49 protein-coding genes and 2 pseudogenes (1 of these 51 cut by a window edge) are annotated in these 57,247 nt (G+C 64.3%); 29 read left to right on the top strand and 22 right to left on the bottom strand.

Annotated elements, in window-relative coordinates; all coding sequences use genetic code 11:
- The 4 genes in view from NKH35_RS16280 to NKH35_RS16265 are tightly spaced (each overlapping or abutting the next) and all read left to right on the top strand, a layout consistent with a single transcriptional unit that may run on beyond the window.
- Positions 1–471: the 3' portion of a glycosyltransferase family 2 protein gene (locus NKH35_RS16280; protein ID WP_352915371.1), read on the top strand. 282 nt of this gene lie to the left of the window's left edge; the window shows 471 of its 753 coding nt (coding positions 283–753); its start codon lies off the left edge, out of view; it ends in the stop codon at positions 469–471.
- Positions 456–1,148 carry a glycosyltransferase family 2 protein gene (locus tag NKH35_RS16275; protein ID WP_245260725.1) on the top strand — a complete coding sequence of 231 codons (693 nt, stop codon included), beginning with the start codon at positions 456–458 and terminating at the stop codon, positions 1,146–1,148. The genes NKH35_RS16280 and NKH35_RS16275 overlap by 16 nt, the downstream gene beginning before the upstream one ends.
- Positions 1,148–1,927, top strand: coding sequence for a nucleotidyltransferase family protein (locus tag NKH35_RS16270; protein WP_352915368.1), 780 nt, complete (start codon positions 1,148–1,150; stop codon positions 1,925–1,927). The genes NKH35_RS16275 and NKH35_RS16270 overlap by 1 nt, the downstream gene beginning before the upstream one ends.
- Positions 1,924–2,220, top strand: coding sequence for a hypothetical protein (locus tag NKH35_RS16265; RefSeq protein WP_352915366.1), 297 nt, complete (start codon positions 1,924–1,926; stop codon positions 2,218–2,220). Before NKH35_RS16270 ends, NKH35_RS16265 begins: the two co-directional genes overlap by 4 nt.
- 45 nt (positions 2,221–2,265) lie before the next feature.
- Here the strand turns inward: NKH35_RS16265 and NKH35_RS16260 are convergent, their stop codons facing one another.
- From NKH35_RS16260 to NKH35_RS16235, 6 genes and pseudogenes are all read right to left on the bottom strand, one after another.
- Positions 2,266–3,006 (bottom strand): FAD-binding oxidoreductase, encoded by a 741-nt coding sequence (locus tag NKH35_RS16260; RefSeq protein WP_023690265.1) that lies wholly within the window; start codon positions 3,004–3,006, stop codon positions 2,266–2,268.
- Positions 3,003–3,614, bottom strand: coding sequence for a molybdopterin-dependent oxidoreductase (locus NKH35_RS16255; RefSeq protein WP_023690266.1), 612 nt, complete (start codon positions 3,612–3,614; stop codon positions 3,003–3,005). Before NKH35_RS16255 ends, NKH35_RS16260 begins: the two co-directional genes overlap by 4 nt.
- Positions 3,615–3,744: 130 nt before the next feature.
- A pseudogene (locus NKH35_RS16250) lies at positions 3,745–3,963 on the bottom strand (PDZ domain-containing protein); the annotation flags it as partial.
- 27 nt (positions 3,964–3,990) lie between these two features.
- Entirely contained in the window at positions 3,991–4,755 is a 765-nt protein-coding gene (locus NKH35_RS16245) for an MBL fold metallo-hydrolase (RefSeq protein ID WP_050587501.1), read from the bottom strand.
- Entirely contained in the window at positions 4,755–5,921 is a 1,167-nt protein-coding gene (locus NKH35_RS16240; protein WP_023732598.1) for a diphosphate--fructose-6-phosphate 1-phosphotransferase, read from the bottom strand. Before NKH35_RS16240 ends, NKH35_RS16245 begins: the two co-directional genes overlap by 1 nt.
- A 99-nt stretch (positions 5,922–6,020) precedes the next feature.
- Positions 6,021–6,788 (bottom strand): L,D-transpeptidase, encoded by a 768-nt coding sequence (locus NKH35_RS16235; protein WP_023732597.1) that lies wholly within the window; start codon positions 6,786–6,788, stop codon positions 6,021–6,023.
- Positions 6,789–7,017: 229 nt separating this feature from the next.
- On the opposite strand from NKH35_RS16235, the gene NKH35_RS16230 reads away from it, so the two are divergent.
- From NKH35_RS16230 to xylB, 3 genes are all read left to right on the top strand, one after another.
- Entirely contained in the window at positions 7,018–7,641 is a 624-nt protein-coding gene (locus tag NKH35_RS16230; RefSeq protein ID WP_023732596.1) for a LysE family translocator, read from the top strand.
- Positions 7,642–7,665: 24 nt separating this feature from the next.
- Positions 7,666–8,991 (top strand): tetratricopeptide repeat protein, encoded by a 1,326-nt coding sequence (locus NKH35_RS16225; protein ID WP_023732595.1) that lies wholly within the window; start codon positions 7,666–7,668, stop codon positions 8,989–8,991.
- Between the two features lie 81 nt (positions 8,992–9,072).
- The gene (gene xylB, locus NKH35_RS16220) at positions 9,073–10,527 is read left to right on the top strand and encodes a xylulokinase (protein WP_023684280.1); all 1,455 of its coding nucleotides are present in this window, start codon (positions 9,073–9,075) and stop codon (positions 10,525–10,527) included.
- A gap of 191 nt (positions 10,528–10,718) precedes the next feature.
- Here xylB and NKH35_RS16215 read toward each other — a convergent pair whose 3' ends face one another.
- Positions 10,719–11,081 (bottom strand): nuclear transport factor 2 family protein, encoded by a 363-nt coding sequence (locus tag NKH35_RS16215; RefSeq protein ID WP_023732593.1) that lies wholly within the window; start codon positions 11,079–11,081, stop codon positions 10,719–10,721.
- 114 nt (positions 11,082–11,195) lie between these two features.
- Here NKH35_RS16215 and xylA point away from each other — a divergent pair, with 114 nt between their 5' ends.
- Positions 11,196–12,521, top strand: coding sequence for a xylose isomerase (xylA, locus tag NKH35_RS16210; protein WP_023732592.1), 1,326 nt, complete (start codon positions 11,196–11,198; stop codon positions 12,519–12,521).
- Positions 12,522–12,726: 205 nt separating this feature from the next.
- Complete coding sequence (locus tag NKH35_RS16205) at positions 12,727–12,930, top strand: hypothetical protein (protein WP_023668865.1); 204 nt, start codon at positions 12,727–12,729, stop codon at positions 12,928–12,930.
- Positions 12,931–12,991: 61 nt separating this feature from the next.
- On the opposite strand, the gene NKH35_RS16200 is transcribed toward NKH35_RS16205, so the two are convergent.
- Positions 12,992–13,972, bottom strand: a complete 981-nt coding sequence (locus tag NKH35_RS16200) for a GlxA family transcriptional regulator (RefSeq protein WP_023668864.1) — start codon at positions 13,970–13,972, stop codon at positions 12,992–12,994.
- A 78-nt stretch (positions 13,973–14,050) separates the two neighbouring features.
- Here NKH35_RS16200 and bcoG point away from each other — a divergent pair, with 78 nt between their 5' ends.
- From bcoG to NKH35_RS16165, 7 genes are all read left to right on the top strand, one after another.
- Entirely contained in the window at positions 14,051–14,974 is a 924-nt protein-coding gene (bcoG, locus tag NKH35_RS16195; RefSeq protein WP_023732590.1) for a 3-dehydrocarnitine:acetyl-CoA trimethylamine transferase BcoG, read from the top strand.
- A gap of 14 nt (positions 14,975–14,988) precedes the next feature.
- Positions 14,989–15,612, top strand: coding sequence for an HD domain-containing protein (locus tag NKH35_RS16190; RefSeq protein ID WP_023732589.1), 624 nt, complete (start codon positions 14,989–14,991; stop codon positions 15,610–15,612).
- Between the two features lie 2 nt (positions 15,613–15,614).
- On the top strand, positions 15,615–16,709 hold the full coding sequence (locus NKH35_RS16185) for a carnitine 3-dehydrogenase (protein ID WP_023732588.1): 1,095 nt from the start codon (positions 15,615–15,617) through the stop codon (positions 16,707–16,709).
- A 5-nt stretch (positions 16,710–16,714) separates the two neighbouring features.
- Complete coding sequence (locus tag NKH35_RS16180; RefSeq protein ID WP_023694246.1) at positions 16,715–17,878, top strand: acyl-CoA dehydrogenase family protein; 1,164 nt, start codon at positions 16,715–16,717, stop codon at positions 17,876–17,878.
- A 3-nt stretch (positions 17,879–17,881) separates the two neighbouring features.
- Positions 17,882–19,960: an acetate--CoA ligase family protein gene (locus NKH35_RS16175; protein WP_352915359.1), complete on the top strand. Its 2,079-nt coding sequence runs from the start codon at positions 17,882–17,884 to the stop codon at positions 19,958–19,960.
- Positions 19,953–20,735 carry a carnitinyl-CoA dehydratase gene (locus tag NKH35_RS16170; RefSeq protein WP_023732586.1) on the top strand — a complete coding sequence of 261 codons (783 nt, stop codon included), beginning with the start codon at positions 19,953–19,955 and terminating at the stop codon, positions 20,733–20,735. The genes NKH35_RS16175 and NKH35_RS16170 overlap by 8 nt, the downstream gene beginning before the upstream one ends.
- Positions 20,736–20,864: 129 nt before the next feature.
- A complete protein-coding gene (locus tag NKH35_RS16165) occupies positions 20,865–21,800 on the top strand; it encodes an alpha/beta hydrolase (protein ID WP_023732585.1) in 936 nt (311 codons plus the stop codon).
- A 6-nt stretch (positions 21,801–21,806) separates the two neighbouring features.
- Here NKH35_RS16165 and NKH35_RS16160 read toward each other — a convergent pair whose 3' ends face one another.
- Both NKH35_RS16160 and NKH35_RS16155 read right to left on the bottom strand, forming a co-directional pair.
- Complete coding sequence (locus tag NKH35_RS16160) at positions 21,807–22,670, bottom strand: hypothetical protein (protein ID WP_023732584.1); 864 nt, start codon at positions 22,668–22,670, stop codon at positions 21,807–21,809.
- A 6-nt stretch (positions 22,671–22,676) separates the two neighbouring features.
- A complete protein-coding gene (locus NKH35_RS16155; RefSeq protein WP_023732583.1) occupies positions 22,677–24,269 on the bottom strand; it encodes an ABC transporter substrate-binding protein in 1,593 nt (530 codons plus the stop codon).
- 501 nt (positions 24,270–24,770) lie between these two features.
- On the opposite strand from NKH35_RS16155, the gene NKH35_RS16150 reads away from it, so the two are divergent.
- The 5 genes from NKH35_RS16150 (at position 24,771) to NKH35_RS16130 (ending at position 34,601) form a co-directional block, all read left to right on the top strand.
- Positions 24,771–26,723 (top strand): NHL repeat-containing protein, encoded by a 1,953-nt coding sequence (locus tag NKH35_RS16150; RefSeq protein ID WP_352915391.1) that lies wholly within the window; start codon positions 24,771–24,773, stop codon positions 26,721–26,723.
- Positions 26,724–26,733: 10 nt separating this feature from the next.
- Positions 26,734–30,606, top strand: coding sequence for a DUF7929 domain-containing protein (locus tag NKH35_RS16145; protein ID WP_352915354.1), 3,873 nt, complete (start codon positions 26,734–26,736; stop codon positions 30,604–30,606).
- A 304-nt stretch (positions 30,607–30,910) separates the two neighbouring features.
- A complete protein-coding gene (gene rpe, locus NKH35_RS16140) occupies positions 30,911–31,588 on the top strand; it encodes a ribulose-phosphate 3-epimerase (protein WP_023684266.1) in 678 nt (225 codons plus the stop codon).
- Between the two features lie 494 nt (positions 31,589–32,082).
- Positions 32,083–32,820: a GntR family transcriptional regulator gene (locus NKH35_RS16135; RefSeq protein ID WP_023732580.1), complete on the top strand. Its 738-nt coding sequence runs from the start codon at positions 32,083–32,085 to the stop codon at positions 32,818–32,820.
- Between the two features lie 269 nt (positions 32,821–33,089).
- A complete protein-coding gene (locus NKH35_RS16130; protein ID WP_031261916.1) occupies positions 33,090–34,601 on the top strand; it encodes a malonate--CoA ligase in 1,512 nt (503 codons plus the stop codon).
- 72 nt (positions 34,602–34,673) lie between these two features.
- Here the strand turns inward: NKH35_RS16130 and NKH35_RS16125 are convergent, their stop codons facing one another.
- From NKH35_RS16125 to NKH35_RS16100, 6 genes are all read right to left on the bottom strand, one after another.
- The gene (locus NKH35_RS16125) at positions 34,674–36,728 is read right to left on the bottom strand and encodes an ABC transporter ATP-binding protein/permease (RefSeq protein ID WP_023806188.1); all 2,055 of its coding nucleotides are present in this window, start codon (positions 36,726–36,728) and stop codon (positions 34,674–34,676) included.
- A 72-nt stretch (positions 36,729–36,800) separates the two neighbouring features.
- On the bottom strand, positions 36,801–37,913 hold the full coding sequence (locus NKH35_RS16120) for an NAD(P)/FAD-dependent oxidoreductase (RefSeq protein ID WP_023732578.1): 1,113 nt from the start codon (positions 37,911–37,913) through the stop codon (positions 36,801–36,803).
- 9 nt (positions 37,914–37,922) lie between these two features.
- Positions 37,923–39,098 carry an N-acetylglucosamine-6-phosphate deacetylase gene (gene nagA / locus NKH35_RS16115; RefSeq protein ID WP_023732577.1) on the bottom strand — a complete coding sequence of 392 codons (1,176 nt, stop codon included), beginning with the start codon at positions 39,096–39,098 and terminating at the stop codon, positions 37,923–37,925.
- Positions 39,095–40,126: an SIS domain-containing protein gene (locus NKH35_RS16110; RefSeq protein WP_023668848.1), complete on the bottom strand. Its 1,032-nt coding sequence runs from the start codon at positions 40,124–40,126 to the stop codon at positions 39,095–39,097. The genes nagA and NKH35_RS16110 overlap by 4 nt, the downstream gene beginning before the upstream one ends.
- Positions 40,123–40,905 carry a GntR family transcriptional regulator gene (locus NKH35_RS16105; protein ID WP_023668847.1) on the bottom strand — a complete coding sequence of 261 codons (783 nt, stop codon included), beginning with the start codon at positions 40,903–40,905 and terminating at the stop codon, positions 40,123–40,125. The genes NKH35_RS16110 and NKH35_RS16105 overlap by 4 nt, the downstream gene beginning before the upstream one ends.
- The gene (locus tag NKH35_RS16100) at positions 40,902–41,780 is read right to left on the bottom strand and encodes a glucosamine kinase nucleotide-binding domain-containing protein (protein WP_023668846.1); all 879 of its coding nucleotides are present in this window, start codon (positions 41,778–41,780) and stop codon (positions 40,902–40,904) included. Before NKH35_RS16100 ends, NKH35_RS16105 begins: the two co-directional genes overlap by 4 nt.
- Before the next feature lie 198 nt (positions 41,781–41,978).
- On the opposite strand from NKH35_RS16100, the gene NKH35_RS16095 reads away from it, so the two are divergent.
- From NKH35_RS16095 to NKH35_RS16070, 6 genes are all read left to right on the top strand, one after another.
- On the top strand, positions 41,979–42,935 hold the full coding sequence (locus NKH35_RS16095; protein WP_023689957.1) for an N-acetylmuramic acid 6-phosphate etherase: 957 nt from the start codon (positions 41,979–41,981) through the stop codon (positions 42,933–42,935).
- Between the two features lies 1 nt (position 42,936).
- Entirely contained in the window at positions 42,937–44,196 is a 1,260-nt protein-coding gene (locus NKH35_RS16090; protein ID WP_023668844.1) for an ABC transporter substrate-binding protein, read from the top strand.
- A gap of 245 nt (positions 44,197–44,441) precedes the next feature.
- Entirely contained in the window at positions 44,442–45,371 is a 930-nt protein-coding gene (locus NKH35_RS16085) for a carbohydrate ABC transporter permease (protein ID WP_023707791.1), read from the top strand.
- 226 nt (positions 45,372–45,597) lie between these two features.
- On the top strand, positions 45,598–46,437 hold the full coding sequence (locus NKH35_RS16080) for a carbohydrate ABC transporter permease (protein ID WP_023745182.1): 840 nt from the start codon (positions 45,598–45,600) through the stop codon (positions 46,435–46,437).
- A gap of 250 nt (positions 46,438–46,687) precedes the next feature.
- A complete protein-coding gene (locus NKH35_RS16075; protein WP_352915348.1) occupies positions 46,688–47,749 on the top strand; it encodes a Gfo/Idh/MocA family protein in 1,062 nt (353 codons plus the stop codon).
- Positions 47,750–47,779: 30 nt separating this feature from the next.
- Entirely contained in the window at positions 47,780–48,778 is a 999-nt protein-coding gene (locus NKH35_RS16070) for an ABC transporter ATP-binding protein (protein WP_023668840.1), read from the top strand.
- Between the two features lie 22 nt (positions 48,779–48,800).
- Here the strand turns inward: NKH35_RS16070 and NKH35_RS16065 are convergent, their stop codons facing one another.
- From NKH35_RS16065 to NKH35_RS16045, 5 genes are read right to left on the bottom strand one after another with little or no spacing between them, the layout of a single operon-like run.
- A complete protein-coding gene (locus NKH35_RS16065) occupies positions 48,801–49,694 on the bottom strand; it encodes an ROK family protein (protein WP_023826472.1) in 894 nt (297 codons plus the stop codon).
- A complete protein-coding gene (locus NKH35_RS16060; protein ID WP_352915345.1) occupies positions 49,691–50,494 on the bottom strand; it encodes an alpha/beta fold hydrolase in 804 nt (267 codons plus the stop codon). The genes NKH35_RS16065 and NKH35_RS16060 overlap by 4 nt, the downstream gene beginning before the upstream one ends.
- Entirely contained in the window at positions 50,491–51,327 is an 837-nt protein-coding gene (locus NKH35_RS16055) for a sugar phosphate isomerase/epimerase family protein (RefSeq protein WP_023725883.1), read from the bottom strand. Before NKH35_RS16055 ends, NKH35_RS16060 begins: the two co-directional genes overlap by 4 nt.
- Complete coding sequence (locus NKH35_RS16050) at positions 51,327–52,406, bottom strand: Gfo/Idh/MocA family protein (RefSeq protein WP_023745187.1); 1,080 nt, start codon at positions 52,404–52,406, stop codon at positions 51,327–51,329. Before NKH35_RS16050 ends, NKH35_RS16055 begins: the two co-directional genes overlap by 1 nt.
- A gap of 16 nt (positions 52,407–52,422) precedes the next feature.
- Positions 52,423–53,658 carry an ROK family transcriptional regulator gene (locus NKH35_RS16045; protein ID WP_050590935.1) on the bottom strand — a complete coding sequence of 412 codons (1,236 nt, stop codon included), beginning with the start codon at positions 53,656–53,658 and terminating at the stop codon, positions 52,423–52,425.
- A gap of 139 nt (positions 53,659–53,797) precedes the next feature.
- Between NKH35_RS16045 and NKH35_RS16040 the strand changes: the two are divergent.
- Positions 53,798–53,977, top strand: a pseudogene (locus tag NKH35_RS16040) (ATP-binding cassette domain-containing protein); the annotation flags it as partial.
- A gap of 81 nt (positions 53,978–54,058) precedes the next feature.
- Here NKH35_RS16040 and NKH35_RS16035 read toward each other — a convergent pair.
- Entirely contained in the window at positions 54,059–55,861 is a 1,803-nt protein-coding gene (locus tag NKH35_RS16035) for a dipeptide ABC transporter ATP-binding protein (RefSeq protein WP_352915342.1), read from the bottom strand.
- A 191-nt stretch (positions 55,862–56,052) separates the two neighbouring features.
- Between NKH35_RS16035 and NKH35_RS16030 the strand changes: the two genes are divergently transcribed.
- The coding region (locus tag NKH35_RS16030; RefSeq protein ID WP_352915339.1) for an NtaA/DmoA family FMN-dependent monooxygenase at positions 56,053–57,247 on the top strand (1,195 nt) is incomplete at its 3' end.

Raw genomic sequence — 57,247 nt, 5'->3', positions numbered from 1 at the left:
ATTTCCCCGCCGGGCCGCTTCAAGCCGGATCTGGCCTGTTTCGACGCAGACCCCATCCTCGAGCTCACCTATTCGCGCATGACGCTGGTCGACGACATAGATGACGATACGCTGGAGCCGACAGCCGACAGCCACTCGGTGACGGTTCGCGGCATTCACCTGTCGCCCGCTATCTTCGTCCGGCGGTTGGTCGAACGCATCGGCAGCTTCGACGAGGATTTCCACCAGGCCGAGGACACCGACTATCTGCTGCGCACTTTCGAAAGCGGGCCGAAATTCACGATGCCCGACACTGTTGCGCTCTATTACCGGCGCCATCCCGGCAACATGACCAGGCAGGCCGATGTTCCTTTTCGCGAATTCATGCGCGCCGTCTACAAGTCGATGAAACGGCGCGAGGCCGACCGCTCCTTGCACCCTGTCGACGGCATCTTCGATTTCAAGGAACTTGCGAATTGGCGTTTCCTGTGATGGCCAGCTACGGCGTCGTCATTCCGGCCTTCAACGCGACCGCCACCATCGCCGAGACGCTGCGATCGGTCGCGGCCCAGACGGTCCAGCCCGACGCCATAATCGTCGTCGATGACGGCTCGACCGACGATACGGTCGCGGTGGTCAATGCGCTGGGCATGCCGGTGCAGGTGTTGCGCCAGGACAATGCCGGACCAGGCAGCGCCACCACCAGGGGCATCGCCGCGCTGGCGACGCCCTTCGTCGCCACGCTCGATGCGGACGATCTGTGGCTGCCGACCAAGATCGAAAGGCAGCTGGAGCATTTCGAGCGGTTTCCCGCGACGGCAGGAGTCTTTGCCCACTGGCGGACGTTTCGCGATGACAAGCCCGATGTGCAACAGGACGTGGCGGTGGCGGGCTGGTCGCGCACGACGATGATGATCCGCCGGGAGGTAGCCGAGGCCGTCGGTCCGATCATCGACCCGCAAGGCGGTCGCGGCGACATGGTCGACTGGATCGCCCGTGCCCGCGAGGCGGGCTTTGCGCTTGCCATGCTCGACGATGTCCTGACCTTGCGCCGCATCCGGCCCGACAGCATGTCCTATGGACGCGACCCCGTGCGCGACCGCGGTTATGTCGAAGTCGTAAGGCTGGCCATGCAAAGGCGAGCAGCGAAAAAGGCGAGCGCCGACTGATGGCCAATGCCATGCGCCGTATCGGCCGTCGGTTTCCGGACTATGGTTGGTCATGGCCAACTGGCGGACTCGACCAGCTGCTGAAGGCCGCATTGCTGCCCGATGAAGAAGCGGCAGGGCGTTACGCGGCGCGCTGGCTCGACGAGAACGATATCGACCATGTTGCCTTCCGAGAGCATCGGCTGCTGGCCGCGATCTCCGACAGGTTCGGCCGCAAGCTCGCTGGGCATCCGGCCTATCCACGTCTTGTCGGCCTGCAAAAGATGCTGTGGACCAAATCGCGGCTGGCTGCGCGCGAGGCCGAGCCGGCGCTACAGGCCATGATCGACGCCGGCTGCGCGGTGATGCTAATCAAAGGCGCCAGCCGGATCGCCGTTAACGCGTCGGCGCAGCGCGGCCGGGTGGCGCATGACATCGACATACTGATGCGCCCGCAGGCCATGATTGCCGCCTTCGATGTGCTTAGCGAACGCGACTGGCAGATCGCCACCGGCGTCAGTCCGCAATATCTGCGCACCAGGCTGGCGTCCTTGCGTTCGATGAATTTTTTCAAGGGCAGTTTCGGCGACATCGACCTGCACCAGCTCGCTTATGACGGGTCGCAGCAAAGCGCGGAAGATGATCTGGCGATCTGGCAGCGGGCGCTGTCAGCCGATTTCAATGGCGTCCGCGTGCTGCCGTCTGGCGCGGCAGGCCGACATTGCGCAAGGCAAGAGCGACGCCGGAACCGTCCGCGCTTTCTCAGGCCCTGCCGCGTCCGGACAGGACTGGAGAGATGATGCTGGACGTCACCGTCAGGATCGTCGTTCCGCCAGTCCGCCGCCGCATCGAGATGGAAATCAATGCCGGCAGCGGTCACGTCGCCCGCTTGCGTTCCATGGTGATCAGCCGCGCCGGCGGCGGACGTGTGCTGCGCTTTCGCGGCAAGGTAACGGTGGACGACACCGGCCGGCCTCTGGTGATCGAGGCACGGCCATCGCGCCAGTTCCGCAACTGGGACAATGAGGCCGAAGTCGCCGCCTATGGCGCGCTGCCGTTCCAATTGCTGTCGGCAAGGTTTTCACCCGCCTGAGAGCGGGTCGCTGTCTCCATGAAACGGTGAACCACTGTGGCCCTCTCAGACGCCATAGCGCTCGGTGCGGATGATTTCCGCTGGTATGCCGGCGTCGATCAGCGCCCGGGCAGCCGCCGAGACGAAGGTGTTCGACCCGCAGACGAAGGCGAGCGCCGGCGGCCGCGGCAGCCGCGTGAGCGCCTGCATGACCATTGCCGTGTCGATGCGCCTCGAATAGTCGGACGGGCGCCGTGCCGCCTCGCGTGTCAGCGTCAGCACCAGCTCGAACCCGTCGCGGCCGTCGCCGAGGCCGATCAGCTCGTCGCGGAAGATCACCTCGTCCCAGACCCGCACCGAAAACATCAGCGCCACCGGCACCGCCGATTTGCGCAAGGTTCTATGCCGCACCATCGCCATCAGCGGCACCACGCCGGAGCCGCCGCCGACCAGAAGCAGCGGCCCGCCATCCCCATCGGACCAGACGAAATGGCCGCCGAGCGGCCCGCGCAGTTCGATCTCGTCACCGACAGCGGCGATGTCGTGGAAGAAGGGCGAGACTTCACCATCGTCGAGCTTCTCGATCACCAGCTCGATCGTGGCGCCGCTCTCCGGCGCCGAGGCGATGGAATAGGAGCGGCGCGCCTGGTAGCCGTCAGGCGCAGTCAGCCTGACATCGACATGCTGTCCGGCGCGATAGGCGAATGGCCGTGACAGCGCGAAGAAGAAACTAGCAACGCGTGGCGTCCGCTTTTCGATCCGGGTGATTTTCGCCGTCTGCCAGGGAGATTGCGGCGCTTCGCTCATGGATCGCCGCTATAGCGCTGCTCGCGCCACGGGTCGCCATAAATGTGATAGCCGCGCAATTCCCAGAAGCCCGGCTCGTCGCGCTCGGTGAACTGCAGCCCGTTCAGCCATTTGGCCGATTTCCAGAAGTAGAGATGCGGCACCAGGAGCCGCGCCGGGCCGCCATGGTCGGCCGTGATCGGCTTGCCTTCATAAAGCAGCGCCACCATCGCCTTCCCCTCGGTGAGATCCTTGGCCGGCACGTTGGCGGTATAGCCGTCATAGCCATGCGCCAGCAGGAAGCCGGTCGGCGCTTCGATGCCGGCATCGGCAAGGATATCGTCGACCAGCACGCCTTGCCAGGCGGTATCGAACTTGGTCCAGGCGGTAACGCAATGGATGTCGCGCGTCATCTTGGTCAAGGGCAGCGCGTTGAACTCGGCCCAGTTCCACTTCTTGATCGGGCGTGGCCCGTGCTTGAGCGTGAACGACCAGTCCTCGGTGCGCACGCGCGGCGTCGGCCCCGCCGACAGCACCGGAAAGCCCTGTTCGAGATACTGACCGGGCGGAATGCGCGCATCGGTCTCCGTCGGAGGCTTTCGACCGGAGGAAAAACCGCGAGTGACCATTTGACTGTCCGTTTTTAGCAGGCCATTGCCGGCCTGCCGTAATGTTCTCGAAGATGTCGCGGCGGGCAATAGGAATTTCGGCGGCCGTGCGGCAGGCCTGTCGGTGGTCCGGCGAGCCTGCCATGATGTCTCAACCGGCGGCGAAGGATACGGCGACGAAGATTTGCGCGTCGCCGCGATCGATCAAAAGCAGCACCGACTTCCGGCCCGATCTGCCGGCCTCGGCGATCGCCTGGTTGGCTTGCCGCGCATTCCGCACCGGCGACTGGTCGACGGCGACGATGACGCCGCCCGGCTGCAGGCCCGCATTGGCGGCTGCCTTGTCCGGATTGACGCGCTCGACCACGGCGCCACGCTGGTTCCGATCACAATGTCGTCAGCGGCCTTCGGTGCGCCTGAGATAGGTTGTGGCGATCTCGCGCATCCGGTTGCCGTCGAAGCTCGGCCCATGGCCGCCATGGCCGAGACGGACAGGCAGATCGAGGAGCCGCTGCATGGTACGGCGATAATCAGGCCGGGAGGAATCCGGCAGGTCGTCGATCAGCATGGAATCGTAGATGGCGTCGCCGGCAAAGAACAACCCGTCCGTCTCTTCGAACAAAGCGATCGAATCCGGCGAATGTCCGGGCAGATGCAGGACGCGGAACTGCCGGTCGCCGAGGTCGACGACGTCGCCCTCGTCCAGCGTGCGCGTCAGCGGCGCCGGCGGGATCTTGTAGTCGGCCGCCGTCCAGCCCGGCGTCGGCAATTTCGAAACGGCGCCGTCGAGATTACAAAACATGTAGGCGTAGGTCACTGCCTCGTTCATGGTCTCGAAATGCTCGGCACTGTGCCGCGGCCCGGCGCGCAGCGGAAACTCGTGCAGCGAGCCGACATGGTCGAGATGGATGTGGGTGGCGACAACGATGAGCGGCTTGCCCTCGGGCGTGTCGATCTCAGGCGCCAGCGGGCAGATGCCCATGCCGGTGTCGACCAGCAGGTCGGCGTCGCGTCCCCTGAAATGCCAGATGTTGGCGCGCACGAAATCATGCACGAACGGCTCGGTCAGCATCGTCGTGCGGTCGTCGATGATCGTCTTGCCGAACCAGTCGCCGACAACGCGCTCGCCACCAAAACGGGTGCCGCCAAAACGGCCGCCCATCAGACGAAGGGCTTTCCCACCTTGTATTTTTCCGGCACCAGCCGCTTCAGGTAAGCCATGCCCGCTTCCGACAGCTGGTTGACATCGGGCTTCATGAAATCGTCGGGCATATGGCGCGTCTTGCCGGCGACGTTCTTCAGCGGCACCTTCTTCAGCACGGTTTTCGTGCCGTCATATTGCAGCGCCACCGAGCCACCGCCTTCGCCGGCAACGGCAACCGCGAAGGCGCCGGCGTCGAAAGCCTCCCGCGCGTCGACGGCGCTGATCGCGCCGACATAGCCGCGCGGCATGTAGCCAAGCGCATCGACGCGGGCGCGCTTGCCCGGCAGGCCTTCGGCGAGCGCACGTTCCAGAGCTGACGGCAGGTCGCTGCCCGACAGTTTGACGTTGCCATGCGCGTCGCGCTCGAGCTTGTCCGGCGGCACCAGGCTTTCGACCAGCGCCTTGCCGTCGGCGGTGCTGACTCCTTCGGAGACGGCGACGATGCAACGCTTGTGGCGGTCGAGCGTGGCGCGCACGTCGTCGATGAAACCGGCGGCGGAGAACGGCCGTTCCGGCACGTAGACCAGATGCGGGCCGCTGTCGGGATCGAGCTGCCAGGCTGCAGCCGCCGCGGTGAGGAAGCCGGCATGCCGGCCCATGACGATGCCGACATAGATGCCGGGCAATGCGCGGAAATCGAGATCGACGGACAGGAAGGCGCCGGCGACGAATTCGGCCGCCGAGATGAAGCCCGGCGTGTGGTCGTTTTCCTCGAGGTCGTTGTCGATGGTTTTTGGCGCATGGACGAAAGCGATGCTGCCGCCGGCTGCGTCGGTCAGGATCTGCTGCGTGCCCGACGTGTCGTTGCCGCCGATATAGATGAAGGCGTCCGCGCCGGCCTTCTTCAGGCCCTTGAGGATGACCTCGCAATAGGCGGCATCCGGTTTGTCGCGCGTCGAGCCTAGCGCGGCACTCGGCGTGCCGGCGATCAGCCGCAGCCGGTCCTCTGGGATGGCGGAGAGGTCGACATAGTTGCCGTCACGAATGCCGCGCACGCCGTGGAGCGAGCCCAGCACCTTGGCGCCGGGATGGCGCTTGCGGACTTCCAGCGTGGCCCCGACAACCGTCTGGTTGATGACGGCGGTCGGGCCGCCACCCTGTGCGATGACAAACGTTCCAGCCATGCTCGATTTCTCCCGGCGCTGTGGTTTTCAAGGCACCTTGGCCTAGCTTGCCGCATCGCGCAACGGGAGTTTCCAGCGGCGCCAAACCGCCGCACAGGATCAGACGACGACGACCGGGTTCTTCTTGGAAACGCGGCTGTAGAGGTCGATGATATCCTGGTTGATCAGGCGCACGCAGCCCGACGACATCGCCTGGCCGATGCTCGCCCATTCCGGCGAACCGTGTATGCGGTAGCCGGTGTCCTTGCCGTCCTGGTAGATGTAAAGAGCGCGTGCGCCGAGCGGGTTGGTGAGGCCACCGGGCTGGCCGTTTTGCCATTTCACCAGTTCCGGCTTGCGCTGGATCATCTCCGGCGGCGGCGTCCAGTTCGGCCATTCCTTGCCGTACTGGATGTTGGCGCGGCCGGACCAGCGGAAGCCGTCCTTGCCGATGCCGACGCCGTAGCGGATGGCGTCGCCGCCCTCCTGCACCAGATAGAGCTTTCGCTCCTGCAGATGGACGACAATCGTGCCGGGCGCCTCGCCGGTCTCGTTGACGACGATCTGGCGGCGGAACTCCGGCTTGACCTTCTGATAGGGCACCGCCGGCACTTCGAAGCCGCCATCGTTGAGCGAAGCGTACATGACATCGGGGCCGGTGACGTTCTTGTCGACGCTGATCGCCGGACGGATCGGCCGCACCGAGCCGGTGACCGTGTCATCCAGCTGGAATTGCGGCAGCTCGAGCGTCGAAGTGCTGCAGCCGGCCATGCCGAGCAGCGTCATGGCGCCGGCCCCTGACAGGACGAAGCGGCGGGAATAGAGATGTTCGGTCTCGTTTGCGTCGCCATTTGCTGGCGGCGTCACATTCTGCGGCAACTCACGCATGCACCCAAACCCTACGCTGTCGGCGGGAAACACGGTCCGGCCGGATAGCAGGCAGTTTCGCCAAACATGGTTGAAAAAGGGTGAAGGCCCAACGACCGGCATTAAACTTGTGCCGCCAATAGCCGCAGCGGTCGGGCGAAATGGTCCGCCGTGCATTTTTGGGAGAGGGCTCTTTACATTCCTCCGCACACGAGGATTTATCCTTTTCTTTGCGCTCAAGGAGACAAAGATGTCGTTCGAAAACTGGGCCGCCTTCGCCGCCGCCTCCACCGTCCTGCTCATCATTCCGGGCCCGACCATTCTTCTGGTCGTGTCCTATGCGCTGGGCCAGGGCTGGCGCACTGCCTTGCCGATGGCCGTCGGCGTGGCGCTGGGGGACTTCACCGCCATGACCCTGTCGATGCTGGGCATCGGCGCGCTGCTGGCCGCGTCGGCGACCGTGTTCACCATTCTGAAGCTGATCGGCGCCTGCTATCTGATCTATCTCGGGGTAAAACTGTTTCGCGCCGGCGGCGCGCTCAAAGCCGAACCACGCACAGATGCCGTCTCGGCCGCCAAGATGATGGCGCACGCCTGGCTGGTCACCGCACTCAACCCGAAGAGCATCACCTTCTTTGTCGCCTTCCTGCCGCAGTTCCTCAATCGGGAAGCCGATTTCTGGACACAGATGCTGATCTTCGAAACGACCTTCCTGGCGCTCGCCTTCGCCAATGCCTTCGGCTACGCGCTGATTGCGGCGCGCGCCCGCAACGTCGTACGCAACCCCAAGGCGATCCGCATCTTCAACCGCACCGGCGGCACGCTGCTGGTCGGCGCCGGGATCGCCACGGTGGCGATGCGCTCGGGCCATTAGGAACTGCGGAGCATCAGGGCCGATATGGCAGTAAGAGATCCATTCGGCCTAATGTTTTCGGGCGCGACCGAGGCCGGGTTTTCACCCTACAACCAGGCCGTTCATGAATTGCAATGCTTCGTCGGCGACCCGGTCGGCTCCGTTGACCGCGCCATATCGGCAGATCCCGGTTTCGTTATGGCGCATGTCTTCAAGGGGTATTTGTTCGGCCTCGCCACCGAACGCGAGGCAATGGCGGTCACCCAGGCATGCCATGCTGCGGCACTGCCGCTTGCCGCGACGCCGCGCGAACAGGCGCATGTGGCGGCCCTTGGCCACCTTGCCGAGGGACGCTGGCATGACGCCGCGCGCCTGCTCGAAGATATCGCCATCGACAACCCGCTCGACGCGGTGGCGTTGCAGGTCGGCCACCAGATCGACTTCTTCACCGGCAATGCCCGCATGCTGCGCGACCGTATCAGCCGCGCGCTGCCGTCCTGGCAGAGCGGCATGCCAGGTTACCACGCCATTCTCGGTATGCAGGCCTTCGGTCTCGAGGAGATGGGCGACTATATCAGAGCCGAAAGTTTCGGCCGACAGGCGATCGAGATCGAGCCGCGAGACGGCTGGGCGCAGCATGCGGTCGCCCATGTCATGGAGATGCAGAGCCGGCAACGCGACGGCATCGCCTGGATGCGCGCCAACCCCGAGGCGTGGACCAAAGAAAGCTTCCTGCAGGTGCATAATTGGTGGCATCTGGCGCTGTTCCACTACGATCTCGGCGAGATCGACGAGGTGCTCAAGCTCTATGACGGGCCGATCTATGGCGAGCGTTCGACGCTGGCGCTGAACATGGTCGACGCCTCTGCGATCCTGTGGCGGCTTTATCTCGGCGGTGTCGATGTCGGCGACCGCTGGGCAGCGCTCGCTGCCAACTGGGCGCCCAAGGCTGGAGCCGGCAATTACGCCTTCAACGATGCGCATGCGATGATGGCATTCGTCGGCGCCGGTCTCGAAGCGCCGGTCAAGATCTTGCTCGAAGCCCAGCATGAGGCGATGCGCGCCAGCGACGACAACGCCGCCTTCACCCGGGATGTCGGCCAGCCACTGACGGAAGGCATCAAGGCATTCGGCGAGGGCAATTACAGCGAAGCGGTGCGCCTGATTCGACCGATCCGCGCCATTGCCCATCGCTTTGGCGGCAGCCACGCCCAGCGCGATGTGATTGATCTCTCGTTGATCGAGGCGGCGTTGCGCGCCGGCGACACAGCGCTTGCCCGGGCGTTGACGGCCGAGCGCGCACTGGCCCGGCCGGACAGTCCGCTGTCGGCGCTGTTTTCGCAACGCGCCGCCAATTTGTCAGAGAATTGACCCGCGGCGGATCTTGTTTTAAAAACTGGCAAGCCAGATTTTTTCGAGACCCGAAAAAATTAATGGCAATGGGAGGAATGCATGTATCTCGGCCTCGATCTCGGCACGTCGGGCGTCAAGGCGCTGTTGATCGATGCCGGGCAGAAGATCATCGGCTCCGGCCATGCTTCGCTTGACGTATCGCGGCCGCATCCCGGCTGGTCCGAACAAAACCCCACGGACTGGATCCGCGCCTGCGAGACGGCCATTGCCGAGCTGAAAGCCTCGCACCCGAAAGAGCTTGCCGCGGTCAAGGGCATCGGCCTTTCCGGCCATATGCATGGCGCCACCTTGCTCGATGCCGGCGACCAGGTGCTGCGCCCCTGCATTCTGTGGAATGATACGCGCAGCCACGCTGAGGCCGCGGCGCTCGATGCCGACCCGCGCTTTCGCCAACTCACCGGGAATATCGTCTTCCCCGGCTTCACGGCGCCGAAACTCGCCTGGGTGAAGAACAATGAGCCCTCCGTCTTCGCCAAAGTGGCGAAGGTGCTTTTGCCGAAGGATTTCCTGCGGCTGTGGCTGACCGGCGAGCATATCTCAGAAATGTCCGACTCGGCCGGCACCTCCTGGCTCGATGTCGGCAAACGGCGCTGGTCCCCCGAGTTGCTTGCGGCGACATCGCTCGACGAAAGGCAGATGCCGTCGCTGGTCGAAGGCACGGAGAAGGCCGGAGCCTTGCGCGCCGAACTGGCCGCCAGCTGGGGCATAGCATCGGGCACCCCGGTTGCCGGCGGCGCCGGCGACAATGCTGCTTCGGCCTGCGGCATGGGCACGGTCGGCGCCGGCCACGCTTTTGTGTCGCTGGGCACATCTGGCGTGCTGTTTGCCGCCAACGCGTCCTATCTGCCCAATCCGGCCAGCGCGGTGCACACCTTCTGCCATGCCCTGCCCAACACCTGGCACCAGATGGGGGTCATCCTGTCTGCGACCGATTCGCTGAACTGGCTGTCGGAGATTTCAGGCAAGAAGGCCGGCGAATTGACCGCCGAACTTGGCGATGTGCTGAAAGCGCCGAGCGGGGTGTCGTTCCTGCCCTATCTCTCGGGCGAGCGCACGCCGCATAATGATTCCGCCGTTCGTGGGTCCTTCACCGGACTGGCGCATGAGTCGAGCCGCGCGGTGCTGACGCAAGCCGTGCTCGAGGGCGTTGCCTTCGCATTCCGGGACAGTCTCGAAGCCCTGAAGACCGCCGGCACGGATTTGACCCGGGTAACCGCGATCGGCGGCGGCTCGCGCTCGCGCTACTGGCTGAAGGCGATCGCTACGGCGCTGCAGGTGCCCGTGGACATTCCGGCCGACGGCGATTTCGGTGCTGCCTTTGGCGCGGCGAGGCTTGGTCTGATCGCTGCAATCGGAGCCGATCCGCTGGCGGTGTGTACGGCGCCGAGGACGGATGCGACGATCGAACCGGATGTCCCGCTTGGCGGGGCGTATGCCGATGCCTATCAGCGCTACCGGGCGCTGTATCCGGCGATCAAGGGCGCCATGGCGTGAGTGAGCGCGAGGCACCCCCCTCTGCCCTGCCGGGCATCTCCCCCGCAAGGGGGGAGATCGGCAGCGTCGGCGGGTATGCCAGTCTTGTAAGGTGGGTGATTAGCGAAGGCGTGGATGCCAGCCAATCTCCCCCCTTGCGGGGGAGATGCCCGGCAGGGCAGAGGGGGGTGTCTCGCGCCACCCTTAATCGATCACTGCGCCGGCACCTTGTCCAGAAACCCGGTGACGCTCTTCAGGCGCCCATTTTCGATAACACCGATATCGGTGCCTTCGATAACCGACGGCACGCCTTCCGGCCCAAGATTCCACGAGAAGCGGATGCGGTCGCCAAACCCGTCCGGCGTACCCTTCAGCGAGAACCGGAAGCCGGCGAAGCGCTGCTGTACGCCGTCGATCAGCCCAGCAATGCCGGCGTGGCCGTCGCCCTGCATGAGCGGATCGCGGTAGCTGACGTCTTCGGTGAAGGTGGCCTTGAGCAGTTCGGCACGGCGATCCGCATCGGCCTCGTTCCAGGCGGTGATGTAGTTCTCGGCGATCGTGTTGAGGTCGGTCATGGTCTGTCTCCTTCGTTGAGTGGCTTTGACACGAGCCTTTTCACCCCCAAGCGAGAGCGAAACCAATTACGCCTGAGGTAATCAGGGCGAACTATTCGAGAGAGGACAGAAATCATGAGCAGCGGATTTTTCGGCGACATCAAAGCGATCAAGTATGAGGGGCCGGATTCGACCAATCCGCTGGCCTACCGCTTCTACAATCCCGACGAGGTGGTGGCCGGCAAACGGCTGGAAGACCATCTGCGCTTCGCCGTCGCCTACTGGCATTCTTTCGCCTGGCCGGGCGGCGATCCCTTTGGCGGCCAGACCTTCGACCGGCCCTGGTTTCCCAAGGCTGGCGGCATCGACACGATGGAGCTGGCCAAGCTGAAAGCTGACGTCGCCTTCGAGATGTTCTCGCTGCTCGGCGCCCCCTATTTCTGCTTCCACGACGCCGACGTGCGGCCCGAGGGAAAGGATTTCTCCGAAAGTGCCGCGCGGCTCGACGAGATCGCCGACTATTTTGCCGCCAAGATGAAGAAGACCGGCGTCAAGCTGCTCTGGGGCACGGCCAACCTGTTCTCCAACCGCCGCTTCATGTCGGGCGCCGCCACCAATCCCGATCCGGATGTCTTCGCCTATGCGGCGGCGACGGTGAAAAGCTGCATCGACGTCACCAAGCGGCTGAAGGGCGAGAATTATGTACTGTGGGGCGGGCGCGAGGGCTATGAAACGCTGCTCAACACCGATCTTGCCCGCGAGCAGGAGCAGGCCGGGCGCTTCCTCAATCTCGTCGTCGATTACAAGCACAAGATTGGCTTCAAAGGCACGATCCTGATCGAGCCGAAGCCGCAGGAACCGACCAAGCATCAGTACGACTACGACGTCGCCACGGTCTACGGTTTCCTCAAGCGCTTCGGGCTGGAGAAGGAAGTGAAGCTCAACATCGAGCAGGGCCACGCGATTCTTGCCGGCCATTCCTTCGAGCACGAGCTGGCGCTGGCCAATGCGCTCGGCGTCTTCGGCTCGATCGACATGAACCGCAACGACTACCAGTCGGGCTGGGACACCGACCAGTTCCCCAACAATGTGCCCGAGATGGCGCTGGCCTATTACCAGGTGTTGCAGGCCGGCGGCTTCAAGACCGGCGGCACCAATTTCGACGCCAAGCTGCGCCGCCAGTCGCTCGACCCGCAGGACCTGCTGATCGGCCATATCGGCGGCATGGATTCCTGCGCACGAGGCCTCAAGGCAGCCGCCAAGATGGTCGAGGACAAGGCGCTGTCGGGTCCGCTGGCCGAGCGCTATGCCGGTTGGAACACGGCCGAGGGCAAGGCGATGCTGTCGGGCAAGCGCTCGCTGGAAGACATCGCCGAGCGCGTGGTGAAGAAGAAGATCGAGCCGCAGCCACGCTCCGGCCGCCAGGAGTTGCTGGAAAACATCGTCAACCGCTACGTCTGAGGGCGGAAAGCCGATTCGTTGTGCTCAAGGGTGGCTGGATAACATTCCGGTCGCCCCGGAATGGGGTTTGCGCAAGACCCTATCCGACGACAAGGGTTTGCCCTTTGGCGCCCCTCAATGACCTCGCTCTTGCCTTCAAACTGCCGTCACGTATCTCGTATAAGGATGCGGTTGTGGCGGGTGAAAAGGAAGGAGGCGAACCGATATGCAGCATGAACGCGAAATCGACGCCCTGCTCTCATCCGGCGAGACCGGATCGATCATCGACCGGCTGATGGCGCTGCCGCGGCCGACCGACAGCGTGAAAAACGAATGGGATCGTGCTGTCAGCAGCCGATTTGAAGTCCGTCTGGCGAGGCAGATGCGCTCGCAGATGGACGCCGGCAGCGATCGACAGAACGCAGCCTGATCTCCCTTTGTCTGTGCATGTCGTAATCCCAAAACCGCGACACACTTTTGGGCGACATGCATCAACCTCGGCGCAGCCTGACCGGGGCTTCGCCGAACGCTCTTGAAAACGCTCTGGAAAATGCCGCGGCGGACGAGAACCCCGTCCGCCCGGCAATATCCGCCATGGCGATCCGCGTGTCGACCACCAGCCGCCGCGCCGCGCCCAGCCGCAGCCTGAGATAATATGCGCCCGGCGTCTCGCCGATCGACTTGCGAAAAATGCTCTCCAATGTCCGCGCCGTCACCCCGGCGCGTTTTGCCACCGCGTCGATGGTCAGCGGCTGGTCGACATGCGATTCCATCAGCCGGATAGCCTGCGCCAGACGCGGGTCGTAGCCGTCGAGCCGGCCGAGCGAGACCAGCGGCTGCGCGTCGGTCGCGGCGCGCGCCTGGTCGTAGATGAAGACGCTGGCGACATCGAGCGCGACGGCCATGCCGAGCCGGGTGCGGATCAGATGCAGCATCAGGTCGAAGGTCGGCGACGCCCCGCCCGAGGTGAACACCGGTCCGTCGATGACGTAGCGGTCCGGACGCACGTCGACGCCGGGAAAGGCGGAGGAAAAATCCTCCATGTCTTCCCAATGGGTGGTGGCGCTGCGGCCTTCGAGGAGGCCGGCGCGCGCCACCAGCCATGTGCCGGCCTCGACGCCGCCGCAGGCGCGAGCCGCGCGGGCCGCTCGCCGTAATCCGGAAAGCAGAGCCGATGTCGCGTAATTCTGGGTGCCGAAGCCGGCGACGACGACAAGCACGTCGGTCGGCTCGGCCGCATCGAAGCGGCCCCTGACCGCCACCGGCAGGCCGCATGTGGTGACCGGCGCCTCGCCGGTGACCGAGACCAGTTTGAAATCGAACAGCGTCTCGCCTGAGATGCGGTTGGCGGCGCGCAGCGGGTCGACGGTCGACGCCACGCACATGATGGACGAGCCTGAAAACACCAGCAGCGTCACCTTGAGCGGCGATCGCTCAGCGCGAAAGATGGTCGGTTTTTCGCTTTTGATCACGAGAGCTTCGTAAATTGCAAAACAGTTTCCGGCAAGTCGGTCATTGTTAGGGTCTGTTTCTATGGGGAGGAGATGTCCATGCCGCTCGCGATGAACCGTGAGGTTTTCATTACCTGTGCCGTGACCGGGTCCGGCGGCTCGCAGGACCGCTCCCCGCATGTGCCACGCTCGCCCAAGCAGATCGCCGATTCGGCGATCGATGCGGCCAAGGCCGGCGCCGCCATCGTCCACTGCCATGTCCGCGACCCCGAGACCGGCAAGCCGCGCCGCGATGTCCATCTCTACCGCGAAGTGACGGACCGCATCCGCGCGGCAGAAGTCGATGTGATCCTGAACCTGACCGCCGGGATGGGCGGCGACATGGTGTTCGGCTCACCGGAAGCGCCGCTGCCGCTCAATGAAAAAGGCACCGATATGGGCGGCGCCACCAACCGCATGGAACATGTGCGCCAGTGCCTGCCAGAAATCTGCACGCTGGATTGCGGCACCATGAACTTCGCCGAGGCCGATTATGTCATGACCAACACGCCCGGCATGCTGCGCGCAATGGGCGGCATGATGACGGCGCTCGGCGTCAAGCCGGAGATCGAAGCCTTCGATACCGGCCACCTCTGGTTCGCCAAGCAGCTGGTCGAAGAAACTATCTTGAATCCCGACGCGCTGGTGCAGCTCTGCATGGGTGTGCCGTGGGGGGCGCCGGACGACCTCAACACCTTCATGGCCATGGTTAACAACGTGCCGTCGACCTGGAACTGGTCGGCCTTCGCCATCGGCCGCAACCAGATGGCCTATGCAGCCGCTGCAGTGCTCGCCGGCGGCAATGTTCGCGTCGGTCTCGAAGACAATCTCTGGCTCGACAAGGGCGTGCTGGCCACCAATGCGCAGCTGGTCGAGCGCGCCGCCAGCATCGTCACCAATCTCGGCGCCAGGATTTTGGGGCCGGAGGAAGTGCGCAGGAAGCTCAACCTCACCAAGCGGGCGCCGATCGCAGCGGCTGCTTAAGACGGGAGCGGATCATGGCTACCGTCAAATTCACTGCGATGAAGGATGGCGACAGGCAAGACTATGAGTTCCTGACCGCCCATGAGATCGACTATGCCGCCAGGACCGGCGAGCGGCTGCTCGACGCACTGGTGCAACTCGACGAAGGCCTGTCGGGCTACAAGATCACCAGGCTCGGCCATTCGCTGCAAGCGGCGACGCGGGCCTGGCGTGACGGCGCCGACACCGACTGGATCGCCTGCGCGCTGCTGCACGACATCGGCGACATCTACGCACCGTACAATCACGACGAATACGCCGCCTCGATCCTGAAACCTTTCGTGCGCGAGCAATGCACCTGGGTGGTGGAAAAGCATGGCGACTTCCAGCGGCTCTATTACGCGCATCATCTCGGCGGCAACCGCCATGCTCGCGACCGCTTCGCCGGCCATGCCTATTTCGACGATTGCGACCAGTTTTGCGAACGCTGGGACCAGTCGAGCTTCGACCCGGACTACGACACGCTGCCGATCGAATTCTTCTGGCCCTTCGTGCTCGAAGTCTTCGCCCGCAAGGCCTACGACCCCTCCGTGATCCGCTCCGGCGAGCGCGTGCCTCTCATCGACCCCGAAACCGCCAAGACAAGAACCGGAGCCTGACCATGAGCATCATCAACAAGGCAGCCGCCATTGGCGGCGGTGTCATTGGCGCCGGCTGGGTGGCGCGGCTGCTGCTCAACGGCATCGACGTGTCGATCTTCGATCCCGATCCGGAGGCATCGCGCAAGGTCTCGGAAGTGATGAAGGGCGCGCGCCGCGCCTACAAGCAAATGGTTCCAGGCGGCCTGCCCAGGGAAGGCAGACTGACCTTTGCCAAGACCATCGCCGAGGCGGTGGCCGACGCCGATTTCATCCAGGAGAGCGTGCCGGAGCGGCTCGACCTCAAACACCGCGTGCTGGCCGAGATCGACCTTTATGCGCCGGCGAACGCCATAGTCGGCTCGTCCACCTCGGGCATCAAGCCGACCGACATGCAGGTGGCGATGAAGAAGCATCCGGAGCGTCTGGTTGTCGGACATCCCTTCAACCCGGTCTATCTGCTGCCGCTGGTCGAGATCGTCGGCGGAGAACAGACCTTTCCAGAGGCGATCGAGGTCGCAAAGGAGATCTATGCATCGATCGGCATGAAGCCGGTGGTGATCCGCAAGGAGATCGAGGCCTTTGTCGGCGACCGCCTGCTCGAAGCGGCCTGGCGTGAGGCGCTGTGGCTGATCAAGGACGGCATCTGCACCGTCGAGGAACTCGACGACATCATGCGCTATGGCTTCGGCCTGCGCTGGGCGCAGATGGGCATGTTCCAGGTCTATCGCGTCGCCGGCGGCGAAGCCGGGATGCGCCACTTCATGGCGCAGTTCGGGCCGTGCCTGAAATGGCCGTGGACCAAGCTGATGGACGTGCCGGAGTTCAACGACGAGCTGGTCGATCTGATCGCCACCCAGTCGGACGACCAGGCGCACGGCCTGTCGATCCGTGAGCTGGAAAAGATCCGCGACGACAATCTGGTCGCGATCATGGATGCTCTGTCGAAACAGAACAAAGGCAAAGGCTGGGGCGCCGGCGCCTTGCACAAGGACTATACCAAGCAACTGGCCAAGCTGGCGGCGAAGAAGCCGGCCGCATCCAGGGCCGCCGAAAAGGCCAAGGCATCGAAGCCGGTGAAGAAGGCGGAAAAGCCGAAGAAAAAGAAGAAGGGCTGAGGACCATGGATTTCGGTCTTTCGGAGGAACAGAAGCTCATCGTCGAGACGACGCGCGCGTTCGTCGAGAATGAGCTTTACCCGCATGAACGCGAGGTCGAGCGCACCGGCGTGCTGCGCCGCGAGTTGATCGAGGAGATCAAGGTCAAGGCGATCGAAGCCGGGCTCTATGCGGCCAACATGCCGGCCGATGTCGGTGGCGCCGGCCTCGATACGGTGACTTGGCTGCTCTACGAGAAGGAACTCGGCCGCGCCAACTATGCGCTGCACTGGACCTGCGTCGCGCGCCCCTCCAACATCCTGCTCGCCGGCACGCCCGAGCAGCGCGAAAAGTACCTGTTCCCGTGCATCCGCGGCGAGAAGTGGGACTGCCTGGCGATGACCGAGCCCGGCGCCGGCTCCGACCTGCGAGGCATGAAGGCGACCGCGGTGCAGGACGGCCACGACTGGGTCCTTAACGGCACCAAGCATTTCATCTCCCATGCCGATCTTGCCGATTTCGCGATTTGTTTCATGGCTTCGGGCGAGGAAGAAACGCCGCGCGGCAAGCGCAAGAAGATCACCGCCTTCTTCGTCGACAAGGGCACCAAGGGGTTCACCGTGCGCGACGGCTACCGCAACGTCTCGCATCGCGGCTACACCAACGCCATCCTCGAATTCGACGATTGCCGCCTGCCGGCAAGCCAGGTGCTGGGTGAGGTCCACAAGGGCTTCGACGTCGCCAATTCCTGGCTCGGCGCCACGCGCCTGCAGGTCGGCGCCACCTGTCTCGGCCGCGCCGAGCGGGCGCTCGGTCATGCCATCGAATATTCCGCGCAGCGCCAGCAGTTCGGCCAGCAGATCGGCAAGTTCCAGGGCGTGTCGTTCAAACTCGCCGACATGGCGACCGAATTGAAGGCGGCGGACCTGATGGTGTTCGAAGCCGGCTGGAAGTACGATCAGGGCACCGTCACCGATCAGGACATGGCCATGGCGAAGCTGAAGGCTACCGAAATGCTCGCCTTCGTTGCCGACGAAGCCATCCAGATCCATGGTGGCATGGGGCTGATGGACGACCTGCCGTTGGAACGCATCTGGCGCGACGCCCGCGTCGAGCGCATCTGGGAAGGGACGTCGGAAATCCAGCGCCACATCATTTCGCGGGCGCTGCTGCGCCCGTTCGGGGCATAACCCATGCACAAGCTTGAGCGTCTGTTGCGCCCAAAATCCATCGCGGTGTTCGGCGGGGCCCAGGCCGCCGCCGTCGTCGCCCAATCGATCAAGATGGGCTTTGTCGGCGAAATCTGGCCGGTGCATCCGAACAAGGACGAGGTCGCCGGCCGCAAGGCCTATCGCTCGGTCGCCGAATTGCCCGGGGCGCCCGACGCCGCCTTTGTCGGCGTCAACCGGCATCTCACCATCGAGGTAATCAAGGCGCTGGCTGAGCGCGGCGCCGGCGGCGCCGTCTGTTTTGCCGCGGGCTTTCTCGAGACCGAGGCCTATGACGACGACGGCGAGCGGCTGCAGGCCGAACTGGTGGCCGCGGCCGGCCAGATGCCGACCATCGGGCCGAACTGCTACGGCCTGATCAACTATGCCGATGGCGCGCTGTTGTGGCCCGACCAGCATGGCGGCATCAGGCTGCCCGAAGGCGCCAAAGGCGTCGCCATCATCACCCAGTCCTCCAACATCGCCATCAACATGACGATGCAGAAGCGCGGCCTGCCGATCGCCTTCCTGATGACCGCCGGCAACCAGGCGCAGACCGGCCTCTCTGAAATGGCGCTCGGCCTGATCGAGGATGAGCGCGTCACCTCGCTCGGCCTGCACATCGAAGCCTTCGATTCGGTAGCCGGCTTCGAGAAGCTGGCGGCGCGGGCGCGCGAACTGAAGAAGCCGATCATCGCCATGAAGGTCGGCCGGTCCGAACAGGCCAGGCAGGCGACCGTCTCGCACACAGCTTCGCTCGCCGGTTCGGATGCCGCTTCGGGCGCTTTCCTGCGGCGGCTCGGCATTGCGCGCGTCGATTCCATCCCCGCCTTTATCGAGGCGCTGAAGCTTCTGCACGTCACAGGACCACTGCCCGGCTATAGACTGTCATCGATGAGTTGCTCGGGCGGCGAAGCCTCTGTCATGGCCGACAGCGCCGAAGGCCGCTGGGTCAATTTCCCGGAGCTCACCAGCAAACACCGCGCCCATGTCAAATCGACGCTCGGGCCGCTGGTCGCGGTCGCCAACCCGTTGGACTATCACACCTTCATCTGGAACAACGAACCGGCGATGACCGCCACCTTCACCGCCATGGTGTCGGGCGGCTTCGACCTCAACATGCTGGTGCTCGACTTTCCACGCCCCGACCGCTGCTCGGTCACCGACTGGTGGGCGACGCTGCGCGCCTTCGAATCGGCGCTGAAGACCAACAAGGCGCATGGTGCGATCGTCTCCTCGCTGCCGGAGAACCTGCCGGAGGAATATACCGCCGAACTGATGGCGCGCGGCATGGTGCCGTTGTTCGGCATTTCCGAGGCCATGGACGCCGCAGGCGCGGCAGCCTTCATCGGCTGGGCCTGGGCCGAGCCGCAGGCGCAGCCGATCGACACCACGGCTGCAGGTGCGGCCGGAGGCGACCATGTCACGCCTGATGAGGCCGAGGCCAAGGCGCGGCTGATCGAGGCCGGCTTGCCGGTGCCGAAGGCCGAACGTGCCGCTAACGCTGTCGAGGCCGTCATCTCATCCATGGCGCTCGGCTTCCCGGTGGCGCTGAAGGCGCTCGGCGTCACCCATAAGTCGGAAGTCGGCGCGGTGCGGCTCAATCTGAAAGACGCCGAATCGGTCAGCACGGCGGCGCATGATCTGCTGCCGCTCGGCACCGGCCTCTATGTCGAACGCATGGTGCGCGACGGCGTTGCCGAGTTGATCGTCGGCTTCACCCGCGATCCGATGTTCGGCGCGGTCATGACACTGGGCACCGGCGGCGTGTTGGTCGAACTGTTGCGCGACAGCGTTACGCTCATGCTGCCGGCGACGCGCGACGACATCGAGGCCGCCCTGCGTGGCCTTAAACTGTTTCCGCTGCTGGACGGCTATCGTGGCCGGCCCAAGGCCGATGTCGGGGCTGCCATCGACGCCATCGCGGGCATTGCCGGCTTCGTGCAGACGAATGCCGGAGAGATCGAGGAACTCGACATCAACCCGCTGATCGTCTGCGCCGAGGGCAAGGGCGCCTGGATCGCCGACGCGCTGCTGGTGCTGGGAGAGAAGAAGAATGTCTGACGTCATTTCCACCCGCCGCGAGGGCACCATCCTCGAGGTCACGCTCGACCGGCCCAAGGCCAACGCCATCGACCTCAAGACCTCGCGGCTGATGGGCGAGACCTTCAAGGCGTTCCGCGACGATCCCGGATTGCGCGTCGCCATCGTCAAGACCGCCGGCGACAAGTTCTTCTGCGCCGGCTGGGATTTGAAGGCAGCCGCCGGTGGCGACGCGGTCGACGGCGACTATGGCGTCGGCGGTTTTGCCGGCCTGCAGGAGCTGCGCGACATGAACAAGCCGGTGATCGCCTGCGTCAACGGCATGGCGGTGGGCGGCGGCTTCGAATTGGCGCTGTCCTGCGACCTCATCTTCGCCTCCGACCATTCCTCCTTCGCCCTGCCCGAAATCCGCGCCGGCACGCTGGCGGATGCCGCGACGATCAAGTTGCCGAAGCGCATTCCCTATCACGTCGCCATGGACCTCTTGCTCACCGGCCGCTGGATGGATGTGGCGGAAGCGTATCGCTGGGGGCTGGTCAACGAAGTGCTGCCCAAGGACAAGCTCGAGGAGCGCGTCTGGGAGATCGCCCGGCTGCTCGCCGGCGGTCCGCCACTGGTGTTTGCCGCGATCAAGGAGACGGCGCGGGTGGCCGAGGCGCTGACCTTCCAGGACGCGATGAACCGCGTGACGCGCCGGCAATTGGCGACGGTCGATGCGCTGTATGGCTCGGAGGACAATATGGAAGGGTTTCGTGCGTTCGCAGAAAAGCGCGACCCGGTGTGGAAGGGGAAGTAGCCTCTTTACCCTCCCCTCGATGGGGAGGGTCGGACCGAAGGTCCGGGGTGGGGGGATGCCCCACCCCCCCCCCCCCCCCCGGCCGCGGCGCGGCGACCTCCCCCATCAAGGGGGAGGTAAAGGAGCTGCATGACCGACTACAAAATCCTCATCGACGCGGAAACCTGGGCCTTCATCGAGAAGACCAACTCCTACTATCCTCCCGACACGATCGACTACACCATCGCCCAGCAGCGTGCGATCTATGACAGGATGTGCCGCGAGTTTTTTGCCGGCTATCCCGATGGCGTGACGGCGGAAACGACAATCATTGCCGCCCACGACATCCCGATCCGCATTTATCGCAGCGCGACACCGGGCCATGCCGCGATGGTGCTTTACATCCATGGCGGCGGCTTCATCCTCGGTGGGCTGGACAGCCATGACGATGTCTGCGCCGAGCTGTGCGCCCGGACCGGCTTCGAAGTGGTCTCCATCGACTACCGGCTGGCGCCGGAGCATCTGCACCCGGCCGCCTTCGACGATGCGCTGCATGCCTTCGAATGGGCGGCCTCAAACTACGACTGCCCTATTTTGCTCTGCGGCGACAGCGCCGGCGGCAATCTCTGCGCGGCTCTCGCCCACGCGACGCGCAGCCATACCAAAAAGTCGATCGGCCAGGTGCTGATCTATCCCGGCCTCGGCGGTGACCGTTCGCAAGGCTCCTATTTGACGCATGCGGAAGCGCCGATGCTGACGGTGCGCGATCTCGACTTCTACAGGGATGTCCGCACCGGCGGCCTCGATGGGACCGGCGACATCACTTTGTATCCACTGGCCGACGCAGACTTCATCGGCCTGCCACCGACAGTGCTGATCACCGCGCAATGCGACCCGCTGTCGTCGGACGGCGAGGCCTATCGCGACCGCGTCCTCGCTGCCGGCGGCCATGCCGCCTGGTTCGAGGAGCCGGGACTGGTGCACGGCTATCTCCGGGCCAGGCACATCGTCGGCCGGGCCCGCGCCTCCTTCAGCCGCATTGTCGAGGCGGTTTCCGTGCTGGGCAAAGGCGACTGGATCTGGTGATCCGGCTCAACCGCGGACAAAGGCGATCAGTTCCTCAGCCATGCGATCGTTGAATTCCTGACGAAAGCGATTCTTCTTCAGCCATTCAGGGTTTGAGCCGACGGTCTTGTTGGCATCCACGACAACGCCTTTGCCATCGACAATGAAATAGTCGATGGCGCCGAAGTCCAGGTTGAGCCGCTGCCGCACCGCCAGCACTTCCGGTGGCACGGCGCCGCCCACCTCATTGCTCAGGATTTTTGAGCCGGCGCACAACACATCGTCGTAGACCTGCCGCATGTTGACCTCGGCACCGAGCAGGAACATGTAGCGGTGCTTGACGATGGGCAGGTCGAGCGTATCGAAAGCGAACTTTTCCACCATCAGGCGATTGTTGCGCCATACATCCCGCGGAACCTCGCCGATCGTCTGGTAGACCTTATAGGGCGGGCACAGGCGGTCCTTGTAGCCGGGTTCGAAGAGCTTGCGGATGGCATGCGCGCTCCTGGTCAGGCCGTTGCGATGCTGCCACCAGCGCTGCTCTGGTCGGCCCCTGGAGTTGAGGACCGTCTTGACGACAACCGGCCCCTTGTGGCTGTCGCCGGCCTCCAGCTTCAGTGTCGAATAAAGGTGCCGGTGGATGGACAGCGCGCGGCCATTGATGGTGCGGTCGTAGAGGTGGCCGAGACCGCGGTACGGTGGCGGCACGACTGTCAGGTCGACATGCAGAAAGGCCACCGGCGCCCGATCTCGGCCGGCTGGCCGGTCGAGCAGGCGCACTTTCAATCCAGCCTGTTCCAGGTAAGGCAGCAACTGCGCGATGCTATAGCTCCGCACCAGTCGGAAATTGCGCAGGCTCTCTACATAGACATCGAGATCTGCGGCAGACACCGAACGCTATTCCTTGATATCGACGCCCGAGAAATCGTGGTGATCAAAGGGATCCATGACATAGCCCGTCACCTGTTCGCGCATCGGGATCGAGACCACGGAGTGGGCGATAGCGACCCACGGCATCTGCTCCCTGAAGATCGTTTGCGCCTGCGAATAGAGTTTTGCGCGGGCAGCGGGATCGACGATCCCGGCTGCCTGCTTGAGCAGATCGTCGAAGGCCGGAAAACACCAGTTGGCACGATTGGTGGTGCCGACGCCGGCACAGCCAAGCGGCACCGACAGGAAGTTATCGGGGTCGCCATTGTCGCCGGTGAAGCCGAACAGCATGGCGCCGTCGCGGTCGCGTGACTTCGAGCGGGCAAGGTATTCAGTCCACTCATACGTCACGACTTCCACGGTGACACCGATCTTTGCCAGGTCGGACTGGATCATTTCGGCCATACGCTGCGCATTCGGGTTATACGGACGCTGCACCGGCATCGCCCAGATCTTCATGTGCAGGTCTTTTACGCCGGCATCGGCGAGCCCCTGCCTGGCGGCAGCGGGGTCGAAGACATGATCGGGGCTCGTCTTGTCATAGGCCCAGGAGGTTGGCGGCAGCGGATTGCGTGCGACTTCGCCGGTGCCGCGGAATACGACGTCGACCAGCGCCTGCGTGTCGATGGCCATGGCGATCGCCTTCCTCACCCTTGGATCGTCGAAGGGCTTCTGCAAGGTGTTGAAGGCGAGGTATCCCGTATTGAGGCCCTCCTGCCGCATGACCTTGATTCCGGGCGTCGCCTTGATCGCCTCCAGGTCGGCCGGATTTGGATAGGGCATGAGATCGCATTCGCCGGCGCGCAGCTTTTCCATGCGAATGCTGGCATCGGTGGCAATGGCGAAGACGAGATCGTCGATCTTCGGCTTGCCGCGCCAGTAGTCCGGATTGGCCTTGTAGCGGATGACTGCATCCTGCTGGTAGTCGACAAGCTGGAACGGACCCGTCCCGACCGGCTTCAGCGCCAGGTCGAGAAGCCGCTTCTCTGCGACGAGCTTGTCGGCATATTCCTTGGAAACGACCGAAGCGAAATCCATCGCCAGGTCGGCAAGCATCGGCGAATGCGGCGCCTTCAGCGTCATCACCACAGTATGGTCGTCAAGCTTGCGCCAACCGGCGACAAGATCCGGCATGCCGATGCCGTCGAAGTAAATGTACTGGCGTTTGGCGTAATTGTTGAACGGGTTCTGCGCGTTGGCCTGCCGGTCGAAGGTGAACAGCACGTCATCGGCATTGAAGTCGCGACTAGGCGTAAAGCCCTCGACGCTGTGGAATTTCACGCCCTGCCGCAGGTGGAACGTGTAGGTGAGGCCATCGTCGGAAATCTCCCAGCTTTCGGCAAGGCCGGGGCGCACCTTGGTGGTGCCGGGCTCGAACTCGACCATGCGGTTATAGAGAGCGGTGGCCGAGGCGTCGCGGGATCCGGAGGCGAGTGCGGGATCGAACGTATCGGGGCTAACCTCGGTGCAGTAGACCAAGGTCTTGGCTAAGGATTGATGGACCGGCAACGCACATGGAAAAAGCGCCGCCAGCAATAGAACGAAGTGCCTGCGTGTCATGATACCCCCCAGGGTTGGGAAGACGCTAGCAGAAGCCGGCACTGACGGTAAGTAAGCCGGCCGGTCTTTCGCGCGCCAAGACTGTTTTCCACCTGAGTTGACACAAGGAATTAGCCGCGCCTCTGTGAAATGGCGGACAGACCCGGCCGCCGTTTTGCATGAACCTTTCTGCTCCAGCCGGCGACTGACGACCAGGCGCCGCATGGTGCGGGCCGGAAAGGATGCCCCATGACCAGGACCCCAGAGGCTCCACGGTCTCCGGGACCAACGCAAGCTCAGCGCGACCACCGCCTTCGGGATGGAGTCGATGCGCTGGGCTTTCGGCTGATTCCGTTGACCCTGCGCAGGAGCAGGCGTATCGTGAAGATGAGGAAAGCAGACAATTCGATCAGGGACGAACGTGCCGGAACGCCGCGCCTTGCCCTGTTTCGCGCGGCCGGACCGGATGTTCCTCCCGAAAACTTCGGGGGGAGTTTTATGTCCTGCTATCGCGGCGCGTCCATGTCGTTTCCAAGCGGTTTCCGCCGTTCGCTCCATCTGGGCGGCGGTTTGCTTGCCCTGGCGCTGAGCGCCACGCTCTGGTTGGGCACAGCCGCCCAAGCGCAGGAAACCCAGATCGTCTATCCCGGCTCGATGGCGGTCACCGGATTTTCCGGCACCGTCATTCCCAATTTCGACTCTGCCGATTCCGAAAGGGGGGGGCTGCCGCCCGGCGTCGACCCGGTCGACGAAACCTTCATCGACACGACGCGCGCCACCTTGCGCGTCTTCGACGTTTCGGCGCTCGGCGGACCGGCTTCCGGCCAGCTCGTCTACACGCCGCCGCCTTTCGAGGTGACGGCCGAACAGATCGGCCAGGTGTTCGCCATTACCTATGATGACGGTGTGCGCGACGGCGTTCCCACGGGCGTCCCCAACCTCTATGCCGGCGCGACCTCGCTGCACGGCATCCGTATCGTCACCCCGGACGAAGATGCCGACGGTCGGCCCGAGCGACAGCGCCGCGGAACCGCAGGCGCCGTCTTCATGGACGGCCAGTTCGGCACCGAAAGCGGTGGCGGTCCGGGCACGATCTGGAAGATCGACGGCATCACCGGCGCGGTCTCCAAATTCGCCGACATTGACACCAACAGCGGTTCCGGCATCGGCGACATCAGCTTCGACAGCAATCACCGCGAGTTCTTCGCCAGCGACCTCGACACGGGCTTCATCCACCGCCTCGACGCCAACGGCACGCTGATCGACACATTCGATCACGGCGTTGCCGGGCGGCCGGCGCATGGGCTGGCTCCCGTCGCCGATGACGGTGCGGTGATGGACATACAGGGTGCTGCCTTCGACTCGGAAGACCCCGACACATGGGGCTACACGCAGGACGAACGCCGCGTCTGGTCCGTCGCCTATCATGGCGGCCGGCTCTATTATTCGGTCGGCGAAAAGGCCGAGATCTGGTCGGTTGGCATTGCCCGCGATGGCAGCTTTGCCGGTGATCCGCGCTGGGAGCTGACGGTCAAGGCCGACAAGGACTACGCCGTCACCGACATCGCCTTCGACAACCAGGGCTTCATGTATCTGGCGCAGCGCGGCCCGGTCGAGAATCGCTACGATTACAGCCAGTTCGCCGATTCCGGCAAGGGCGAGGTCATCCGCTACTGGCGCGAAAACCCGGACGATCCGGCGACGGAATCGGTCTGGGTGGAAGAGCCGCAGGAATATGCGGTCGGCTTCCCGCAAGGCAACCGGCAGTCGGCCGGTGGGCTCGACCTGCAATATGGCTATGACGCCGACGGCAATCTCGACACCGGCGTGTGCACCGACACGCTGGTCAACACCGGCGACAAGCTGCGCGACAACCCGACACTTGCCGACCAGCTCGCCGCCGGCGGGCCGCTTGCCGTGCACGGCGTGCAGATCACGCCGACGCCGTTGGTCAAGCCGGCCAACGTGCCGCCTTTCGGCTCGTGGTTCGTCGACTTCGACGGCTATTTCGAAGACCCAGAAGTGGAAGGCCATGTCGGCGACGTCGAGGTCTGGCACCCCTGCGACGGCCGTGCCGGCTATTATGAAGAGATCCCAGGCGGTTATCTGCCGCCGTTCTATCCGCCGGGCTTCCCACCGCCCGGCGATCTGCCTCCGTGCATCGATATCGAGGATGTTCAGTTCTACTGCACGCCTCGCGGCCTCCAGGCCGACCTCTATCTCCATGACCATGCCGGCTTTGGCGGCGATTCGATCAAAGTCCAGTCCATGACACCAGGCGTCGGGGTGACATCACCCCAGTCGCATGCTCCCGGCAAGCCTTACACGGTCGACATCACCGGCCATTCTCCGGGCGACAGAGTCGATGTTGGACTTTGCTTCTACAGGCAGTCCGACAAGGACAAGGGTGGCTACTACCCTTGCTGCAAGATGACTTTGCCGCTCAGAACCCCAGCCGTCAGCTGCGAACGTTGAGGAGGGGAAGATGAAAAATCTCGCACTTTCCCCGACCGCGAACAGCAGTCAATCCACCGGCAAGCAGCCAACCGTCATGGAGACCATCATGAAACCCCTGTCATATGCCAGGCGCGGCGCGCGCTGGCTGATGGCGGCCGGTATCGCGGTCGCCATGTTCACCCCTGTGGCAAGCCACGCCGAAGATGCAGTCCCGATCACTCCGGAACTGCGGCTCGACCTCGACAATTCAAAAATCGTAAATCCGAGGCCGGAACGGATCGTGCCGTTCTTCACCAAAACAGGCACACAGAGGAGCTGCGACTACGTCGTCTACTCCCTGAGCTTTGGCCTGCGCGGCGACTCGCAAGGCTTTGCCGACCCAAGCTTTTCGGCCAGGCTGAAGAAACTCCAACTCGACTTCAAGGATCAGCTTCCGCACGGTCTTGCGATCGTCAACGTCAACGTGTCCGGCGACGGCACGGATGCGTCTGGCGGACCGCTGCCGGGTGCGACAATCAGCACCTCGGCTAATCCGAACGATACGGCAACGGTTTCCGATTTCCGGATTTCCACCACCGATCTCGACGGCGCTGGGGCTGGCAATGAACGCGTCATCAATTTCAAGATCACCGCCAAGATCGACCATGCGGCGTTTCCTTCGCCGACCATCGTCGACAACCAGGGCATGATCAAGGTGACGCCGGGCGTCGGCACGGGGGCCATCATCCCGTCGCAGGATCCGGGCAAGCCCGACGACGGCGACTACAAGACCGGGGCCAAGACCTCGATCAAGATCGACCTCACCAATTGTGACAAGCGGCCTCCGCCTCCCGACCGGGAATGTTTCAAGGTGGAGCGCGGCACGGTCGATTGCATGCAAGGCGGCGGCGCGTTCATCTACCACATGCCTGTCGGCCCGGAGATGGGCGGCAAATGGGTGCAGGTATCGACGACGACCCCAGGCATCACCATCATCCCCGACACGCAATTGGTGCCGGCGGGCGGCGGTGTGCTGAACTGGAAGATCGTCGGTGCGTCGCCCGGCGACGTCATCCACCTCATCGTCACCGGCATCGAGACCTATGCCGGCCCGAAGGAGGGCTGGGGACTATGCTGCACGCAGACCATCGACATCGTCATCCCGCGTGACTTGAGATGTCCGCCCAAGGACAAGGAACCGGACCTCAAGGTCGAGAAACGCGCCGACGCGACGCGTTGCACGATGGGCGGCGGCTGCGACTTCACCATCAAGGTCACCAATGTCGGCGACGGGCCGTATCACGGCAAGATCGTGCTCGACGAGGTGACGCTGCCGGCCGGCTCGACTCTGGATTCAGGGCCCAATCCGCCCTGGGTATGCATGCCCGGCGTGACCCCGATGACGTGCACCTATCCGGTGACCACGCTCAATCCGGGGGCCTCCATCAACCTCAAGCTCGGCTTCAAGCCGGCGGGTGGTTGGCAAGGCAGCGCGCTGCGCAACTGCGCCACCTATAACTACGGCGCCAGCGGCAAGCCGCTGTTCGGCAGCCAGCAGAACGATCGCGGCTGTGCCTCGATCCCGATCTGCCGGCGTGGCGACCGCGACCGCGATTGCCGGCCCCCGGTCGACAAGAAGGTCGACCTGATCCTGAAGAAGCGTGCCCGCATCCCGGTCTGCACGCCCGACGGCATCTGCTACTTCGTGATCGACATCATCAACAATGGCAGCGTCCCCTATAATGGGCCGTTGACGGTTGTCGACAATTACCCGGGCGGCGCGCCGGCCTCTTCGACCTTCGGCCCGTCTCCGCCCTGGACATGCGGACCGAACGGTCCCGGCCAGTTCCGCTGCGACAATGCCGGGATCGTGCTGATGCCGGGCGCATCGACGCCGATCGTCGTCAAGGCGGTCATGCCGGCCGGCTACCAGTCGGATTCGGTCGAGAACTGCGCGGCGCTGAAGCCCGTCCCCGGTGAGGTCGACCTCACCAACAACAAGGCCTGCGCCAAGGAACGCTTCCGTCATCCCAATGGCGGCAAGCCGACCCTACGCATCACCAAGGTCTGCAATGGCTCGCTCGCCGGTGCGGCGGTGGTTTCCTGCCGCATCACCGTCATCAGCCTTGGCACCTCTGCCCCCACCGGTCCGGTGCGGGTCAACGATGCTGCCACGCTGATATCGGGTGGCGCGCCGGTCCAGATCCAGACCGTCACACCCGACGGCGCGGAATGGGCCTGCGGAGCGGTTCCGGCCAATGCGCTGTCATGCCAGATACCCGGCGCCGCGATGACGCCCGGAACCTCCAGGCACTTCGACGTGACGGTCTTGGCCAATGGCGCGTTCGAGAACTGCGCACGCGGCTCATACGGCCCGGCCCCTGGAGACGACGTCGTCTACCCGATCGGCCAGGCCTGCGCCAAGGGCGGCGGCACGTCCACCGTCAGCGTCAAGAAGACCGGCGATGCCGAGTGCCAGCCGGGGCAACCCTGCTCGTTCGAGATCACCATCACCAATGATGGCCAGACCGCCTTCTCCGGTCCGGTCCGCATCGGCGATGCGATCGGGGTGGACGGGCTGGGGCGGCTGCAAGGCGTCGCGATCACCTCGATCGAACCGCCCTTTGGCTGCTCGCCCGAACCGACGACCTTGCCGTTGACCTGCATTGCCAACCTGACGCTCGGCGCCGGGGAAAGCCATGTGCACAAGGTCACCGTGGTCCTTCCCGACGCTCCCCTGGTCAATCTGCGGGGCAACGTCAGCGGCCAGAACTGCGTCGGCGTCTTGTCTCCCGACACCAGGGTGCAAGGCGGCGGCGACGTACTGCCCGGTGACCTGACCAACGTCCAGGGCGATCGCGGCAAGGCCTATGCCTGCCATCCCTTCACCATCAAGCGCGAGGTGAAGAAGGAATGTTCGCCAGGCTTCGTCATGAACGATGCCGGCCGGTGCGTGTGTCCGGAAGGCACGACGTTCCGCAACGGCCAGTGCTCGCCCGACGGCGGCGTCATCATCCAGCCGAAGGATCCGAGGCCCTGCGTGCTGCTCAAGGGCCAGATCCGCACCGAGGATGGACGCTGTGTCTGCCCACGCGGAACCGAACTTGAGAACGGCGCTTGCGTCAAGCCGGACAAGTCTGGCTGCACCATCCCCGGTTCGGTCCCGACGTCGGACGGCAATGGCTGCTACTGCCCGGAGGGTACGCATCTCGACCGACAGGCAAATGCCTGCGTGCGCGACAAGCAGAAGCCCGAGCAGTGTAGCATACGCGGCCAGGTTCATGACGCCGATGGCGATTGTGTCTGCCCGCGTGGGACAGAGGTGCGCAATGGAGCCTGCCGGCCGATCCGGCCAAAGCCTGAACAGTGCTCGGTCCGTGGTCAGATCCACAACGCCAATGGCGATTGCGTCTGCCCGGACGGCACAGAAGTCAGGGGCAAGGTCTGCCGGCCGATCCGGCCGAAGCCCGAGCAGTGCTCGATCCGCGGCCAGGTCCACGACGCCAATGGCAATTGTGTCTGCCCGCGGGGTACCGAGGTGCAAGGTAATGCCTGCCGGCAGAAGAAGCCTGTGCTGGAACAGTGCGACATACGCGGCCAGGTGCACAACAAGCGCGGCGAGTGTGTTTGCCCGCGCGGCACCCAGGCGATCGACGGCGCGTGCCGCAAGCCGAGGCCGCAGGTGGGAGACTGCGCCCCGGGCTCGCAGATGGTCGGCGGCCAGTGCGTGCCGATCATCAAGCGGCGCTGCCCCGAAGGCACGGTTGGTCGGTTCCCGAACTGCAGGGCGATCCGGCAGCAGCCGTCGCTCGATCCGACCCTGTTGCTCAATCCAGGTGTCCTTCAGCAGTTCATACCGAAGCGCACGCCGCAGACGCAGGTACAGCCGCAAAGGGATCCGGCGGCCAACTTCAAGCCATAGGATCTGGATACGAGTCAAAACTCAGAACCCCGCCGGAGCGATCCGGCGGGGTTTTTCCTTGGGCGCGCTGCGGCGATCGGGCGGCCAGGTATTCGCCGAACCCGCTGCCGGCCGCAGCAAATACCGACTTTCCCTTTTCGGGATCATGGTCTAGAGCAGTTCATCGTTTCGTGGAAACGCCGAACCGCTCTATCTCTTTGTTTTGACGCAATTCCGGACGGAAAGCCGTTCCCACTTTTCCTGGAATTGCTCTAGCAGTCGTCAAGGCCGCGCCCGCAAACAGGGCGCCCAAAGGGGCCGCATCATGAGCAGGAAGACCCTGATCGCGCCATCGGTGCTGGCGTCGGATTTCTCGAAGCTCGGCGACGAGGTCGAGGCGGTGGCGGCGGCCGGCGCCGACTGGATCCATCTCGACGTGATGGACGGGCATTTCGTGCCCAACATCACCTTCGGCCCGCCGGTGATCAAGGCCATCCGCAACCGCACCAAGGCCTTCTTCGACTGCCATCTGATGATTGCGCCGGCCGATCCTTATCTGGCCGCCTTTGCCGATGCCGGCTGCGACGGCATGACCGTGCATGCCGAGGCCGGACCGCATCTCGACCGCTCGCTTCAGACCATCAAGGGTCTCGGCAAGAAGGCCGGCGTATCGCTCAATCCGGCGACGCCGGAAAGTGCGATCGAATATGTGCTCGACCGGCTTGACCTGATCCTGATCATGACCGTCAATCCGGGTTTCGGCGGGCAGGCCTTCATCCCGGCCATGGTCGACAAGGTCAAGCGGGTGAAAGCGCTGATCGGAAACCGGCCGATTCGCATCGAGATCGACGGCGGCGTGTCGCCGGAAACTGCCCCCCTTGTCACATCAGCCGGCGCCGATGTGCTGGTGGCAGGCGCCGCCATCTTCAAGGGCGGCAGCGTCGAAGCCTACCGGGCCAATATAGAAGCCATCCGAACCGCGGCCGACCGGGCTGCCGGCTGACATCAGTTCCAGAGCAAGTTCCCGGCTGGTCGGTTCTCCTCGGCCTGATCTCCCTGCCTGATCCTTCGATCTCCCAAGAAGCCGTCAACGGGTGGCAGCCGCAAGGGCATCGCGGCACGCGACAGGATCGCGGCATCCGGCACTAGTTTTGGCCCATAAACCTAGTGGATAACTGCCGAAGGGATCTGCATGCGGGGAGAGGTCAATCCGGCGGCATGACGCGCGTTAAGACAAAATTATCCGTATTCGGGATCTCGAAGCTGTCTCTCGAGGGCACCTGCCATGCTGGGAGACAAACTTTCTTCAGAAGAACAAGTTTTTCACGATTTTAGTTACTTCCGGCGGATAAGATGCGGTCAACCTTCCTCTTTAAGTCGAATATCGTGATCTTTCGCTTGAGGGGCGGATGCCTTAGGAGCTACAGTAGATTCACACGGGAAATCGTTTGCTTCGCGAACGGGCTAGCGGAGCTTGGGAGAGCTACAGGAGTCATATTGACCTACGGATCTACCGATGTGAGCGAAGGCGCGGGACCCAAGAGCACACTCGCTAGTACGGTCTATCAACAGCTTCGCGACGATCTCCTGCGCGGCGTGTTTGAAAGTGAAAGCAAGCTTCGTGTCGAATGGGTGGTTTCCCGTTACGGCGCCGGCGCCTCACCGGTTCGCGAGGCCCTCAACCGACTTGCTTCGGAGGGTCTGCTCGGCCGCCACGACCAGCGCGGTTTCTTCATCATGCCGGTCAGTGCCCCGGAACTTGAGGAATTGACGCGCACTCGCTGCTGGCTGGAAGAGCGGGCCCTGCGTGAATCCATTGCCAACCGCACCGGCGAATGGGAAGAGCAGCTCGTGCTGGCCTTGCATCGCCTGGCGCGTGCCCCGCGCCGCTTGCCGGAGGATCCGTCCTCGAACAATCCGGAATGGGAAAAGCTGCACCGCGCCTTCCATCGGGCACTGATCGCAGGCTGCCGCTCGCATTGGCTGACCGGCTTTTGCGACCAGCTTTCGGATCAGGCCTCCCGCTACCGGCTGATCTCCCAGGACGGCAGCGAGCGCGACGAAATCAGTGAACATCGGCTAATTGCGGAGCGCACGGTGGATGGCGATGCCGATGGCGCCGTTGAAGCCCTCCTCAGCCACTACCGTCTCACGGCAGCCATGTGCATGGAGCGCTTCAACGACAGCGGCGATCCACGCGTGAGCGCCACCAAGGCGCTGCGCAGCCGCAGATAGAAGCGCTTCCGGTCCGCTATCCAAAATCCGCCCGCTATCCAAAATCGCTCGCTATCCAAGTCCGCTTGCCTTCATCTGATCGGCGGCAAACCCGATTTCACGTTTTTGCCGGACGGAGGCGAAATCGTTTCCTTTGTTCCAAGGCCATGCGCTGGAGCCGGATGATTTCAGGCCGAATCGACCTGAAATCATCCGGCTAAATCAAAGGGTAGAGCATGTCCTCCGAAAACCGCTTCACACTTTTCGGCATCATGCTCTAGGGAAGGCGCATGACCAATCACCTGTTCGACGCGTTCCGCAGCCGGATTTCAGCCTCCGAGCGCATCCTGATGGCGACCGATGACGGACGCGCGATCGCCTATCGCGACATGCTGGCGCAATCGGCACAGCTGGCACATGCGCTGAGGCATTTCGGCGTCGAGCCTGGCGACCGCGTTGCCGTGCAGGTCGAAAAAAGCCCCGAATGCATTTTCCTTTACCTCGCCTGCCTGCGCGCCGGCGCGGTCTTCCTGCCGCTCAACACCGCCTACACGCTGGCCGAACTCGGCTATTTCTTCGGGGATGCCGAGCCGCGGCTGGTCGTCTGCGACCCGGCCCGCGCCGGCGCTATCGCGCCGTTGGCGCAGGCGTCGGGTGCTGCCACCTTCACGCTTGGCAGCAATGGTGAGGGCTCGCTGACCGAACTGGCGGCACAACAGCCCACGGATTTCGACGCCGTGGCGCGCGGGCCGGACGATCTGGCCGCAATCCTTTACACATCGGGCACCACCGGACGCTCCAAGGGCGCCATGCTCAGCCACGAAAACCTGGCCTCCAATGCGCGCGTGCTGGTCGAGCAATGGCGTTTCACCGGGGATGACGTGCTGATCCATGCCCTGCCGATCTTCCACACGCATGGCCTGTTCGTCGCCACCAACGTCACCCTGATGGCCGGCGCCTCGATGCTGTTCGAGCAGAAATTCGACGCCGGCCGCATCGTCTCGCTCTTGCCCCGCGCGACAGTGCTGATGGGGGTGCCGACCTTCTATACCAGGCTCCTGCAGCAGGACGGGCTGGATGCCCAGGCGGCGAAGAACATCCGCCTGTTCGTTTCCGGCTCGGCGCCGCTGCTCGCCGAAACGCACAAGGCCTGGCGCGAGCGCACCGGCCACGCCATTCTCGAGCGCTACGGCATGACCGAGACCAACATGAACACGTCGAACCCCTATAAGGGCGAGCGTCGGGCCGGCACGGTCGGCTTCCCGCTGCCCGGCGTTTCGCTGCGCATCGCCGACCCTGACAGCGGCGATGCGCTTGGCCAGGGTGAAGTCGGCATGATCGAGGTCAAAGGTCCGAATGTCTTTTCCGGCTATTGGCGCATGCCGGAAAAAACCAAGGCGGAGTTTCGCAAGGACGGCTTCTTCATCACCGGCGACCTCGGCATCATCGACGCGGACGGCTACGTCCACATCGTCGGCCGCGGCAAGGATCTCATTATCTCCGGCGGCTACAACATCTATCCCAAGGAGATCGAGAGCGAGATCGACGCCGTTGCCGGCGTCTTGGAAAGTGCCGTCATCGGAATTGCCCATCCCGATTTCGGCGAAGGCGTCACCGCTGTCGTGGTGCGGGCGCCGGCATCGCAGATCACCGGGGCCGAGATCGTTGGCGCCATTGCCGGCCAACTGGCCAAATACAAGCACCCGAAGCAGGTGATCTTCGTCGACGAGCTGCCGCGCAACACGATGGGCAAGGTGCAGAAGAACCTGCTGCGCGAGACCTACAAGGGTCTCTACGGCTAATCCATAGCCGGCTAATGTCTTTGCCCAAGCGCTTCGCCTGGACATCTGTTCGCGGTTCGGCAGTGGCGCCTTTTACCTGCGCGGCTTTTTCACCCGAGTGCTGGAACCCCACAAAGCGCGGTTCAGCAGGCTGCGTTTGCGCTTGCGCGGGATGAGGTCGACGTCGCTGACGAGCTTGGCGCCGCCCTCGCGCCGCTCCAGGGTGATCTTGCGGCTGTGGAAGGCTTCGAGCTCCGCACGATGCGCCACGCTGATGATGGTGACGTCAGGCAGTTCGCGGATCACCGTCAACATCATTGTGTCCTGGCTCTTCTCGTCGAGCGCCGAAGTCGCTTCATCCAGCACCACGATATCGGGGCGATGCAGCAGCAGGCGCGCGAAGGCGAGGCGTTGCTTTTCGCCGCCCGACAGCGTCTGGTCCCATGGCGCCTCTTCCTTGATCCTGCCGGTGAGATAGCCAAGCCCCACCTTGTCGAGGGCAGCCTTGATTTGCTTGATGGTCCACTTGTCCGCCGCCGCGGGATAGGCGACCGCGCGGCGAAGCGTTCCGGAAGGGATGTAGGGGCGTTGCGGCAGCATGAACAGGCGCCTGTCGGTGTGGAAATTGACGCTGCCGCCGCCCCATGGCCACAGGCCCGCGACGGCCCGCACCAGCGTCGACTTGCCTGAACCGGATTCGCCTGAAACCAGCACCCGCTCGCCCGGCTCGATCACGACCTCGGTTTCCTTGACCACGGAGGTGCCGTCGTCGAGTGTCACGGAAAGATTGTCGAGGCTGAGGATGGCGCCGTCTTCGGCTTCGCCTCGGTTGATGCGTCCGAGCGCATCGCTCTGCTCGGCGCGCTCGAGCCCGTCTAGCGACATCATCAGCGAGGCAATGCGCCGCGCGGAGGCGTTCCAGTCGGCGAGGCGCGGATAGTTGTCGACCAGCCAGCCGAACGCGCCTTGCACGATGCCAAAGGCAGACGCCGCCTGCATCACCTCGCCAAGCGTCATCGAGCCTTCGAGGAATTTTGGCGCGCACAAAAGGATCGGCACGACCGGCGCAAACAGGCTCGATCCCTGCGACACCGCCGCCGTGCGCATGTGCTGTCCGGTCAGCAGAGCCCATTGCCTCAGCACGTGGCCGAAATTTCTGTCGATGCCGCTGCGCTCCTCGTCCTCGCCTCCCAGCAAGGCGATGCTCTCGCCGTTTTCGCGCACGCGCGTCAGCGTGTAACGCAGTTCGGCCTCCGCCTGGTTCTTCCGCTCGGAGAGCTGGACGAAATCGCGGCCGATGACCACCATCGAGGTCGAGGTGATGGCGGCATAGATGATCGCGGTGATGACCAGAAAGCCGGGAATGGTGATGCTCTCGCCGCCGATCGGCAGGGTGAGCGCGCCGCCGATGGTCCACAGCACGACGATAAAGGTCGAGGCCGACAGGAACGCGTTGAGGACGCCGGCGGTGAAATCGACCGGCGACTCGGTGGCGATGCGCAGATCCTCGGTCATGCGGGCCTCGGGGTTCTGGTGGTCGCCGCCCACGAGGTTCAGCTGGTAGTAGCGGCCGTTTGCCAGCCAGCGCGCGACGACCCCGGTGGTCAGCCAGGAACGCCAGCGGCGCTGGATCGTCATGCGCAGATAGACCTGCGCGACGACAAGGCTGCCGCTGCAGATCACCAGCGGCACGAATACGGCGCTGAGGAGATAGACCGTGCGGGCGTTGCGCTGCTCGAGGGCATCGAACATCGAGCGGTTCCAGACGTTGATGCCATACTGGAAACCGATGTTGATGCAGATCAGCAGCAGCACTCCGATCGTCAAAGGCCAGGCGAGCTTGTCGCCATGCCTCCCCCAATAGCCGCGCCCGCTGATCCAGAAACGCCGCAGCAGATATTTTTTGCGCGCCTGCTCGGCCTGCTCGGGCGTCAGCTTGGGATCGGGTTCGACGGCATCCGGCGGCGGCGCAGCCTCGCCAACGGGCTCGGACGCGGCTTCGGCGGCCGATGCTTTTTTCTCGCGCGGCGTGTCCTCGCGCGGTCCATCTCCGCGCGTTTGCCGTGACGGCTTTTCCCGACGCGACTTCGTGGCATCGCGCGCTTCGATGCCGTCGGCCGGTTTCGATTTGGGTTTTGCCTCGGACATATGCCCCGACAACGACCTCCATATCAAAAGGTTTCATGGTATGCGCCTGCCCGACGTTTCAGGAAACGCCCGTCATTGCGGATATAAAAGCCCAACGACATGTTCTGCGATGGCGAGGCTGGCGGTAAGGCCAGGGCTCTCGATGCCGAACAGATTGACGATCTGACCGCCCCCGTGGTCAGCCGGTCCCTGGATGGCGAAGTCGGCGGCCGGCTGGCCCGGACCGGACAGTTTCGGCCTGACGCCGGCATAGGCCGGTTGCAGGGCGCCGTCCGCCAGGCCGGACCAGTAGCGCCTGATTTCGTCGTAGAAGGCAGCGCCTCGTGCGGGATCGACGGTATAGTCGACGCGATCGATCCATTCGACATCCGGGCCAAAGCGCGCGCTCCCCGACATGTCGAGGGTCAGATGCACGCCGAGGCCGCCATGGACCGGCACCGGATAGATCAGCCGCGAAAAGGGCGAGCGGCCGGAAAGCGCGAAATAATTGCCGCGCGCCAGCCACAGCGGCGGAACACGGTCTTGCGGGAGGCCTTCGATGCGGCCGGCGAGCGCCTGCGCGTCGAGGCCGGCGGCGTTGATGAAGGCGCCGGTCTTCAAGGTGAAACCCTCGCCATCGGCGTCGCGCGTGTCGATCCGGATGCCGTCGGCTTCGATGCTCGCGCCTGAGACAACGGTGAGCAAGGCGAAAGATGCGCCGGCCGCTTCCGCGTCTCCACGCAATGACAGCATCAGCGCCTGGCTGTCGACGATGCCGGTTGACGGCGACAGCAGCGCGCCGGCGCAGCTCAGCGCCGGTTCCAGGCTTTCGGCCTCTGCGCGCGTCAAAAGCTTGAGGTCACCGACTCCGCATTGCGCCGCGTTGATCTGGATCGCCTGCAGTTTGTCCAACTGGTCGGGTTCGACGGCAACGATCAGTTTGCCGGTGCGATGATGGGCGACGTCGTGCTCGCGGCAATAGGCATAGAGACGCTCGCGGCCGTTGACGCAGAGACGGGCCTTCAGGCTGCCCGGCGTATAATGAAGCCCGGCATGGATGACTTCCGAATTGCGCGAACTGGTGCCCGTGCCGATGGCTGCGGCCTTCTCGACCACCAGCACCTCGCGGCCCGACAGCGCCAGCGCGCGGGCAATGGCGAGGCCGACAACACCGGCTCCGGCGACAACGCAGTCGACATCATGCATGGGTGGACTTTAGCGCGGACTGTCCGCGCCTGCAAAAACCTTGTCGCCGCCGATCCAGACGCCGTTGACGTCGAGGGCGTCCGACAGAGCGACGATATCGGCAGCCGTGCCATTGGCGAAGCGGCCGAGCCGGTGGGCCTGGCCGACCGCCTGCGCCGGATAGAGCGAGGCCATGCGCAACGCTTCCGACAGGTCCAGCCCGACGATCCTGTGCATGTAGCGGACGGCCGAGATCATATCGAGATCGGCGCCGGCCAGCGTGCCGTCGGCCAGCCGCAGACTGCCATCCTTGCGATAGATGATGCGGCCGTTAAGGGTGAACGACGTCATGTCGGTGCCGATCGTCGCCATGGCGTCGGTGACCAGCACGATCCTGCCCGGCCCCTGCTTGGCGCGCAGCGCGATTGCCATGGTGGCGGGATCGACATGGATGCCGTCGGCAATGATCCCGGCCGACAGACTGCCTATGTCGATGGCCGCACCCGCCAGCCCCGGCTCACGGTTGCCGATCTGGCTCATGGCGTTGAACAGATGTGTGACCACGCTGGCGCCCGCGTCGGCAAAGGCTCTGGCCGTGGCATAGCCGGTATCGGAATGGCCGAGGCTGACGACGATGCCGGCCTTGGCCAAAGCCGCAACACGGGCGGGCTCGACGGATTCGGGCGCGATCGTCGTCAGCAGCACCGGCAGGTTTTTGCGTGCCGCGACCAGCGCCGCTTCATCCGCATCCGTCATCGGCCGGATCAGAGCCGGGTCATGCGCCCCCTTGCGGGCGACCGAGAGATGCGGTCCCTCGAGATGCAGGCCGAGAAACCCCGGCAGTTTTTGCCGTGCCGCCTCGGTGCCGGCGGCAATGGCCGCGCCGGTGATGTCAGGCGTATCTGTGATTAGCGTCGGCAGCAGTGCGGTCGTGCCGAACGGCGCATGCGCCCGGCAGATTGTTGCCAGCGAGGCGACATCGGGATGGTCGTTGAGCATGACGCCGCCGCCGCCATTGACCTGCAGGTCGACAAAACCCGGCACCAGCATGCCGCCCCCGGCGTCGATGCGGGCAACGCCCGACGGAATGGCGCCGACGGGATGAATGCCTTCGACCACATCGCCGTGCACGACAAGGGCGGCGTTATCATGCCAGTCGTCGCCATCGAAAATTCGGGCGCCAGTCAGGGCAAAACGGTCGCTCATACGGTTTCCGTCACCTTGCGCAGATTGCGCGGTACGTCCGGATCGAGGCCGCGATGGCGGGCGAAGGCTTCGACGAAGCCGTAGAAGGAGACGATCAGCGTCAGCGGGTCGGTCAAGGGATGACCGGTGGCGACATGCGGCAGCCGCGCCGCGCTCTTGGCTTTGTCCGAGGTTACAAAAACTGCTGCACCCTTGCCGGCAAGGTTGTCGGCAGCCTCTGCCACGGACGGCTCGGAGGCATCGCGGGCGGCGAGCGCCAGCACCGGGAAGCCTGGCCCGACCAGCGCCAGCGGGCCGTGCATGACTTCGGCTGCACTGTAGGCCTCGGCATGCATGCCGCAGGTCTCCTTGAATTTCAGCGCCGCCTCGTCGGCCATCGCTGCCGACGGGCCACGGCCGAGGATGAACAGCGATTGCGGCGTCTCCAATGCGCCGGCCAGCGCCATCCAGTCGCAGGCGATCGCCTTGCTGAAATGCTCGGGCAGGCGGGCAAGGGCGGCCAGCAGTCTGTCGTCGCCGGTGCAATGCGCCATCAGCGCCAGGCCGGCGACCGCCGAATTGACGAATGTCTTGGTCGCCGCGACGCTGCGCTCGGGGCCGGCCAGAATGTCGATGGCAAAATCCGAAGCCCGCGCCAGCGGCGAATCGGCGGTGTTGGTGATGGCGACGGTGAGCGCACCGCCGGCCCGTGCCGTCTCGGCCATGGCGACGATGTCAGGGCTCTTGCCGGATTGCGAGATGGCGAGGCAAGCGGAACCGGCGAGCTTGAGCTTGGCGCCGTAGATCGAGGCGATCGACGGACCGACCGATGCCACGGCCAGGCCGGCGGTCAGTTCGACGGCATATTTCATGAAGGTGGCGGCATGGTCGGACGAACCGCGCGCGACGGTAACGACGAAGCTCGGATCGCGCTCGCGAATGCCGCGTCCGGCCTCGGTCAGCACCGCCGCCGAGCCATCGAGCAGACGCGCGACGGCTTGCGGAATTTCGTCGATCTCGCGCCGCATATGGGTGGTCTTGGGGATCATGGTCGGCCCTCTTCGCTCGGCCCTGTCAGGCGCAGTTCGGCGACGAAATCATAGGCGTCGCCGCGGTAGATGGAGCGGGTGAACTCGATCACCTTGCCGCTCGCGAGATAGGAAATGCGTTCGATGTGCAGGCCGGCAATGCCGGATGGCACTTCGAGCAGACGCGCATCGGCGTCGCCGAGATTGGCGGCGGAAATGCGCTGCACCGCCCGCACCGGCCGGTTGCCGGTCAGTTGCAGCGCCGCATAGAGTGACGAGCCTATCCCGGCCGGATCCGGCAGCACGCTGGCCGACAACGAGGCGCGCTCGATGGCCAGCGGCGTGTCGTTTGCGATGCGCAGGCGCGCCACGCGCGCCACCAGCTCGTTCGAGGACAGGCCGAGCACCATCATCTCGTCGGGCGAGGGCGGGTAGAGGTCGCGGTCGAGCCAGGCTGAACGCACCGCCATGCCGCGCCTTGCCATGTCCTCGGTGAATGAAGTGAGCCTGGACAGCGACTGCTCGACGCGCTCCATGCGCGGCGCGACGAAGGTGCCGGAGCCGTGGCGCTGCACGAGGATGCCGCCCTTGACCAGGTCCTGCACCGCCTTGCGGACGGTGACGCGCGAAATGTCGGCCTTGGTGGCGATGTCGCGCTCGGAAGGCAGCGCATCGCCCGGCCCGATCAGGCCGCGATTGACGGCGTCCTCGATGCTTTTCCTGAGCTGCAGGTAGAGCGGGGCGCCGCTCTGCGACGACTGCCTCAGCGTGGCGAAGATCTGGTCGGCGGCATCGCTCATCGCGTCGCCTCCGCTTTGACGAAGATGCGGGCCGCCATCTGCACGGCGCCGCCCAGCGCATCGTCGAGCGGTGCTTTCAGCAGCGCCTGGTAGCGCTGGGAAAGGCGCGGCCCATAGAGCGGCGCCAGCCCGCCGAGCAGGCAGAGCGGGGCGTCATCAGAGAGGTCGAGCGCGTGGAGCGACGCCTCGACATCGGCAACCGACTTGTCCACGATCCAGTTGGCGACGCTGTCGCCCTTCTCGGCATGCTCGAAAACCTTGGGCGCGAAGCCGCCGAAATCGCCGGGCTTGGCATTGGTGGTGAACTCGACCACGTCTTCGGGATTGTTGCGGAAAATGGCCATCATGCTGTCGGTCAGGGCTGAGCGCGGGCGGACGCCGTCATGGGCGAGCAGCGTCTGCTCCAGCAGGTCGCGGCCGATGCGGGCGCCGCTGCCCTGATCACCGACCTGAAAGCCCCAGCCGCCGATGGCGCGCGACGTGCCGCCCTTGCGCGCCATATAGGCGGTGCCGGTGCCGAGGATAGCCATGGCGCCGTCACCAGAGCCGACTGCCCCTTCGAGCGCGATCTCGGCGTCCGTCTCGACGCGGCTGATGCTGAACGGCAGGATTGCTTCAAGCTGCTGGCGGTAGGTGCCGACATTGGCGCCGGCAAGGCCGAGAATGGCTGGTGTCTGCGGGATCAGGTCCGGATCTTGCCCGGCGGCGATGAAGGCCTGACGAGCAGCCTCGACGATGTGGGTGCGAGCGCCGGTGAGATCGGTGCGGATGTTGGCGGCGCCGCTTTTGGCACGGCCAATGACAACGCCATCGCCTGTCGCAAGGGCTGCCCTGCAGCTGGTGCCGCCGCCGTCGATACCGAGCACGAATTTCACGCGATGTCTCCTCCGGGCGGATAATACCAATAAAATACCAATAGCCAAGGGATTAATTTCCGTTTCAAAAAGATTAAGGCGTATCAGGTTGAAAATCCGGGAATTTTGCCGGCTCAACGCTTTCCAGTTCGCAATTTCGTTAATGCGTGTGGACAAGTGGTATTTTTTTGGTATTGTTCTTCCATCGGAGGGACAGGGATGGCCGAACCGCGCACCGAAGCGCTTCACAGCAATGCCGAGGGACTGGACATCCAGGCCCCGGACGCCATCCTTTCTTCTTTGGTCAATGCGCAGATCGAGGCCGCCAAGGCTGTGCGCGACGCCATTCCCGCCATCGCCGCCGCAGCCGAAATCATCGCCGGGCGGCTGAACGGCGGCGGCAAGCTCGCCTATGCTGCGGCCGGCAGCTCCGGCCTGATGGCGCTGGCCGACGCGCTGGAGTTGCCCGGCACCTTCGGCATCAAGCGCGAACGCATCGCCATCCTCATCGCCGGTGGCGACGACGCTTTCAAGACCCTGGCCGGCGGACCGGAAGACGACACCGACGAAGCCTCGACGGCAATTGCCGGCGCCGGCATCGGCAAGGGCGACTGCCTGATCGCGATTTCGGCCAGCGGCTCGACGCCCTATGCGGTGCAGGCGCTGAAGGATGCGCGCAGCCGGGGCGCGGCAACCATCGCCATTGCCAACAACAAGGACACGCCCCTGCTCAGGCTGGCCGACGTCGCCATCCTGCTCGAGACGCCACCGGAGGTGATTGCCGGCTCGACGCGCATGGGCGCCGGCACTGCCCAGAAGATCGCGCTCAACATGCTGTCGACGCTTACCGCCATTCATCTCGGCCATGTCCATGACGGCTACATGGTCAATCTCACCGCCGACAACATCAAGCTGCGCGACCGCGCGGCTCGCATCGTCGCCGCTATCAGCGGCCGCGACCGGCAAGACGCCGTGCGGCTGCTCGAAGCGAGCGGCGGCGTCGTCAAGATAGCCATTCTGCTCGCCGCCGGCGCTGCCAACGCCGTTGCGGCCGAGAAGATACTGGAAGGGACCGGCCAGAAGCTGCGGCCGGCCCTTTCCGCGATCGAGGGGAACAAGGGCGCGAAGGCCCCTGTTCTCAAAACCGAACCTGAAAAAGGTCAACAGGGAGACTAGCATGACAACGAAATTACTGACGGCACTGCTTCTCGGCACCAGCATTCTCGGCACCGCCGGGTTGGCTCACGCCGATGACGTAACGCTCAATATCGAAAGCTGGCGCGGCGACGACCTTGCCATCTGGAAGGACAAGCTGATCCCGGCTTTTGAGGCCAAGAACCCGGGCATCAAAGTGGTGTTCGCACCGTCGGCGCCGACCGAGTATGACGCCGCACTCGGCGCCAAGCTCGCCGCCGGCTCGGCTGGCGACCTGATCACCTGCCGCCCGTTCGACAAGTCGCTCGAACTGTTCAAGAAGGGCAACCTTGCCGACCTGTCGGCGCTGCCCGGCATGGAAAACTTTTCGCCCGTTGCCAAGGCCGCCTGGCAGACCGACGACGGCAAGGCGAGCTTCTGCGTGCCGATGGCCTCGGTCATTCACGGCTTCATCTACAACAAGGACGCCTTCGACAAGCTCGGCCTCAAGGTGCCGACGACGCGTGACGAGTTCTTCGCCGCGCTCGACAAGATCAAGGCCGACGGCACCTACATCCCGATGGCCATGGGCACCAAGGACCTATGGGAAGCCGCGACCATGGGCTATCAGAACATCGGTCCGAACTACTGGAAGGGCGAAGAGGGCCGCGCAGCGCTGATCAAGGGCGACCAGAAGCTGACCGACAAGGACTGGGTTGCTCCCTATGAGGAACTGGCCAAGTGGAAGCCTTATCTCGGCGACGGCTTCGAGGCCCAGACCTATCCGGACAGCCAGAACCTGTTCACGCTTGGCCGCGCCGCCATCTACCCGGCGGGATCGTGGGAGATCGGCCTGTTCAACACCCAGGCGCAGTTCAAGATGGGCGCCTTCCCGCCGCCGGTCGAGAAGGCCGGCGACACCTGCTACATCTCCGACCATACCGATATCGGCATGGGCCTGAATGCGGCGTCGAAGAATGCCGACGCGGCCAAGACCTTCCTGTCCTGGGTCGCCTCGCCGGACTTCGCCACCATCTACGCCAACGCACTGCCGGGCTTCTTCAGCCTGAATTCCACCCCGGTGAAGATGGAAGACCCGCTGGCGCAGGAATTCGTCTCCTGGCGCGACAAGTGCAAGTCGACGATCCGCTCGACCTACCAGATCCTGTCGCGCGGCACGCCGAACCTCGAGAACGAAACCTGGGTTGAATCGGCCAACGTCATCAATGGCACCGACACGCCGGAAGCTGCCGCCAAGAAGCTGCAGGACGGCCTCGACAGCTGGTACAAGCCGGGCAAGTAAGAGCTCAGACAACAGACAGGGCCCCAAGTGGACGGCCCTGCGTTTTTCGACAGCATCATCGACTGCGAACGACGGCGCCGCCCCTCATCCGCCTGCCGGCACCTTCTCCCCGTATAGTGACGGGGAGAAGGATCAGCCGAAACGCAGGCGCCCCCTCTCCCCGTCCTTCACGGGGAGAGCGTGAGGGTGAGGGGCAGCGCTGCCGTCGAAGGCATTGCTAAACCTGATCGGCGGGGACCGCACTCATGGCCGCACAAACACGACCGAAACGACCGTTCCGCTGGCATATCGGCGTCTTCCTGGCGCCGGCGCTGCTGGTCTATACGGCGATCATGATCCTGCCGCTGGCCGGCACCTTGCAGCTGTCGCTGTTCCGCAACGTCGAGCAGCATCAGGTGTTCGTTGGCTTCACCAACTTCCGTACGTTGTTCGGCGACCCCAACTGGTCGGTGGGTTTCTGGAACGCGCTGAGGAACAACACCTGGTTCTTCATCATCCACATGGTGGTGCAGAACCCGATCGGCGTGCTTCTGGCCGCACTTCTTTCCAGCCCGAGGCTGAGGTTCGCCGCCTTCTACCGCACCGCGATCTTCGTGCCGACCATCCTGTCCTTCGTCATCGTCGGCTTCGCCTGGAAACTGATCCTGTCGCCGTTATGGGGAGTGGCGCCGCATCTGATGGACCTGGTCGGCTTGAAAAGCCTGTTCACGCCGTGGCTGGGCAAGGAACGATATGCGCTGACCGCGCTCAGCCTGATCTCGGTGTGGCAGTTCGTCGGCATCCCGATGATGCTGATCTATGCAGCCCTTTTGTCGATCCCCGAAGAGGTGATCGAGGCGGCCGAATGTGACGGCATCACCGGCATGTCGCAGTTCTGGAAGATCAAGCTGCCGCTGATCCTGCCGTCGATCGGCATCATCTCGATCCTGACCTTCGTCGGCAATTTCAACGCCTTCGACCTGATCTACACCGCGCAAGGGGCGCTCGCCGGCCCGAACTATTCGACCGATATTCTGGGCACTTTCCTCTACCGCGCCTTCTTCGGCTTTCAGCTGCAGACCGGCGATCCCAATATGGGCGCGGCGATCGCCACGATGATGTTCCTGATCATCCTCGGCGGCGTCTGCGTCTACCTGTTCCTCGTCCAGACGCGCCTGCGTCGCTACCAGTTCTGAGGGGCGAGATGTCGAGCTTGAACACCCCCCTCTGGCCTGCCGGCCATCTCCCCCGCAAGGGGGGAGATTGGCAGCTCTGGCCTTGCCGCTCGTCTTGCAACGTTGGCGATTGGCGAAAGCAGTCGCGGCATCTGATCTCCCCCCTTGCGGGGGAGATGTCCGGCAGGACAGAGGGGGGTGCCTTGGTGCCGACCTCAACAGTCATCGCTCGTCAGGAGACCTTCCAATGAGCACCGCCACCCGTTCGCTGCCCCGCACCATCGGCGCCCACACGATCCTGCTGACCTATACGGCGATCGCACTGTTTCCGGTGATCCTGGTGATCATGAATTCGTTCAAGTCCCGCGCCGGCATCTTCAGCGAACCGCTGACGCCGCCGACGCCAAAAACCTTCGACCTGATCGGCTATACCACCGTGATCGGGCAGGGCGACTTCATCCACTATTTTCAGAACAGCCTCGTCGTCACCGTCGCCTCGCTGTTCTTCGTGCTTCTGTTCGGCGCGATGGCGGCGTTCGCGCTATCGGAATACCGCTTTCGCGGCAACACGCTGATGGGGCTTTACCTCGCGCTCGGCATCATGATCCCGATCCGGCTCGGCACCGTCGCCATCCTGCAATTGATGGTGGCGAGCGGGCTGGTCAACACGCTGACGGCGCTGATCCTGGTCTACACCGCGCAGGGGCTGCCGCTGGCCGTCTTCATCCTGTCGGAATTCATGAAGCAGGTGTCCGACGATCTGAAGAATGCCGGCCGCATCGACGGCCTGTCGGAATACACCATCTTCTTCCGGCTGGTGCTGCCGCTGGTGCGGCCCTCGATGGCGACGGTCGCCGTCTTCACCATGATCCCGATCTGGAACGATCTGTGGTTCCCGCTGATCCTGGCGCCGTCGGAAGAGACCAAGACGGTGACGCTCGGCGCGCAGCTTTTCCTCGGCCAGTTCGTCACCAACTGGAACGCCATCCTGGCGGCACTCTCGCTGGCGATCATGCCTGTGCTGACCCTCTACGTCATCTTCTCGCGGCAGCTGATCCGCGGCATCACATCCGGAGCCGTCAAGTGAGCGGAGCCCTACAAATCTCTGCTGGAGCCTTCGCCCCACCCGCCGCGGCGCGCCGACCTCCCCATCAAGGGGAGGTAAAAGGTCGTGGCTTCATTCACGACCGCCAGGGGGCGACTTTCGGAGAAGCTTCTTTGGCAGCGAGGGTGTTCGCGCCAGCGTCCTACCTCCCCTCGATGGGGAGGTCGGCGCGCAGCGCCGGGTGGGGTGACACCCTCTCAGCAGGAACAACTGGAACATCTGGAGTAGTTAGGTGACCTCTAAATCGCCCCTTCGTGTCGTCGTCGCCGGGCTCGGCAATATGGGCCGTAGCCATGCGCTGGCCTACCACACTAATCCGGGCTTCGAGATCGCGGCCCTGATCAACCGCTCCGACGTGCCGTTACCGGACGGGCTGTCGGGCTATGGCATCAGGCGCTCCTTCGACGACGCGTTGCGCGATGAAAAGCCGGATGTCGCCTGCATCGCCACCTATTCCGACAGCCATGCCGACTATGCGGTGAAGGCATTCGAGGCGGGCTGCCATGTCTTTGTCGAAAAGCCGCTGGCAACGACGGTCGCCGACGCCAAGCGCGTCGTCGCGGCGGCCAAGGCCAACGGCCGAAAATTGGTGATCGGCTACATCCTGCGCCACCACCCCTCCTGGGTCAGGCTGATCGCCGAGGCGCGCAAGCTCGGCGGCCCTTACGTGTTTCGCATGAACCTCAACCAGCAATCGTCAGGCCCGACCTGGCAGACGCATAAGCAACTGATGCAGACGACCTCGCCGATCGTCGATTGCGGCGTGCACTATCTTGACGTCATGCTGCAGATCACCGACGCCAGGCCGGTCGAGGTGCGCGGCATGGGGCTGCGGCTGACCGAGGAAATCGCGCCGACCATGTACAATTACGGCCATCTGCAGGTGCTGTTCGACGACGGCTCGGTCGGCTGGTACGAAGCGGCCTGGGGACCGATGATTTCGGAAACGGCGTTCTTCGTGAAGGACGTGATGTCGCCCAATGGCTGCGTGTCGATCGTCATGAAGGAAGGTGTGAGGTCGGACGACATCGACACCCACACCAAGACCTCGACCATCCGCCTGCACAGTGCGGCGACCGGCGCGGACGGCAAGTTCGCCAGGCCGGACGAGATGCTGTCCATGGAAGGCGAACCCGGCCACCAGGACCTCTGTGACCTCGAACAGGCCTTCGTGCTGAAGGCGATCCGGGAAGACATTGACCTGACCCGCCACATGGACGACGCGGTGAAATCGCTCGCCGTCTGCCTTGCCGCCGATGAGAGCGTGCGCAGCGGCGCCCCAGTTAAGCTCTAGTAGGGCAAACTCTAGAACAAGGACGAAGCCGTGGGCTCGCTGGTAATCGAGAATGTGAAGAAGGCCTTCGGGCCGGTCGAGGTGCTGAAAGGCATCAACCTCGAAGTGACCGACGGCGAATTCGTCGTCTTCGTCGGCCCATCTGGCTGCGGCAAGTCAACCTTGCTCAGGGTCATCGCCGGGCTGGAGGATTCGACCTCCGGCAGGGTGGTGATCGACGGCGCCGATGTCTCGGCCACGCCCCCGGCAAAACGCGGCATTGCCATGGTGTTCCAGACGTACGCGCTCTACCCGCATCTGACGGTGAAGAACAATATGGGCCTCGGCCTCAAGCAGGCCGGCACGCCCGCCCCGGAGATCGAACGCCGCATCGGCGTCGCCTCGTCGATGCTGTCGCTGGAACCGTATCTCGAGCGGCGGCCGGCGGAACTGTCGGGCGGCCAGCGCCAGCGCGTCGCCATCGGCCGCGCCGTGGTGCGTGAGCCAAAACTGTTTCTCTTCGACGAGCCCTTGTCGAACCTCGATGCAGCGCTTCGCGTCAACACGCGACTGGAGATCGCTCAGCTGCATCGCCGGCTGAAGGCAACGATGATCTACGTCACCCATGATCAGGTCGAGGCGATGACGCTGGCCGACAAGATCGTCGTGCTCAACGCCGGCCAGATCGAGCAGATCGGCGGCCCGATGGAGCTTTACAATTCGCCGGCAAACGAGTTCGTCGCCGGCTTTATCGGCTCGCCGAAGATGAATTTCATCGACGGCGCCAGATTGGGCGAGACGGCCAAGACGATCGGCGTGCGGCCGGAGCATCTGACCGTGGATCCAAGGTCCGGCGCCTGGAAGGGAACGGTGGTGCATGCCGAACATCTCGGCGCCGACACCAACCTCTATCTCGACTGCGAAAAGGCCGGGCTGATCACGGTGCGCATTTTCGGTGTCTACGACGCGGAGCCGGGCGCGACGCTGTATGCGACGCCCGAGCCGGGGAAGACTTATCGATTCGGGGCGGACGGCAAGACGATCAAGTAATCCGCTGCGGGCAGTACCGCGATCATACCGTACCGAGCAGCACCGCGCCGTGGATCGCCGCCTGCCAGCCCAGGGCCGCCCAGCGTATGTCCAGAGGCTCTACAACAAGCGAATGCGGCAGGCTGTCCGCGATGCGCTGCTTGAGCGCCTGGCGGGGATAGGACTTCATGTCGACAATGCCGCCACCGATCAGGATCGTCTGCGGGGAAAACAAAGCGGCTGCCGTTGCGATGGTCACCGCCTGCTGCCAGACGATCTCATCGAGCCATTCGCGCAGCGACGGCGGCTGCCCGGGCGCCGAAAACAGCTCGGCAACCGGGATATCGTAGTCCGCGGCAAGGTCGACAAGCGTTGCCCCTGAGGCGTAGGTCTCGACGCGGTTTGGCGGTCCGCTTTCGTCAGGCCGGTAGATCGGCATATGGCCGATTTCCAGCGCCCAGCCGCCGCCCCTGAAAATGCCGTCCTTGCCGAGATAGGCCGCACCGATGCCGGTGCCGAGATAGACCGCCAGCACTTCCTTTTGCCGCTTCACTGCGCCGGCGACGCTTTCACCGAGCAATTGCAGCACGACGTCGCGTTCGAGCCGCACGGGAACGCGGAGCCGCGATGCCAGTTCCGTACCCAGCCGGATGCCGTTCAGCTCGCGAATGTTGGCCGTGTGCAGCACCGTGTCGAAGTCGCGGTCGATGAACCCAGGCACCGTCGCAACGACCCGTGCAGGTTTGAGCCCGGCATCGCGGCAGGCTGCGGTGACCGCATCGGCCAACCCCGCCACAGGCGCGCCCTTGCGCAGTTGCGCGGTCGGGTAGGTGCGGGCAAAATCCACCGGGATGCCGTGGTCGGCAAAGCCAACCTTGACCGACGTGCCGCCGATCTCGACCACGGCGATCGTGTCGTCCATCGTTTGATGCGTCATGCGAGCGGTTCCAGGAATTCCGAAAGACAGGCGCGGAATTCCAGCCGGTAGGCGGCGCGATCCTGCGATTTGGCTGTGATGGTGCAAAGCCGGGCCGACGGAATGAGTCCGGCCAGCGTCTGTGCGTCGGCCAGGCGATGCACGAGGTCATGGTCATGGCCGATGACAAGAGTCGGCACCGCGATAGCGCGGATGTCCGCCTCGCTCACGCCGGGACCATCGCCGGCGATCGCCGAAAGCAGCCTGCCGAACAGAACCGGGTCCGGGCGAGTGAAGAAGCCTTGCAGGCTGCCGAGATTGTCCGGCGCCAATCTGGCCAGTTCGCCGGCAACAGCGCTGTCATCGAACAGACGCCTGGCGTCTTCAGGCGAATGCCGCATCAAGAGATCGCCGACGACGGCATAGGGCCTCATATTTTCCGGAGCCGCCTGGGCTACCCAGGCGGGCCGGGCGAGCACCAAAGCGCGCACACGGGCCGGCCTATGCACTGCCAGGCGCAGCGCCAGCGCCGCGCCCATCGAGATGCCGCCGACGACGGCCGGGCCGAGGCCGAGTTCGTCGGCCAGCGCTTCGACGTCTTCGGCAAACGTCGCAACCGAAAGCCGCTCGACCGGCCCGTAGCTGGATCCGCCCTGGCCCCGGCATTCGAGCGTCACGCGCCGGGTCACCGGCAGATCGGGAAACACGTCGGCGACCTGCGCCTCATCGCCGCCCAGCCCATGCTGGAAGATGACGGGAAGCCCGGCGCCGACGTCCCGGTAGGCAAGGTCGACGCCATCGCGGCTGAAGGTCTCTTTCACGCGAGCTCGCTCTCTTCCAGTACGGTGCGCAGAAAGGCGCCGACACCTGGCGCCTCGGCCTCTGTCAGGCCATGTGTGATCAAGGGGCCGTCGAACCCGGCAGCCTTCAGGCGGCCGATGAAATGTGGGAAGTCGACCACGCCCTTTCCGGCTGCGGCAAAACTGCCATCGGCATGGCGGTCCTTGGCATGGGCCATGCCGATCTCGGCGGCCAGCAGATCGATGGCTTCGCCGATGAGGCGATGACGCTCCGCGCTGTCGGCCACTTCGAACAGATTGGCCGGGTCGAGCACGATGCGCAGCCGCGTGCTGTTCATTTCGTCCAGCAGGCGGCGTGCGGCCCGGGCGCTGGAGAGGACATTGGCCAGTTCCGGTTCGATGCCAAGCTCGATGTCGAAGCGCTCGGCAATCGCGATCGCCGCTTCCATCTCCGTCCGCAGATCGCTCCATGCCGCCTCGCTTGCATTGTCGGGATGCCAGCGCCACTGATCCTGCGCATCCCTTGTGCCGGTGCACAGCGTAATCAGACGGGTGCCCATATCGGCGCATGACGCGGCCAGTACCTCAAGCCGGGCGAGTCCCTGGATGCGAACCGTGCGATCCGGGTGGATCATGTTGTAGGTTCCCGAAACCGCCGCGATCGAAACGCCGGCCTCGCCGCTCGCCTCAGCGACGGACCGGGCCGCGCCGAGCTCAATGCTGTCCGGCATCGACGGCAGTCCAAGGCACGCCATGTTGAACTGCGCCGCCGTGTAGCCGCCGTCCGCGACCGCGCGCAGCACCGGCAGAGCGCCGGTGGTGGCGAAGGTCTTGGCGAAAATCCCAAGCTGCATCACACGACCCCGTCGACATCGGCCAGACGGACGGCGCGGCCGCCGGCAGCGGCCGAGCGGGCGATGGCCGCCATGCCCCTGACCGAGGCGATGCCGTCCTCGATGCCGGCGCCGATCATCGGCGCGCCATTCAGTACGACATCGGCAAAGCCTTCGAGCTGCCGGCGATAGAAGTGGCCATCCGCGCCAAGCGTCCGGTGCCAACTGCCATCGGCCTCGCGGAAAATGTCGACCTCGCTGCTCTTGTAGTACCAGGGGTTATAGGTCTTCGCGAGAACGCTGCCGTTCTCGCCGTAGATCTGGAACCCTTCGTGCCAGTCCATGCGCACGGCGACCGTCAGGTCGAGATGGCCGATCGTGCCGTCGGCGAAGATGGTGGTGATGAACCAGCAATAGGCGCCATAGCGCTCGGTGAGCCGGGCCTCCACCGCCTCGATCGGCCTGTGCAGATGGCGCGCCGTATCAAGGAGATGGCTGCCATGCGCCAGCATGTAGTATTGGCGCAGATCCGCCTTGGGATTGACGGCAGGCTTGCGCGCCTTGGCGCTGGTGATGATCAGCGGTTGCACCGCATCGGTCATCGGGTAGCGGTGGGTGCTGTCGCAGTACCAGCCTTTGAACGCCAGCCGCTCGCCCATTTCGTCGTCGACGAAAGCCTTTGCCGCCTGGATGCCGGGATCGAAGCGCTTCATATGGCCGACCTGAAGCACCTTGCCGCTCTTGTCGAGCGTGGCCCGCAAGCCTTCGACCTCCTCGACCGAAACGCCCAGCGGCTTTTCGCAAAGCACATGCTTGCCGGCATCGAGCGCCAGTTCCGCGGCCTTGACGTGAAAAATGTCCGATGTCGCGATGATGACGGCATCGAGGTCGGGATCGGCCAGCATCTGGCCGTAGTCGGCATAGGATTTTTCGGGCGCGTAGGTCGCCGCCATCCTGTCGCGCAGATCGTCGGCGACATCGCAGATGGCATAGAGATCGGCATTGCGCGCCTTGGTGCAGGATTCGAAATGCGCCGCCTGCGCAATCGGACCGCAGCCGAGCACGCCGACACGCAGCCGCTTTTCATCTTTGCGAGGCATGGAATCTTTCTCCTGATTAGCGCGCGGCGAGGCCGCGAAGTTGAAATTGCGGATCGCCCGACAAAGCTGCCTGATGCAGCAGGCAGGCAGCGCCCAATGCCGGACCGTCGGCGCGGACGCGCGCCAGTTCGATCCGGGGAACGGGATAGCCTTCGGCGAGGAAGTCCGACAGGAAAGCCTCGACCTGCTCAGCGACGAAAGGATAGACGGCATTGACCGAGCCCGAGAGGATGATGCGCTCCGGCTGCAAGGTGCAGGTGAGCGTCGCCAGGCCGCGGCCGAACCAGAGCGCCCAGTCGCGCGCGGTGGCGACGGCTGCCGGATCGCCGCCGGCAAGCGCCGCGACAAACTCATCCACGCCGGCGCGCAGTCCGCTTATGTGCAAATAGCGAGCCAGCAACGCATCTTTGCCGACATAGGATTCCAGCCGCCCCGGGCGCTTCGCGTCGAAGACAAAACCTTCGTCGCCGATGCGCAGATGACCGATTTCGCCGGCGCCGCCGAGTCGGCCGCGATGCAGCCTGCCGGCATTGATGATGCCGCCGCCGACGCCGTTCTCGATCAGGATGACCAGGGCATCCTCATCGTCCTTTCCCGGCTGCGGCCGGTATGTCTCGGCCACCGCGACGGCATTGGCATCGTTTTCCAAGAGGATCGGAAAATCGTCGCCAAAGGCATTGCCCAAAAGCTCCGCTAGATTGACCCCGTGCCAGCCAAGGATGGTGGCATGGTATGAGACGCCATCAGCTGCGGGGAAGCCGGGCACGGCGACATTGAGCCCGTAGGGGCGCGTGCCTTCAGGCAATTGCGACCGGATCTCGGCAACGAGCTCCTTGATGATGTCGACCGCGGCTTCGGGCGTGCTACCGGGGCCGGCAAATGCCCTAGAGGCGCTCGCACGCCGCGCGCCGGCAAGGTCGACAGTCACGACTGCGATCCAGTTGACGCCGATATAAGCGCCAAGGAAGAAGCCGCCATTGCCTTCGATCTCGACCAGGATACCGGGACGGCCGACCCGACCCTCGCTATCCTGCTCGTCATCCGTTCCATCCGACCGCTCGCGCGCCAGACCGGCTTCGGTCAGCCCCAGCACCAGGGCGCCGGTGGTCGACCGGGTCAGGCCGAGATCGCGTGCGAGCGCCGCTCGGCTCAACGCGCCGGCACGAAACAGCGCCGCAAGTGCCCTCGTTTCGTTCGGCCGAAGATCGGTCGACACCAGCACGTCGTTCTCCACAATTTGTTTGATTTGCATACTAATAGAATTTCTAGGCGGTTTGAAAGACCCAAGGTTGGGTGCATTGCAACAAGATATTCAGCATCCCCAAGCCCTTTGACCCAAGTTTCAAACGAGGATTTGTATCAGAAACTTACAAATTGGCATGGGAGGATGCGTGCCGGTTCTAGCGCGTCTCGAACATATCGTGAAGGATTTCGGTGCCGTCCGCGCGCTGGACAATGTGTCGCTCGACATCAATGAGGGCGAGGTTCTCGGCCTGATGGGCGACAATGGTGCCGGCAAATCGACGCTGGTCAAAACCATCGCCGGAAATTTCCAGCCGACGTCCGGCGCCTCCCAAGCCTGTCCTCCGGCGCATCGGCCGGGGGACATCTCTTCGAAGGCAGGCTTGCAGTTGGGCCGGCCCGCTTCGCAATCAGAGACTGCCTGTGTCCCTCCAGCAGGCGATCAGATGACCGTCGCCGGCCTGCCTGACGGGTGGTTGCGCCTTTCGGCAATCGGGCAGCGCGACAGGACAGCGGGCGGCAAAGGAGCATCCGGAGGTTTCGGCATCGTGTGCCGCGACGTGGAGCTGAGCCGGAGCCCTCGGCGCCGTCTCATCCGAGGAGGCGGCCAGAAGCAGCTTCGTGTAGGGGTGGTTGGGGCCACGGAAAATCTGCTCGGATGACCCCGTCTCGACGAGCCGGCCGCGATAGAGCACGCCGATCCTGTCGGCCATATAGCGCACCACCCTTAGGTCGTGGCTGATGAACAGATAGGTGGTGTCCTTGTCGCGCTGCAGGTCGTTGAGCAAATTGAGCACGGTCGCCTGCACCGAAACGTCGAGCGCAGAGGTCGGCTCGTCCAACACCACGAGCTTCGGCACGCCGGCAAAGGCGCGCGCAATCGCCGCCCGTTGGCGCTGGCCACCAGACAGCGATCTCGGCTTCTGGTCGACGGTCGTAGCGGCAAGACGAACCGAGGCCAGGAGATCGCCGACACGCTGCTTCACCTCGCTGCGGCCAAAGCCGGCGAGCCGCCGCAGCGGACGGCCGAGGATCCTGCCGATCCGCTGGCGCGGATTGAGCGTGCGGTCGGGTGACTGGAACACCATCTGCACGTCGCGCCGTTCGCTTAGGCTTCTTTTCTCGACGCGCGGCGCGACAGTGCTGCCGAACAGCTCGACCGACCCAGCGTCCGGCGTCTGGAGGCCAGTCACGATCCTTGCCAATGTCGACTTGCCGGAGCCGGATTCGCCGATCAGCCCGAACGTCTCGCCCTGGGCTATCTCCAGGTCGATATCGTGCAGGACGGCCTGGGAGCCGAAGGCGTGGCTGATGCCTTTGCAGGCGACGGCGATCGGACGTGCGGCTTCCGGTTGATCGCTGCGGACAGGCTTCGACGGGCTGGTTGTGTGCATCTCGGCCAGCCTGCCGTCGCGCTTGGTGAAGTTGAGCGCCGGGATCGAGGCGATCAGCGCCTTGGTGTAGGCGTGAACAGGGTTCTCGAAGACATCGTTGGCGATGCCGCTTTCGACCACCGTCCCCGACTGCATCACGGCCACCCGATCGCAGGCCCGGCGGACCATGTTGATGTCATGGCTGATCAGCAGAACGCTGGTTTTGTGATCGCGGCGCAAGTCCTGCAGGATGGCGACGATCTCGGACTGGACGCTGGCGTCAAGCGCCGTCGTCGGCTCGTCCAGCACCAGCAGCGACGGGTCGAGCGCAATGGCAATCGCGATGTTGGCGCGCTGCTGCATGCCGCCCGACAATTCGTGCGGATAGAGATCGAGCACCCGTTCCGGATTGCTCACCCTGACACGGCTCAGCAGTTCGGCGGCGCGGGTGCGTGCTTCGTCCTGCCGAACCGGGCGATGCCGCATGATCGTCTCGGTGATCTGCCGGCCAATCGTCATGGCCGGATTGAGCGCCGCACCCGGATGCTGGTAGACGGCCGCGATGCGATCGCCCCTTAGCCGGCGAAGCTGCTCGCCGGAGAGATTGCGGATCTCGCGGCCCTGGAACTCGAGCGCCGACGCGGCGATCCGGGCGTTACTCGGCAGATAGCGCAGAATAGCGAGTGCCACCGAGCTTTTGCCCGAGCCGGACTCGCCGACAAGGCCGAGCGCTTCGCCTTCGCCGATGGTGAGCGACACGCCGTTGACGGCCGGATGCGATCCCCGGCGTTCATCATAGGCGACGGTGAGCTGCTCGACGTTCAGAACCGATGACGACATGTCTTGCTGAAACCACTTTCTTTCGGCGCGGTCTTCGAGGGCAATCGCTTCCGCTTTCGCGCCGCACAATCTCTATAAAATTACTCGAATTAAGCTGGAGCGCAATCTACCTTTCACCGCTCAGGAGAGATTGTCGCAGCCGGTCGAGGCATCGCGACGGTCGCCTGAAGCAGTTCTGCAAGGAGACCGGCATGGCACGCGACCACATGATCCTCAGCGCGTTTTTCTTCAATCCGCAGGGCGATCATCGCATGTCGTGGCGCCATCCGCGCGCGCCGGGCCGCGAAGTGCTCGACTTCGACTTCTACCGCGATCTCGTCCAGTCTGCCGAGCGCGCCAGGATCGATACGATCTTCGTCGCCGACCATGTCGCGATCTGGGATTCCGTACAGAGCGGCGTAGCCCATTACGCCAATGCCCGCCTGGAACCGCTGACGCTGTTGTCGGCGCTTGCCGGCGTGACCAGGCATATCGGCCTCATCACCACCGCCTCGAGCTCCTACAGCGAGCCCTACAATGTCGCCCGCATGTTTGCCTCGCTCGACCATATCAGCAAGGGCAGGGCGTCTTGGAATGTGGTGACGTCGGCCATGGACGAGGAGGCCCGCAATTTCGGCCGCGACGGCAATATCGAGCACGCCTTTCGCTATGAGCGCGCCACCGAATTCCTCGATATCGTCAAGGCACTGTGGGACAGCTGGGAAGACGAAGCCCTGCTTATCGACAAGGCATCGGGCTATTTCGCCGATCCCGACAAGGTCCATGCGATCAACCACAAGGGCCCGCACTTCAAGGTGCGCGGACCGCTCAATGTCTCGCGCCCGCCGCAGGGCCATCCGCTGATCGTCCAGGCCGGCTCGTCCGAAGACGGCAAGAATTTCGCTACCGCGCATGCCGATGCGCACTTTGCCATCTACAGCACCAAGGAAGACGGCATCAAATATAGGCAGGACATCAACGAGCGCCTCGCCCGTTACGGCCGCAAGCCCGAGAGCTTCAAGATCCTGCCGGGCATCCTGCCGATCGTCGCAGCTTCCGAAGCGGAGGGACGCGAGCGGCAGGAGTATCTGCAGAGCTTGCTTCCCGATCGGGTCGGCATCGACCTTCTCTCGAGCTGGAGCGGCGTCGATCTCTCCGTATATCCGCCGGACGGCCCGCTGCCGCCGCTGCCGGACGAGAGCACCTTCAATGGCGGCCGCACCTCGCTCAATCGCGTCAAGGAATGGTCGAAGCAGAACCTCACTCTGCGCGAGATCGCTCGCAAGCTCGCCAACAGCGGTTCGGTGCCGAGCGGGGGCGGGGCACCCCCCCCCCTCGCCGACGGGGGGGCGGCGGGGGTGGGGGGCGGTGGCGGCCCCCGCGGGGCCCGGCGGTTCGGGCGGGAGC

Source organism: Mesorhizobium sp. M1143, from assembly GCF_040318435.1.
Lineage (GTDB): Bacteria > Pseudomonadota > Alphaproteobacteria > Rhizobiales > Rhizobiaceae > Mesorhizobium.
This window is presented reverse-complemented; position numbering and strand designations above follow the sequence as displayed.

What these genes read in the sequence shown, in the direction of transcription:
- NKH35_RS16270 (WP_352915368.1), top strand. Translation starts at nt 1,148, where the DNA reads ATGGCCAATGCCATGCGCCGTATCGGCCGTCGGTTTCCGGACTATGGT.
- NKH35_RS16265 (WP_352915366.1), top strand. Translation starts at nt 1,924, where the DNA reads ATGATGCTGGACGTCACCGTCAGGATCGTCGTTCCGCCAGTCCGCCGC.
- NKH35_RS16260 (WP_023690265.1), bottom strand. Translation starts at nt 3,006, where the DNA reads ATGAGCGAAGCGCCGCAATCTCCCTGGCAGACGGCGAAAATCACCCGG.
- NKH35_RS16255 (WP_023690266.1), bottom strand. Translation starts at nt 3,614, where the DNA reads ATGGTCACTCGCGGTTTTTCCTCCGGTCGAAAGCCTCCGACGGAGACC.
- NKH35_RS16245 (WP_050587501.1), bottom strand. Translation starts at nt 4,755, where the DNA reads ATGGGCGGCCGTTTTGGCGGCACCCGTTTTGGTGGCGAGCGCGTTGTC.
- NKH35_RS16240 (WP_023732598.1), bottom strand. Translation starts at nt 5,921, where the DNA reads ATGGCTGGAACGTTTGTCATCGCACAGGGTGGCGGCCCGACCGCCGTC.
- NKH35_RS16235 (WP_023732597.1), bottom strand. Translation starts at nt 6,788, where the DNA reads ATGCGTGAGTTGCCGCAGAATGTGACGCCGCCAGCAAATGGCGACGCA.
- NKH35_RS16230 (WP_023732596.1), top strand. Translation starts at nt 7,018, where the DNA reads ATGTCGTTCGAAAACTGGGCCGCCTTCGCCGCCGCCTCCACCGTCCTG.
- NKH35_RS16225 (WP_023732595.1), top strand. Translation starts at nt 7,666, where the DNA reads ATGGCAGTAAGAGATCCATTCGGCCTAATGTTTTCGGGCGCGACCGAG.
- xylB (WP_023684280.1), top strand. Translation starts at nt 9,073, where the DNA reads ATGTATCTCGGCCTCGATCTCGGCACGTCGGGCGTCAAGGCGCTGTTG.
- NKH35_RS16215 (WP_023732593.1), bottom strand. Translation starts at nt 11,081, where the DNA reads ATGACCGACCTCAACACGATCGCCGAGAACTACATCACCGCCTGGAAC.
- xylA (WP_023732592.1), top strand. Translation starts at nt 11,196, where the DNA reads ATGAGCAGCGGATTTTTCGGCGACATCAAAGCGATCAAGTATGAGGGG.
- NKH35_RS16205 (WP_023668865.1), top strand. Translation starts at nt 12,727, where the DNA reads ATGCAGCATGAACGCGAAATCGACGCCCTGCTCTCATCCGGCGAGACC.
- bcoG (WP_023732590.1), top strand. Translation starts at nt 14,051, where the DNA reads ATGCCGCTCGCGATGAACCGTGAGGTTTTCATTACCTGTGCCGTGACC.
- NKH35_RS16190 (WP_023732589.1), top strand. Translation starts at nt 14,989, where the DNA reads ATGGCTACCGTCAAATTCACTGCGATGAAGGATGGCGACAGGCAAGAC.
- NKH35_RS16185 (WP_023732588.1), top strand. Translation starts at nt 15,615, where the DNA reads ATGAGCATCATCAACAAGGCAGCCGCCATTGGCGGCGGTGTCATTGGC.
- NKH35_RS16180 (WP_023694246.1), top strand. Translation starts at nt 16,715, where the DNA reads ATGGATTTCGGTCTTTCGGAGGAACAGAAGCTCATCGTCGAGACGACG.
- NKH35_RS16175 (WP_352915359.1), top strand. Translation starts at nt 17,882, where the DNA reads ATGCACAAGCTTGAGCGTCTGTTGCGCCCAAAATCCATCGCGGTGTTC.
- NKH35_RS16170 (WP_023732586.1), top strand. Translation starts at nt 19,953, where the DNA reads ATGTCTGACGTCATTTCCACCCGCCGCGAGGGCACCATCCTCGAGGTC.
- NKH35_RS16165 (WP_023732585.1), top strand. Translation starts at nt 20,865, where the DNA reads ATGACCGACTACAAAATCCTCATCGACGCGGAAACCTGGGCCTTCATC.
- NKH35_RS16155 (WP_023732583.1), bottom strand. Translation starts at nt 24,269, where the DNA reads ATGACACGCAGGCACTTCGTTCTATTGCTGGCGGCGCTTTTTCCATGT.
- NKH35_RS16150 (WP_352915391.1), top strand. Translation starts at nt 24,771, where the DNA reads ATGTCGTTTCCAAGCGGTTTCCGCCGTTCGCTCCATCTGGGCGGCGGT.
- NKH35_RS16145 (WP_352915354.1), top strand. Translation starts at nt 26,734, where the DNA reads ATGAAAAATCTCGCACTTTCCCCGACCGCGAACAGCAGTCAATCCACC.
- rpe (WP_023684266.1), top strand. Translation starts at nt 30,911, where the DNA reads ATGAGCAGGAAGACCCTGATCGCGCCATCGGTGCTGGCGTCGGATTTC.
- NKH35_RS16130 (WP_031261916.1), top strand. Translation starts at nt 33,090, where the DNA reads ATGACCAATCACCTGTTCGACGCGTTCCGCAGCCGGATTTCAGCCTCC.
- NKH35_RS16125 (WP_023806188.1), bottom strand. Translation starts at nt 36,728, where the DNA reads ATGTCCGAGGCAAAACCCAAATCGAAACCGGCCGACGGCATCGAAGCG.
- NKH35_RS16120 (WP_023732578.1), bottom strand. Translation starts at nt 37,913, where the DNA reads ATGCATGATGTCGACTGCGTTGTCGCCGGAGCCGGTGTTGTCGGCCTC.
- nagA (WP_023732577.1), bottom strand. Translation starts at nt 39,098, where the DNA reads ATGAGCGACCGTTTTGCCCTGACTGGCGCCCGAATTTTCGATGGCGAC.
- NKH35_RS16110 (WP_023668848.1), bottom strand. Translation starts at nt 40,126, where the DNA reads ATGATCCCCAAGACCACCCATATGCGGCGCGAGATCGACGAAATTCCG.
- NKH35_RS16105 (WP_023668847.1), bottom strand. Translation starts at nt 40,905, where the DNA reads ATGAGCGATGCCGCCGACCAGATCTTCGCCACGCTGAGGCAGTCGTCG.
- NKH35_RS16095 (WP_023689957.1), top strand. Translation starts at nt 41,979, where the DNA reads ATGGCCGAACCGCGCACCGAAGCGCTTCACAGCAATGCCGAGGGACTG.
- NKH35_RS16090 (WP_023668844.1), top strand. Translation starts at nt 42,937, where the DNA reads ATGACAACGAAATTACTGACGGCACTGCTTCTCGGCACCAGCATTCTC.
- NKH35_RS16085 (WP_023707791.1), top strand. Translation starts at nt 44,442, where the DNA reads ATGGCCGCACAAACACGACCGAAACGACCGTTCCGCTGGCATATCGGC.
- NKH35_RS16080 (WP_023745182.1), top strand. Translation starts at nt 45,598, where the DNA reads ATGAGCACCGCCACCCGTTCGCTGCCCCGCACCATCGGCGCCCACACG.
- NKH35_RS16065 (WP_023826472.1), bottom strand. Translation starts at nt 49,694, where the DNA reads ATGACGCATCAAACGATGGACGACACGATCGCCGTGGTCGAGATCGGC.
- NKH35_RS16055 (WP_023725883.1), bottom strand. Translation starts at nt 51,327, where the DNA reads ATGCAGCTTGGGATTTTCGCCAAGACCTTCGCCACCACCGGCGCTCTG.
- NKH35_RS16050 (WP_023745187.1), bottom strand. Translation starts at nt 52,406, where the DNA reads ATGCCTCGCAAAGATGAAAAGCGGCTGCGTGTCGGCGTGCTCGGCTGC.
- NKH35_RS16045 (WP_050590935.1), bottom strand. Translation starts at nt 53,658, where the DNA reads ATGCAAATCAAACAAATTGTGGAGAACGACGTGCTGGTGTCGACCGAT.
- NKH35_RS16035 (WP_352915342.1), bottom strand. Translation starts at nt 55,861, where the DNA reads ATGTCGTCATCGGTTCTGAACGTCGAGCAGCTCACCGTCGCCTATGAT.